The sequence below is a fragment of the Rhizobium sp. N122 genome (genome assembly GCF_002211295.1).
In the GTDB taxonomy this organism is placed as follows: domain Bacteria; phylum Pseudomonadota; class Alphaproteobacteria; order Rhizobiales; family Rhizobiaceae; genus Rhizobium.
This window is the reverse complement of record NZ_LOKU01000016.1, coordinates 1-57,671: the sequence shown is the minus strand read 5'-3', so window position 1 is coordinate 57,671 and position 57,671 is coordinate 1. Positions and strand designations below refer to the sequence as shown.

52 protein-coding genes and 2 pseudogenes (1 of these 54 running past the window's edge) are annotated in these 57,671 nt (G+C 58.8%); 29 read left to right on the top strand and 25 right to left on the bottom strand.

Annotation, left to right across the window (positions count from 1 at the left end):
* Positions 1-858 carry the start of a hypothetical protein gene (locus ATY75_RS14120; protein WP_143535302.1) on the bottom strand. Its footprint begins 8,706 nt before the window's first position, so only the first 858 of its 9,564 coding nucleotides appear in the window; the start codon lies at positions 856-858; the stop codon falls past the left edge of the window.
* Positions 859-1,383: 525 nt separating this feature from the next.
* On the opposite strand from ATY75_RS14120, the pseudogene istA reads away from it, so the two are divergent.
* Both istA and istB read left to right on the top strand, forming a co-directional pair.
* A pseudogene (istA, locus tag ATY75_RS14110) lies at positions 1,384-2,877 on the top strand (IS21 family transposase); the annotation flags it as partial.
* Between the two features lie 5 nt (positions 2,878-2,882).
* A complete protein-coding gene (gene istB / locus ATY75_RS14105) occupies positions 2,883-3,617 on the top strand; it encodes an IS21-like element helper ATPase IstB (protein ID WP_064818141.1) in 735 nt (244 codons plus the stop codon).
* A 729-nt stretch (positions 3,618-4,346) separates the two neighbouring features.
* Here the strand turns inward: istB and ATY75_RS14095 are convergent.
* The 4 genes from ATY75_RS14095 to ATY75_RS14080 are packed head-to-tail and all read right to left on the bottom strand — an operon-like array spanning position 4,347 to position 7,278.
* Complete coding sequence (locus ATY75_RS14095) at positions 4,347-5,000, bottom strand: hypothetical protein (RefSeq protein WP_210199552.1); 654 nt, start codon at positions 4,998-5,000, stop codon at positions 4,347-4,349.
* Positions 4,997-6,157, bottom strand: a complete 1,161-nt coding sequence (locus ATY75_RS14090; protein WP_088938024.1) for a toll/interleukin-1 receptor domain-containing protein — start codon at positions 6,155-6,157, stop codon at positions 4,997-4,999. The genes ATY75_RS14095 and ATY75_RS14090 overlap by 4 nt, the downstream gene beginning before the upstream one ends.
* Positions 6,154-6,753, bottom strand: coding sequence for a TIR domain-containing protein (locus ATY75_RS14085; protein ID WP_088938023.1), 600 nt, complete (start codon positions 6,751-6,753; stop codon positions 6,154-6,156). Before ATY75_RS14085 ends, ATY75_RS14090 begins: the two co-directional genes overlap by 4 nt.
* Positions 6,754-6,768: 15 nt before the next feature.
* The gene (locus tag ATY75_RS14080) at positions 6,769-7,278 is read right to left on the bottom strand and encodes a toll/interleukin-1 receptor domain-containing protein (protein WP_088938022.1); all 510 of its coding nucleotides are present in this window, start codon (positions 7,276-7,278) and stop codon (positions 6,769-6,771) included.
* 642 nt (positions 7,279-7,920) lie between these two features.
* Here ATY75_RS14080 and ATY75_RS14075 point away from each other — a divergent pair.
* Complete coding sequence (locus tag ATY75_RS14075; RefSeq protein WP_088938021.1) at positions 7,921-9,630, top strand: site-specific DNA-methyltransferase; 1,710 nt, start codon at positions 7,921-7,923, stop codon at positions 9,628-9,630.
* 492 nt (positions 9,631-10,122) lie between these two features.
* A complete protein-coding gene (locus tag ATY75_RS33905) occupies positions 10,123-10,917 on the top strand; it encodes a hypothetical protein (protein WP_143535301.1) in 795 nt (264 codons plus the stop codon).
* Here the strand turns inward: ATY75_RS33905 and ATY75_RS14065 are convergent.
* From ATY75_RS14065 to ATY75_RS14055, 3 genes and pseudogenes are all read right to left on the bottom strand, one after another.
* Entirely contained in the window at positions 10,878-12,638 is a 1,761-nt protein-coding gene (locus ATY75_RS14065; RefSeq protein ID WP_088938019.1) for a phospholipase D-like domain-containing protein, read from the bottom strand. The two genes, ATY75_RS33905 and ATY75_RS14065, sit on opposite strands and share 40 nt — an antisense overlap.
* Positions 12,635-16,126, bottom strand: a complete 3,492-nt coding sequence (locus tag ATY75_RS14060; protein ID WP_088938057.1) for an AAA domain-containing protein — start codon at positions 16,124-16,126, stop codon at positions 12,635-12,637. The genes ATY75_RS14065 and ATY75_RS14060 overlap by 4 nt, the downstream gene beginning before the upstream one ends.
* 194 nt (positions 16,127-16,320) lie before the next feature.
* Positions 16,321-17,387 (bottom strand): annotated as a pseudogene (locus ATY75_RS14055) (RHE_PE00001 family protein).
* Between the two features lie 517 nt (positions 17,388-17,904).
* On the opposite strand from ATY75_RS14055, the gene ATY75_RS14045 reads away from it, so the two are divergent.
* A complete protein-coding gene (locus tag ATY75_RS14045; RefSeq protein WP_088938017.1) occupies positions 17,905-18,822 on the top strand; it encodes a recombinase family protein in 918 nt (305 codons plus the stop codon).
* On the opposite strand, the gene ATY75_RS35055 is transcribed toward ATY75_RS14045, so the two are convergent.
* The 3 genes from ATY75_RS35055 to ATY75_RS14030 form a co-directional block, all read right to left on the bottom strand.
* A complete protein-coding gene (locus ATY75_RS35055; RefSeq protein ID WP_225881146.1) occupies positions 18,809-19,327 on the bottom strand; it encodes a hypothetical protein in 519 nt (172 codons plus the stop codon). The genes ATY75_RS14045 and ATY75_RS35055 overlap by 14 nt on opposite strands.
* 545 nt (positions 19,328-19,872) lie before the next feature.
* Complete coding sequence (locus ATY75_RS14035; RefSeq protein WP_088938015.1) at positions 19,873-20,796, bottom strand: TniB family NTP-binding protein; 924 nt, start codon at positions 20,794-20,796, stop codon at positions 19,873-19,875.
* Positions 20,787-22,424 (bottom strand): Mu transposase C-terminal domain-containing protein, encoded by a 1,638-nt coding sequence (locus ATY75_RS14030; RefSeq protein WP_088938014.1) that lies wholly within the window; start codon positions 22,422-22,424, stop codon positions 20,787-20,789. The genes ATY75_RS14035 and ATY75_RS14030 overlap by 10 nt, the downstream gene beginning before the upstream one ends.
* A 312-nt stretch (positions 22,425-22,736) precedes the next feature.
* Here ATY75_RS14030 and ATY75_RS14025 point away from each other — a divergent pair, with 312 nt between their 5' ends.
* Together ATY75_RS14025 and dut are read left to right on the top strand one after the other, a co-directional pair.
* Positions 22,737-23,855 (top strand): site-specific integrase, encoded by a 1,119-nt coding sequence (locus ATY75_RS14025; protein ID WP_088938056.1) that lies wholly within the window; start codon positions 22,737-22,739, stop codon positions 23,853-23,855.
* A gap of 112 nt (positions 23,856-23,967) precedes the next feature.
* A complete protein-coding gene (dut, locus tag ATY75_RS14020; RefSeq protein WP_088938013.1) occupies positions 23,968-24,417 on the top strand; it encodes a dUTP diphosphatase in 450 nt (149 codons plus the stop codon).
* Between the two features lie 28 nt (positions 24,418-24,445).
* On the opposite strand, the gene ATY75_RS14015 is transcribed toward dut, so the two are convergent.
* The 5 genes from ATY75_RS14015 to repA form a co-directional block, all read right to left on the bottom strand.
* On the bottom strand, positions 24,446-26,599 hold the full coding sequence (locus ATY75_RS14015; RefSeq protein ID WP_088938012.1) for a hypothetical protein: 2,154 nt from the start codon (positions 26,597-26,599) through the stop codon (positions 24,446-24,448).
* Positions 26,599-27,789, bottom strand: coding sequence for a hypothetical protein (locus ATY75_RS14010; protein ID WP_088938011.1), 1,191 nt, complete (start codon positions 27,787-27,789; stop codon positions 26,599-26,601). The genes ATY75_RS14015 and ATY75_RS14010 overlap by 1 nt, the downstream gene beginning before the upstream one ends.
* Positions 27,790-28,225: 436 nt before the next feature.
* A complete protein-coding gene (gene repC, locus ATY75_RS14005; protein ID WP_088938010.1) occupies positions 28,226-29,470 on the bottom strand; it encodes a plasmid replication protein RepC in 1,245 nt (414 codons plus the stop codon).
* Between the two features lie 157 nt (positions 29,471-29,627).
* Positions 29,628-30,623, bottom strand: a complete 996-nt coding sequence (gene repB, locus ATY75_RS14000) for a plasmid partitioning protein RepB (protein ID WP_088938009.1) — start codon at positions 30,621-30,623, stop codon at positions 29,628-29,630.
* Between the two features lie 75 nt (positions 30,624-30,698).
* The gene (gene repA, locus ATY75_RS13995; protein WP_088938008.1) at positions 30,699-31,889 is read right to left on the bottom strand and encodes a plasmid partitioning protein RepA; all 1,191 of its coding nucleotides are present in this window, start codon (positions 31,887-31,889) and stop codon (positions 30,699-30,701) included.
* 390 nt (positions 31,890-32,279) lie between these two features.
* Between repA and ATY75_RS13990 the strand changes: the two genes are divergently transcribed.
* The 14 genes from ATY75_RS13990 (at position 32,280) to ATY75_RS13925 (ending at position 44,117) form a co-directional block, all read left to right on the top strand.
* Complete coding sequence (locus ATY75_RS13990; RefSeq protein WP_088938007.1) at positions 32,280-32,903, top strand: acyl-homoserine-lactone synthase; 624 nt, start codon at positions 32,280-32,282, stop codon at positions 32,901-32,903.
* Between the two features lie 12 nt (positions 32,904-32,915).
* Positions 32,916-33,893 (top strand): P-type conjugative transfer ATPase TrbB, encoded by a 978-nt coding sequence (gene trbB, locus ATY75_RS13985; RefSeq protein WP_088938006.1) that lies wholly within the window; start codon positions 32,916-32,918, stop codon positions 33,891-33,893.
* A complete protein-coding gene (locus tag ATY75_RS13980; RefSeq protein WP_088938005.1) occupies positions 33,883-34,266 on the top strand; it encodes a TrbC/VirB2 family protein in 384 nt (127 codons plus the stop codon). The genes trbB and ATY75_RS13980 overlap by 11 nt, the downstream gene beginning before the upstream one ends.
* Positions 34,259-34,558 (top strand): conjugal transfer protein TrbD, encoded by a 300-nt coding sequence (locus ATY75_RS13975; RefSeq protein WP_088938004.1) that lies wholly within the window; start codon positions 34,259-34,261, stop codon positions 34,556-34,558. The genes ATY75_RS13980 and ATY75_RS13975 overlap by 8 nt, the downstream gene beginning before the upstream one ends.
* 9 nt (positions 34,559-34,567) lie before the next feature.
* Positions 34,568-37,024 carry a conjugal transfer protein TrbE gene (locus tag ATY75_RS13970; protein ID WP_088938003.1) on the top strand — a complete coding sequence of 819 codons (2,457 nt, stop codon included), beginning with the start codon at positions 34,568-34,570 and terminating at the stop codon, positions 37,022-37,024.
* The gene (gene trbJ / locus ATY75_RS13965; protein WP_088938002.1) at positions 36,996-37,799 is read left to right on the top strand and encodes a P-type conjugative transfer protein TrbJ; all 804 of its coding nucleotides are present in this window, start codon (positions 36,996-36,998) and stop codon (positions 37,797-37,799) included. The genes ATY75_RS13970 and trbJ overlap by 29 nt, the downstream gene beginning before the upstream one ends.
* Positions 37,793-37,969, top strand: coding sequence for an entry exclusion protein TrbK (gene trbK, locus ATY75_RS13960; RefSeq protein WP_088938001.1), 177 nt, complete (start codon positions 37,793-37,795; stop codon positions 37,967-37,969). The genes trbJ and trbK overlap by 7 nt, the downstream gene beginning before the upstream one ends.
* Before the next feature lie 4 nt (positions 37,970-37,973).
* Positions 37,974-39,152 carry a P-type conjugative transfer protein TrbL gene (trbL, locus tag ATY75_RS13955; RefSeq protein ID WP_088938000.1) on the top strand — a complete coding sequence of 393 codons (1,179 nt, stop codon included), beginning with the start codon at positions 37,974-37,976 and terminating at the stop codon, positions 39,150-39,152.
* A 24-nt stretch (positions 39,153-39,176) separates the two neighbouring features.
* Positions 39,177-39,839 (top strand): conjugal transfer protein TrbF, encoded by a 663-nt coding sequence (locus tag ATY75_RS13950; protein ID WP_062284703.1) that lies wholly within the window; start codon positions 39,177-39,179, stop codon positions 39,837-39,839.
* Between the two features lie 17 nt (positions 39,840-39,856).
* Positions 39,857-40,669, top strand: coding sequence for a P-type conjugative transfer protein TrbG (trbG, locus tag ATY75_RS13945; protein ID WP_088937999.1), 813 nt, complete (start codon positions 39,857-39,859; stop codon positions 40,667-40,669).
* Between the two features lie 3 nt (positions 40,670-40,672).
* A complete protein-coding gene (gene trbH, locus ATY75_RS13940) occupies positions 40,673-41,110 on the top strand; it encodes a conjugal transfer protein TrbH (protein WP_088937998.1) in 438 nt (145 codons plus the stop codon).
* Positions 41,111-41,122: 12 nt separating this feature from the next.
* Positions 41,123-42,421: an IncP-type conjugal transfer protein TrbI gene (gene trbI, locus ATY75_RS13935; protein WP_088937997.1), complete on the top strand. Its 1,299-nt coding sequence runs from the start codon at positions 41,123-41,125 to the stop codon at positions 42,419-42,421.
* 171 nt (positions 42,422-42,592) lie between these two features.
* Positions 42,593-43,333, top strand: a complete 741-nt coding sequence (locus tag ATY75_RS13930) for a LuxR family transcriptional regulator (RefSeq protein ID WP_088937996.1) — start codon at positions 42,593-42,595, stop codon at positions 43,331-43,333.
* A gap of 79 nt (positions 43,334-43,412) precedes the next feature.
* A complete protein-coding gene (locus ATY75_RS13925) occupies positions 43,413-44,117 on the top strand; it encodes an autoinducer binding domain-containing protein (protein WP_225881180.1) in 705 nt (234 codons plus the stop codon).
* Between the two features lie 3 nt (positions 44,118-44,120).
* Here ATY75_RS13925 and ATY75_RS13920 read toward each other — a convergent pair whose 3' ends face one another.
* Positions 44,121-44,441, bottom strand: coding sequence for a transcriptional repressor TraM (locus ATY75_RS13920; RefSeq protein ID WP_245317572.1), 321 nt, complete (start codon positions 44,439-44,441; stop codon positions 44,121-44,123).
* Positions 44,442-44,669: 228 nt separating this feature from the next.
* Here ATY75_RS13920 and ATY75_RS13915 point away from each other — a divergent pair, with 228 nt between their 5' ends.
* The 3 genes from ATY75_RS13915 to ATY75_RS13905 all read left to right on the top strand — a co-directional run bounded on the left by ATY75_RS13915 (position 44,670) and on the right by ATY75_RS13905 (position 45,995).
* Positions 44,670-44,891 carry a helix-turn-helix transcriptional regulator gene (locus ATY75_RS13915; protein WP_088395888.1) on the top strand — a complete coding sequence of 74 codons (222 nt, stop codon included), beginning with the start codon at positions 44,670-44,672 and terminating at the stop codon, positions 44,889-44,891.
* Positions 44,892-44,988: 97 nt separating this feature from the next.
* Positions 44,989-45,621: a DUF433 domain-containing protein gene (locus ATY75_RS13910; RefSeq protein ID WP_088937993.1), complete on the top strand. Its 633-nt coding sequence runs from the start codon at positions 44,989-44,991 to the stop codon at positions 45,619-45,621.
* Positions 45,618-45,995, top strand: a complete 378-nt coding sequence (locus tag ATY75_RS13905; RefSeq protein WP_088937992.1) for a DUF5615 family PIN-like protein — start codon at positions 45,618-45,620, stop codon at positions 45,993-45,995. The genes ATY75_RS13910 and ATY75_RS13905 overlap by 4 nt, the downstream gene beginning before the upstream one ends.
* Before the next feature lie 16 nt (positions 45,996-46,011).
* Here the strand turns inward: ATY75_RS13905 and ATY75_RS13900 are convergent, their stop codons facing one another.
* From ATY75_RS13900 to traA, 4 genes are read right to left on the bottom strand one after another with little or no spacing between them, the layout of a single operon-like run.
* Positions 46,012-46,626 (bottom strand): TraH family protein, encoded by a 615-nt coding sequence (locus ATY75_RS13900; RefSeq protein WP_088937991.1) that lies wholly within the window; start codon positions 46,624-46,626, stop codon positions 46,012-46,014.
* A 16-nt stretch (positions 46,627-46,642) separates the two neighbouring features.
* Positions 46,643-47,806, bottom strand: a complete 1,164-nt coding sequence (locus ATY75_RS13895) for a conjugal transfer protein TraB (RefSeq protein ID WP_088937990.1) — start codon at positions 47,804-47,806, stop codon at positions 46,643-46,645.
* Positions 47,796-48,362, bottom strand: a complete 567-nt coding sequence (gene traF / locus ATY75_RS13890; protein ID WP_088937989.1) for a conjugative transfer signal peptidase TraF — start codon at positions 48,360-48,362, stop codon at positions 47,796-47,798. The genes ATY75_RS13895 and traF overlap by 11 nt, the downstream gene beginning before the upstream one ends.
* Positions 48,359-51,670: a Ti-type conjugative transfer relaxase TraA gene (traA, locus tag ATY75_RS13885; protein WP_088937988.1), complete on the bottom strand. Its 3,312-nt coding sequence runs from the start codon at positions 51,668-51,670 to the stop codon at positions 48,359-48,361. The genes traF and traA overlap by 4 nt, the downstream gene beginning before the upstream one ends.
* Positions 51,671-51,928: 258 nt before the next feature.
* Between traA and traC the strand changes: the two genes are divergently transcribed.
* From traC to ATY75_RS13860, 5 genes are all read left to right on the top strand, one after another.
* Positions 51,929-52,225 carry a conjugal transfer protein TraC gene (gene traC, locus ATY75_RS13880; protein ID WP_088938055.1) on the top strand — a complete coding sequence of 99 codons (297 nt, stop codon included), beginning with the start codon at positions 51,929-51,931 and terminating at the stop codon, positions 52,223-52,225.
* Between the two features lie 4 nt (positions 52,226-52,229).
* Positions 52,230-52,445 carry a type IV conjugative transfer system coupling protein TraD gene (locus ATY75_RS13875; RefSeq protein ID WP_011427441.1) on the top strand — a complete coding sequence of 72 codons (216 nt, stop codon included), beginning with the start codon at positions 52,230-52,232 and terminating at the stop codon, positions 52,443-52,445.
* Entirely contained in the window at positions 52,438-54,414 is a 1,977-nt protein-coding gene (gene traG / locus ATY75_RS13870) for a Ti-type conjugative transfer system protein TraG (RefSeq protein ID WP_088937987.1), read from the top strand. Before ATY75_RS13875 ends, traG begins: the two co-directional genes overlap by 8 nt.
* 387 nt (positions 54,415-54,801) lie before the next feature.
* A complete protein-coding gene (locus ATY75_RS13865; RefSeq protein WP_190241356.1) occupies positions 54,802-55,245 on the top strand; it encodes a thermonuclease family protein in 444 nt (147 codons plus the stop codon).
* Positions 55,246-55,447: 202 nt separating this feature from the next.
* Positions 55,448-55,705, top strand: a complete 258-nt coding sequence (locus tag ATY75_RS13860; RefSeq protein ID WP_088938053.1) for a WGR domain-containing protein — start codon at positions 55,448-55,450, stop codon at positions 55,703-55,705.
* Positions 55,706-55,738: 33 nt separating this feature from the next.
* Here the strand turns inward: ATY75_RS13860 and ATY75_RS34595 are convergent, their stop codons facing one another.
* From ATY75_RS34595 to ATY75_RS13840, 4 genes are all read right to left on the bottom strand, one after another.
* Complete coding sequence (locus ATY75_RS34595; protein ID WP_184345574.1) at positions 55,739-55,912, bottom strand: hypothetical protein; 174 nt, start codon at positions 55,910-55,912, stop codon at positions 55,739-55,741.
* Positions 55,913-56,243: 331 nt separating this feature from the next.
* Positions 56,244-56,726 (bottom strand): hypothetical protein, encoded by a 483-nt coding sequence (locus tag ATY75_RS13850; protein WP_088937984.1) that lies wholly within the window; start codon positions 56,724-56,726, stop codon positions 56,244-56,246.
* A gap of 326 nt (positions 56,727-57,052) precedes the next feature.
* Complete coding sequence (locus ATY75_RS34590) at positions 57,053-57,217, bottom strand: hypothetical protein (RefSeq protein ID WP_184345573.1); 165 nt, start codon at positions 57,215-57,217, stop codon at positions 57,053-57,055.
* 320 nt (positions 57,218-57,537) lie between these two features.
* The coding region (locus ATY75_RS13840) for a DUF736 family protein (protein WP_143535299.1) at positions 57,538-57,671 on the bottom strand (134 nt) is incomplete at its 5' end.

Here is a 57,671-nt window from a genome sequence, read left to right as displayed (position 1 = left end):
AAGCACTGGGATCCAGCCGAAGCGGATGCTGCGAAACTGGAGGACACCTCCATAAGCGGTTAACAGAGAATTCCCGTCGATCGGGCGTACGCTCCATAGCCATGACCGGCGCCCGTCCGAGGAAGCCGGGGTGTCGACCCCGTCCACTGAGCTTTTGGCGACAATTGGTACCCCTGCCAAGACGGCAACATGTTCTCCACGCGCCGCGATGTTCTGTCCCACAACCCGGCCTAGCGTCTCACTTACCCATCCCGGGCCCAGCTCCAGTTTGAATCCGGCGTTCCCGACCATCAGATCGATGAGCGCAAGCGAGTTGGGGCTGCCAAGCCCAACGATGGGGAAGTCGAGCCATTGGTTACGTTTGGGCTTGACCCAGGCGTTCGTTTGCATCCCGATCTGCCATGTGCCAGGCTGGTCTTTGCGACCAGAAGGTCTGCACGCAATCCTGAAGACGTAGGTACTGGGTTGGCCGTTGAGATCGGTCTTCTGATTGAAAAGATCGACGCCGGACACGGTGATTGTCAAAACAGTGGTTTCTGCTACCGGCTCGCTCGGGTCGCGAAATGGGGTATTGAGCCCCGTGAGGTCGAACCGAGGCAATTTAAGTGTGCCTTTGGGAACGAAGTCCGCTGCAGCGAAGTGAAGAACGTGTGACACCTTGCTGGCGTTCTTGAGGGTCAGTCGGACGCCGACTAACGTTTCCTGCTCACCGAGCGCTTCGTAGATAGCTTCGACAAAAAGGTACGGGAATGCCGTATCTGCGGCTGGAAAAGCAACAGTTGCCGCACCAAGGGTCGCGCCGGATGAGTAAAGGAAAGCTCGACGCGTGAGCTTCCATCCGCTCTCTGACTTACGCATGGGACTAAGCCTCGATTTTAAACAGTGTCCCGGGAGAAAACCCTAGGCCGGGCAGAGAGTGCATTCTCGAAAAAGCACACACGTTCGCCATGCCTACCTACTATCAACAGTAGACCTTTTTACAGGTATTGATGCGAAAATTACCCGCGAAACGGCAGTCTTAATCTGCAGAAACTCCCCTTTAACGGGTATCGTTAACGGATTTTTTGTGCTCGTCAAGTATAATTCTGTCGACGATTTCTTCCCTGCTCTAAAGGACTACTTCGACCTAACCTTAATGTACGGTCAGACTCCGAGAACCACCCGTTCGGCGTAGATCGTCTATCCGCCCAAAGCTTGGATTAAGGAAGCAGGCTATAACCACTATATTGAAAGCGTGAACGCCTTCCTGCGTAGCGACTGCGGTCTTTCGGATGTGTTTCGGCGTGCAAATTTGACCCCCTTGGCGGGGTAATCGGCGTCCAATTTTGACCCCCCTCAGATTTCATCTGACCATCCGGCTTTTGGCGGCGGATGGAGTGGGAGTTGAAGCGAGTGGATACTATTGCGCGTGTTCGACGGGCCTTCCATGTGCAGGGCTGGTCGGTGAAGAAGATCGTCCGGGAACTGCATGTTTCGCGCAACACGGTCCGCAAGATTTTGCGTTCCGACGAGACCGATTTTACCTATGAACGAGAGCGACAACCGCTGCCGAGGATCGGAGCGTGGAAGGCCGAGATCGAGCGGTTCCTGACGACCAACGAGGGCAAGCCATCGCGCGAACGGTTGACGCTGATCCGGATTTACGAGGAGGTTCGGGCACTCGGCTACGACGGCAGTTATGACGCGATCCGGCGATACGCCAAGACCTGGGCGAAGAACCGGGGAGCCATGACGGCGGAAGCCTACGTGCCGCTCTATTACGCGCCGGGTGAGGCCTACCAGTTCGACTGGAGCCACGAGATCATTCTGATCAACGGCGTGACGACGACCGTCAAGGTTGCTCACGTCCGGCTCTGCCACAGCCGGATGATGTTCGTCAGGGCCTATATGCGCGAAAGCCAGGAGATGGTGTTCGATGCGCACGACAAGGCCTTCGCCTTCTTCCGTGGCACCTGCACGCGCGGCATCTACGACAACATGAAGACGGCGGTCGAGGCCGTATTCGTCGGCAAGGAGCGGCAATACAATCGCCGTTTCCTGCAGATGTGCAGCCATTATCTCGTTCATCCCGTGGCCTGCACGCCCGCATCAGGCTGGGAGAAGGGGCAGGTCGAGAACCAGGTTGGCCTCGTGCGCGAACGCTTCTTCACTCCACGCCTTCGCGTCAAAAGCCTGGAAGAGCTGAACGTATGGCTGCTCGACAAGTGCATCGCCTACGCCAAGGCGCACCGCCATCCCGAGCAGACCGAGCGGATGATCTGGCAAATGTTCGAGGAGGAGCGCGGCAGCCTCGTCCATTACGTCGGGCCGTTCGACGGATTCCACTGCGTCCCGACCTCGGTGTCGAAGACCTGCACGGTCCGCTTCGACAACAACAAATACTCCGTCCTCTCAACTGCGGTCGGCCGGCCGGTCGAGGTTCACGCCTATGCCGAGAAGATCGTCATCAGGCAGGACGGTGTGAACGTCGGTGAGCATCCTCGTTGCTTTGGCCGTGGCGAGACGATCTACGATCCCTGGCATTATGTCCCTGTTCTGGCACGCAAACCCGGTGCTTTGCGCAATGGTGCGCCGTTCCGTGAATGGGTCCTACCCACAGCGATGGAGAAAGTGCGCCGGCGGCTGAAGAGTGTCCATGATGGTGATCGGCAAATGGTCACCATTCTCGGATGCGTTCCCGCCGACGGTCTGGCGGCCGTCGATGCTGCCTGCCAGGAGGCTTTGGATCACGGCGTCTGCTCGGCCTCGGTGATCATCAACATTCTGGCCCGGAGCCGTGATCCGGCCCCGGCCGCAACCCTGCAAACCCCGGATGCGCTGCGGCTTACCCATGAACCGGTCGCCGACTGCGCACGGTATGACAGCCTCAGGAGGGCAAGCTGATGGAACGCACACAGGTTCTCGAACTGATGAGCACGCTGAAGCTCTATGGAATGCGCGGCGCTTACGACGAGGTCATGGGCAACGGCATCAAGCGGCAGCACGAACCGCCGCGCATCGTCGGCGATCTCTTGCAGTCGGAGATCGCCGAGAAGCAGGCCCGCTCCATTCGCTACCAGCTCAGCATTGCCAAGCTGCCGCTCGCCAAGGACATCGACGACTTCGACTTCGCCGATACGCCCGTCAATGAACCCCTGGTGCGGGAGCTGTCGACCGGCACCTTCGTCGCCGATCAGCGCAATGTTGTCCTCGTCGGCGGCACGGGAACCGGGAAGAGCCATCTGGCCATCGCGATTGCCCGCGCACTGATCCGCAACGGAACACGCGGGCGCTTCTTCAATGTCGTCGATCTGGTCAATCGCTTGGAAACGGAAACGCGCAGCGGCAAGCAGGGGCGGACGGCCGACTACCTCAACCGTCTCGACTTCATCATCCTTGACGAACTCGGCTACCTGCCGTTCGCCCAGGCCGGCGGCCAACTCCTGTTCCATCTGATCAGCAGGCTCTACGAGCGGACTTCGATCATCGTCACCACGAACCTGGCCTTTGGAGAATGGCCGACGGTGTTCGGTGACGCCAAGATGACGACCGCGCTTCTGGACCGTCTCACCCACCACTGCGAGATCGTCGAAACCGGAAACGAATCCTGGCGCTTCAAGAACCGCTCTCAAAGCTAAAGCCGAAGACGATCATCACGCGCACTTGGCCTACCCTCTGCAACCCCGGCCAGCGCCGGGCAGGCCAAGCGCTGATCTACAGCATATGGGGGGTCAAAATTGGACGCCGATAAGGGGTGAACTTTGGACGCCGATTGACATTTCGGACGATATTTGCGACAAGATCTTCCGTCGCAACGCGCTTCGTTTCCTTCCCCTAGAAAGGGGAAGCTTGGGGCGCGAGCGGCTTCTGACCTACTATCGAACAAATAGATTGGATGAGAGTCGCCTTCCCTCCGCGAGCTCGCGCCTAGTCGCCAGTCTCTTTGGTCGGTGAACGACCCAATGTTGAGAAAATGAGGAAAGCGCACCGTAATCGCCTTTCCTCTCCAGATGGTGTCCAACGGTGGGTTCCGGTCGCGCGCCTTGATGGGAAAGGAACCATCGACCCGCCAATTATCAAGCTTATCGATCTGGGAAAACAAGGTCTTACACGCCGAACCTTTGCAGGGGCCGCACTCAGGAATTCCACCAGCAACTCGGCGTTCAATCCGGCAATCGCAACGGCCATTATCCGGATGTCCGAATGGAAGCGGTCTACTGGCTGACCGTCGAAGACATCCAAGTCGCTGCGGCTGAAGACTGTCGCGAGAATTCGCTCCACACCATTGGACGGCCGCGTTTCCAGCGTAGGGCCGGGTGTTCGGCACCAGGCCTTTTCGTGAGGTCTCCCGGTTCCAACCGAACCTCCTAGTGCTCAGGCCGCCAGAACCGCTCCTCAATGACGACCGGCTGCTCTCCAGGAACCCTGAACCGCTCCTCCTTCACGGAAATGTCGAGGTGCTCGTGGAATAACGCCACGTAATCACGTTGGTCCTGGAAGTCGGACGGCACCTTGCCTAGCTTGGCCGCTACGTCGAGGGACGCTCCTCCTGTAGAGGTGACGGGGATGACTTTCGCATGCGGCTGAAGTTGCCTGAACATCTCATATTCCGCAACGATTCCACCCATGCCGCCAATGAAGACCGCCGCCTTGAACTCGTGCTCTTCGAACATGCGTTGCCGCATGAGCTTCAGGCTCGCCTCTCGGTCATTGCTCAGCTTTTCCGTGAAAACGACGTTCCGGAAGCGCTCGTTATCTTCAGGGAACTCGTCCTTGAAGAACTCGGACTGATAAAGCGTCACCCACTCCCCGTAGTCAATGCTCATGCCCTCGGACATAACGAGGATCATTGGGGTGATCGCAGGATGTCCGCCCCAGATAAGGCGCCTGCGTCCCAAGACTACGTAGGCGAGCGCTGATACCGCGGCGGTTATGGCGACGGTATCTGCCGTCGCCGCGAATTCCGGGCCACGCCTCGGGTCAGGAACGCCCGCAGATAAGAAGATTGCTTCCGCCATCATTCGTCCATCCCTGCCAAGGCCCACCCCGCCTCAGACACCCGGATAGTCTTCACTGCTTTAATCTGCTCGTCCAGCCACGCGAGATGGGCTATCCAACTATCGCGAATTCCGATGTGATCGTAAACAAGCACCGGGACCTCGCCCTGCTCGGCCTTCCTTGCCTTCGTCGCGACGTCGTTCAAGGTCTCGGCCGACGGGATACCGACGATCGGATAAGCCCAGATGAGGCGCTCGTTCAGCAGCCGTACGGCAATTGCCCGGTGGGCGCCCACAGCCTCAACCGCGGCGCCGATCTTCTCGACGTCGGCTCTGAGCTTGCCCGTGATCGACATGTACCTCGCGGCGATGCTCATGCTCCGGAGCCGCTCGACGCGTAGCACGATTGAGTCTGCCGTCACATCTACGATCGGGCCATCAGGACCGAGGAGTTCTTGGGAATCGAGATATACACTCTCAGCCATGTCCATCAGACGGTTTGGCGTATGCTCGGGCCAGATGACACGAATGACCTGAATCTCCTTCGCCCTAGCCCGACCGATTTCCTGCCGAGTCCATCGGCTGGCGAAATAGCTGGGGGTATCAAGCATCACGACAACGTCGGAGTCGACCAGCCGATGCCACAGTACATCCTGGAACGGTTCACCGGGACGTATGTCATGCGTGTCCAGGAAGACGTCAAATCCGCGAGAGCCGAGGAGGTCGTGAAGCTGCAGAGCCGCCGCACGGGACTCGGTTCGTCTATAGCTGACAAAAACCCGGCGCTGCGCGCGCAGGAGGCCGATGCACTCTAAAGCCGCTCCGGAAAGCTCCGTCAGAGCCGTGTCGTCGGACCGGCGTCTCAGTCCGTTTGCGAACTGCAGCGAGGGCGGGATCGCATCCGCGAAGTCGCCCGAGTGATCGACCGTCGGGATGACTGGCAAGCTAGCGGCTTTGAGTTCGTTTGCGACGTCGACGTCGACTTCCTTGGCTCCGCCGAAATAGACGGCCGCAAATGCGTTTCGTGGATCGCGCTTCAGAGCGGACTGGCCATCATGAAGCAGGACTTCCGTCCCGACCGACAAACCGAAATCGGCGATCATTTCCCCGATCGTGGCAGCGAACACAGCACGTTCTTTCTCGGTTGGCGATCCGAGTATCGCTAGTTCATAGACGCTCATCGACCCGCGAGCCCTGCGGCGGTTTCAATCCAACCGCCTATATTTTGATGTCCGCGCTGCTGCACGTAGTCGTATGCCATGCAATGGTTTGAGATCTGGACGACGCTGTCCGTCTTGGGAGCAGCGAACCACAGGTCACTCTCCGGGATGGCGCGGGTATAGTCGGAATAAGAGACCCACTTCCCGCCTTTCCACTCAGCAAGATAGATGGAGCCGCTGCTCCTGTAGACGCCCATCTGTGCGAGCGGGTCGTAACCCTTGGTAGAAGTGTATCCGTTCCTGTCCTTGACGCCGTGGATATGGACAGTCAGCAAACCGTTGCCCTTGATGATGCTGCGGGCGATCTCGTAGCGCACCCAGCGCCTCTGCCAGGTGTCCGTTCCAGTCAGAACGCAAGTCACGGAAGTATTATCGAGTCCCTTTCGAAGGAAAGCCTTCAGGGTGTCGTCGTTTTCGCGTTTGGAAGCCTCGAACACGCTGTTGTCGAAAAAACCGGTGTCGACATGGTCAGGCTTCGCGACCCAAGAATTGCGGACATTCCACGCACGCCAGACGTCCGATGAATAATGAAACGAAAAGAACGTTCTACCGGCCATCGGTAGTTTTTCTGCTCAAAGCGTTTGGTTGCCGTAAAGGCGGGTTCCCTTCCCCGCCGCATCGAAGCTCCCGATGCCGCCTGTTGAGGCCTTATCGAGATGTCGGTAAAGCTCGAGATATTCGTTGCCATGAGTGACGCCGCGGCCATCGCGGGTGGGGATAACAAGGATTCGATCCAGGCTTTTGACGCCGTCCGCATATCCGATTTCCCAAGGGCACCAACGACTGCCCATAGAGTTCTGGGTCGCAAGGAAGAAGAACATCTCGAGGTCGCGGATCTTCGCCTGGATTTTTTCCGCCGTTCGGCGATCCGGACGCTCCGGCATCGTCGCGTCTTCCCAGTCGATGTAGACCTCCCATCCATTTTTATGGAGGTAGCCCTGCAGTCCTTTGGCGAGTTCGGCATCGAGATGGCTATGACACAAAAACGCCGTACGCTTGTTCTGGACCCGCCCTTCGCTAGCTGATTTCCTTACCGTCGAGTAGCCCACTGAGCTACGGATGTCGCTTTGGTTAATGGCCATATGGTTCCCTCACTTGACCAAGGATATTGGCTGATTCGCAACTTCTAAGCGAGCCATCTACTTCGCCATCTACACGATTTTCATGCACGCGAGTGTCTCCTGTAGGATGTGGAATCAATTTACGAGACCATATGCGCCAAGGCCGACGGCATCGTCGAAAACAAATTCTTGGAACATCGCGATGCGCAACCGTCGGCCGCTCGTGAAAGATTGGCGTGCTCAAGAGGCGCGCCCATGCAATCGACAAAGATTGCGCCAGCAGATTAAAACACCCAAATTCAATTGGCTCGTAGTTGAAGGGATCCCAACCGACGATCCGGCTATCTATTCTCTCTCTACGTTATAAAATAACCAGCCTCATCAATATTTTGGCATAGCGGTAGCGATGGATTCGAAATCGTTAGTGAAAATGATAGCTTCCAGGATGTGCTAGCCCGAGGGTTAGAAGAAAAGCATGATCGATTTCTTCATGGCCCCCTTCAACACCATCTCCGCCGTTTTCGTGAAGATGGGTTGGCATCGCGGCAGCACAGATGCCAGTGCACCCTTTCTTTATGGCGCTTACAAGAACTGAAACCACTGGTAGTAAAGCTTTAATAAAATTCGATCACTCTAGTACCTCGGGGTTCGGGGGGCGTCCAAATGAATCAACTTTGGTTTGGGGATAATCTTACAATCCTTCGAGAAGAGGTCTTCTCCGAGAGCGTCGACCTAATCTATCTCGACCCACCATTCAACAGCAACGCGAATTACAACGTTCTATTTCGAACACCGTCTGATGAGGCCGCTAGCGCACAAATCGAGGCATTCCGCGATACATGGACGTGGGGCAACGAAGCTCAGTGGGCAATTGACGAGATCATGATGAACGGCGGCCCGGTCGCCACCATTGTTCACGCACTTCATTCAGCTTTGGGCGAAAGCGACATGATGGCTTACCTAGTCATGATGGCGCAGCGATTGTCGGAATTGCGCCGCGTGCTTCGAAGCACCGGATCGCTCTACCTGCACTGTGATCCAACTGCGAGCCACTACCTGAAGATCGTTTTGGACGCGATATTCGGTCCTGTGATGTTCGACGCTGAAATTATATGGAAGCGTACGAACGCCCGGAGCACCGCAGGGAAGTGGCCGCGGCTGCATGATGTCATCCTGGTGTACAAAGGCAGCAGTATCCGGAGCTTCAATCCACAAATGGTGAAGGGCGATGCACAAAAGCTGCCGCACACTCTAATTCTCGGAAATGATGGCCAAAAGTACCAGACATTCGAGCTGACCGGAGCTGGTGTGACCAAGGAAGGTGAAAGCGGCAAGCCGTGGCGCGGATATGATCCGACACCCCTCGGTCGCCATTGGGGAAAATCGGTCGCGGAACTGGAGCGCCTCGATCTCGTCGGTGAAATTCATTGGCCCAAGAACGGTGGGTGGCCGCGGCGCAAGGCCAGCGAACCCTTTGTGCCGGAAAACCGCATGATCACCGTTGGAGATGTTTGGACCGATATTGATCGCCTCAACCAAAAGGCTGCAGAACGTCTCGGATATCCGACCCAAAAGCCGTTAGCGTTGCTCGACCGCGTTATCCGTGCATCCTCGAATTCCGGCGATGTCGTGCTAGATCCGTTCTGCGGGTGCGGCACCACCGTCGCAGCCGCTCAAGCCGCCGGCCGGCAGTGGATTGGAATCGACGTCGCCTATCACGCGATTAAGGTCATTGAGGGAAGGCTAGAGTCGATGCCCGGCGCCGTTAAATATGATCTGGGCGGGATACCTCGTGACTTCGAAGCTGCCATGCGTCTCGCCCAACGCGACAAGTATCAGTTTCAGTGGTGGGCCAATTACCTAGTTGGAGTCCAGGCATTGAAAGAGATCAAGAAAGGTGCTGACCGAGGTATCGATGGACAAATGTATTTCATGAATGGACCGAAAGGATGGGGCCGTGTCCTGACTTCGGTCAAAGGCGGCCAGCATGTTGGCAGCAAGGACGTCCGGGAATTCAAAGCAGTCATTGATCGAGAACGGGCAGAGATGGGCCTTTTCATCTGCCTTAATGAACCGACGCGCGACATGAACACGGAGGCCGCTGCGTTCGGATTTGTTCAGACTGCACACGGCCATCTCCCGAAGCTGCAGATCGTATCGATAGCAGAGTGGTTCCGAGGCAAGCGCCCTCATCTGCCATCATTGGGTCACATATCCCGCGAGTTTTTCGAGCCCGAGAAGCGCGCGAAGCACAAAAAGGGCCGAATCCCAGATCCCAACGCACCGGAATTCACGTTCAGCTTTCCGGGAACGAAGGCCGACAACACCGTTGTCCATTTCAATCCTTCGGCTGTGAAGGCCGAAAGTCTCTGAGTGAGAGTTGATGGAGCGTTCGTCTCGGAGGCGACACTACTTGGGAAGGCGATCAGGCACCTGAACTCCAGCCCTGGGCCGCATGGGAAAGCGCCATCACAGGCGGGAAACCATGCGCCTGACCCGCCGCTATCACACCCTGGAACCCGGAAGCCTCCGCTTTCGCTTCGGAACCGACTCGCCCGCTGCAGCCCAGCAGAAAAGGGAAAGCGAATCCCTTGACCAGTTCCTGATCAGAAAACGATAATCAGAGGCGGCTCACCTTGGTGGAAAAACCAGCTCAGTTCCGCTCGGAAATCAGCAAATTGGCAGGAACGAACCGCCTGTGGCTCTGGTCGCGCCGGCGCGCTGTGCGCCCGGGCCAGTACCGCGGTTTCCGCCCATTGGGATCACGAACCATCTCGCGCGAATTGTTGCCGGGATACGAATTCGCGTTTCATCGTGATAGGTTCGAAGTGCGGAGCGCCTATATGTTAGGGAGAGGGGTAGATTTTGACGCGAAACGATCCAATTGGACCTGAATTTTATGTTCCGTTACGCACAGCAGAAAAGGTATCCGACGCTGCCTTCTATCTCGCCGCGGCGCTTTCAATCGCAGTACTACTTGTCGATAAGACATCCCAACCCAAGGTGTATGGCGCCATTCAGGCCAGCTTCGCAGTGGCCGTCGTTGGGATGTTCGTGAGCGGCATCGTAATACGAACGTACTTTGCCTCTCGTGCACACTCGAGTCGCTTTGCCGATTTTGTTTCAAGCGCGTTTTCGGTTCCGCTAGTCCCATCTCCGTCTCAAGGCTACTACAATCCGCCTCAAGGAGATGCATTCCTTCGGATCGGTGCATCTGTTTTAGAAAATGCGCTGTTCACCAAATCGATTCTCGTCGGGATGTTGCGCTTCGAGCGGACTCGCATCTGCGTCTACGTGCTGGTTTGGTTGTGGGCCGCAGTCTACCGCGCCACGGACCTGGAATTGCTGGCTCTCGCTGCCCAGGTGTTGTTTAGCGAACAACTTCTTTCCCGATGGGTGCGCATGGAATGGCTCCGCTCGAGAGTGGAGCGCCTCTATGATGATCTGTACGCGCTCATCCAATCCACCTCCGAATTTCGAAGCAAGGAGTTTCGCGCTCGTGTCATCGAGTCCTTAATCAGATACGAAACGAGCAAAGCCCAAGCAGGCCTGTCGCTCTCATCTCGCGTGTTTAACAAACTGAATCCCGAGCTTTCTCAAAAGTGGAACTCGCTGTGCGATCAACTTGGAATCGCTCCAGCTAAGGGGCCGGCCGCTTGATCGACCGGTCCGCTAGGCGCTTCGCGTAGCTTCTTGAGTAGGATCGAGCGGATGCCCGGACCTTCGAGCAGAGCGCCGATCTCGGCGCCGTGCGATCGTCCCGCACCAACTGACGTCGCCATCCAGTTGAAACTCGAAATCACGATATTGTCTTCATCCCAGCCAAGATATTTCGCGTGGACATCGTCGACGCGAACGATCTTGATTCCGCGTTCGGCAATCTCCCCTGGAGAGGGCTCGTGGCCCTCCTCGAGCAAGAACTTGCTAGGCCGGGTATATTGAAGCCTGACGTCGATCCCGCGGGATGCTGCCGTCTCCATCGGCACGAGCACCGACGTCTCCGCCGACAAACCGTAAAGATCGCACGCAATCTCGATTTCTTTAGTAGCGCGGTCGCGAGCGAGTGTTACGCACTCGTAGTGATCGTAATCAGTTACCAGAGAGATCGCGTATGCACCGATTTCCGGCTGAGCGCGCGTCTTCAACTTTAGCTCCGACCAAATGTGATTAAGCCGCCTTGCAGTGCCGCTCCAATTGCCGACGGCTGGAAGCTGATTGGACAGCAGACGACTTACTACCTTGGACGCGAACGAGGCGCTGCGCGTTCGCAACGATACCTCCAACCAGTCGAAGTCCGAGGAAAGAAAATTGCAACTGCCGACGATGGTGGTCCATCGTCCTGTTTCGCGATCGTCGAACAGTAGGACCTTGGCGTGAGAACCAGACGAGTGTGACGAAAGCCTAATTCTTCCCCTGACGCCGGGCGGAAGAGCGGTCAGCACATTTGCTGCGTCAGAAAATTTTCTCGGGGGCCCACCGGCTTCGGGGTCCGCATACAAGCCCCAAAGTAGCTCGACTCGGACCTTGCGCTTTGCTGCCCGCTCCAAGTCAGGCAGCAGGTCACGAAGGGTATCAGAGCTGAGGAAACACGAGTGGATCACAACCGTCGATTTCGCCCGATCCAATGATTGCCGAAGCAAGTGGAGGTGCGCTGGCCCGCCGACAATGATGTCATCAGCGGTGAGGTCGTCTCTGGCCACTTCCTGTACCATGTAAGACTTGGAGGAATAGGCGGCGGCGTCATCATCCTTAACTTCCGCCGAGGCTTTTACCAGCGCAGCGCGCAAGCCAAGCGGAGTGTTCGGAGGAAGTCCGACCTGGACATCGTTGAAGGCTATTCCAACGCGGGCGTAAGGCAAAGACGGCGTCCGAAATTGTGGTGTCGCCGGCTCCAGACTTTCGTTAAGGTTTAAGCGAAAAAGGTCACGCAGCGTCGCATCATTCGGCTCGAAAGTATGAAGAAATGCCGGAAGCCGCACGGCATCAGTTGGCAGATCCTTCTCGTAAACAAGATCGAGATCGTCGGCGCGCATCCAATGACCGGTCAGCCTTTCGACGCAGACGGAATCCCAGCGAATATCCTTCTGCAGACGCTCGGGGAGCGACTTCTCCTTGGCATGCCTCTGCCCCGCCGGAGTTGCAGCGAAGTAGACTTTATCATTGTCGCTTCGTACCTCGATCCAATTCGCGCGCAAGAGGTTGATCAGCGCCTCGACGACGAGCCTGTGAGGGACGTTGGCTATCACCGCGAGTTCGGAAGCCGTGTGCTTTGCGACCGTGCTCTCGATGAGGAGCATGTGCTCGATGAGGCTCCAGCGTCGGCCGAAACTGTAGAGGTAACTCACGGCCATCCTGTAAAGGGGAACGTAAATATACTTCATGGTGTTGCCCTCACCCTAGACAGGATGCGCGCTTTCTCCGCTGAGGCCATCTCCTTCATCATCCGACCGATATACGCATGCTCATCGTATTCACTCGTGGTGGCATTGCAACGCGATTCGAAGAAATCCCAGCTCCCCACGATAATAAGCTTCTGCTTCGCGCGGCTAAGCAGCACGTTCATTCGATTTTTCTCTTTAAGAAACCCGACACTTTTCCAAGGAACAAGTGCGTTGTTGCGCACGAGGCTTACGATCACGATGTCGGATTCTGAGCCTTGGAATTCATCGACCGTTGCCCCCATCCTCTTCCCATGCCCGAGGTCAAATGGAGGCTTGAACATATGGGATAGCCGTCCGGAACCGTATGCTCGCTCGATAGCTGTTCTAATGGCATCCAATTGGCCGTTGTACGGCGAAAGAATTTGCAGATCGCAAGCCTCTCCGCCTTGTGGTTGGATTTGCTCAAGAACCTTTACGACCAACTCGGCTTCAGGCCGCGAAACAAAGAGACCCTCGACTTCGCCTTCAGCGAATTCCTCCTTCCGCTCCCAAGGGACGTCGCACCAGACTACTCTTTGCTCTGGCAACCAGGATCCCGACGGGATCGTGAAAGGCGTCAGACCCTGGAACCGATCGTGGGTCGCGGGCGGGGAGTGCAAAATCGTGCCGCCCTCATCGTCAGGGTAAAACACCTTCCCGACCAGTTCGGCGATATGTGGATGCATGCGGTGCTGGTCGGTCAGGATCGCTGCAGGCGAGCTTTCCACATCGCGCGGCGCGCTTCGTGTGAAGATCGTCTCGAACAGCTTGACCATGCGCGCCCACTCCGCGCAGCGCTCAACAAATGGATCCCGATCCTCATCGTCCGCCACCAGTGAGGGATCAACGAGTCCTGGCGCAAACCGAGCACCGGCCTGTATCGCCTTCCGAACCTTGAGAGGGTCGCCGAGAAGATCCGTGAAGCGCCGAACATTGAATGGCGGAAGCTGGTGGTGGTCTCCGATCAGAAGCAGTCGGTGGCTTTCTTGCAGGGCAGTCGCCATGTCGAAGCCGTGCGCCTTGCCCGCCTCCTCAATGATCGACCAATCGAAGCGCCTTCCTCGACCAGCGAGATCTGCTAACTCCGGCGAATTGAGCGTCGAAAATGTCAGATTGGCCGCATCTTGTACTAGAACTTGCATCGTACGGACATCGGTGTCTGCGTCTGGACCGCTTCGGTCGACGTGATCAACAGCAAATGCCAGTCTGTCCTGCAGGTGCGAGGGTGAGCGCCCCGCCAAATCGCTCTGATTGAGCTGTGATAGAATGGCTGCGGTGACGCTCTCCGAGCTATCGGCATCGCCGTCTTCAGCACCTAAGCGCAGAACAATCGGCCGGTGGTGATTGTCGTGGTCTGCGAAGACTGTCGAAAGTTTGCCTCGAACGTCGTCGACAGTGTGATGAGAGTGGGCAGTAATCAGGATTTGCGCGCTGGAGTCGACGTTGAAAAGCCGATCCGCAAACGCCTTGATCAGCGTCGTCTTGCCAGTGCCGGGAGGACCCTGAATCGCGAAGGAGGGCTGGGTCCCCCAAAGCCGCTGGAGTGCCGCAAGCTTCGAGTCGTCAAGCGGTATGGCTGCCTTCGCCGGCGGCAGGACATCAGAATTAATGCGCGTTACCTCGCGAGGAGATGCGACGAGTCGCAGCAGTCCTTCAAAGAGACGCAGGTCTTCGATTGCCTTATGCCGTCTCCGGATCTGTGCAAGTGTGCCGCCATGATTCCGAGCCAAATAGGCTCTGCCTTCTCGCACGATAGCGGCCCCTTGAGTTCGAAACAGATAACGTGGGCCTTTCGGGTCAGGCTTGGCCTGTACAAATCGCCAGGTAATCGACGACGTATCGCTGCCGATGGTATGCCGATCGAGGAACGAGTACCGGTCTTGCTTTGGATCCTCTTCGTCATCCGCCGAGACTGCCTCGGCTCCCAGTTTGAACCAGTCCTGAACCTGTTCCGGAGGAGGATCGAGATTTAGAAACCGCGCTAAGTCTGCCCGCTCAGGCTCTTGGAACGGCGTTACAACAATTGTTGTATCGTTCACGCCTTTCTCGACATCAAGGATGTCGACAGCGCAGATTTGCGCCACGGTCAGGACTGTGTCGAGCTGTTGCGTAATCCGGAAGAATTCGTGGACGGTGCGCAGATTGGTCGGAAGCTCCGACCGCTGAGTGCGGATCGGAAAAACCTTGTCCCATTGAGCCGATTTGTCCCGCACAGATCGAATGTTCTTCCGGATGTGTGGGAATAGTTGCACGTCGAGCTTACGTTGCCCCAAGCTGAACAACTGGTCGTCCGATGTAATCCTGGGAACCCGTTCGATGCCGTCGCAAAAACCGACGTCCCATGTGGTTAAGCTGTCAACCGACCAATTGCGTACCCGATACTCGAGCTTCTCACCCTTCAAGACGTAATAAGGTGAGGGCGTGGTCCGACCGATCACCCGAACGTCCCCTGTAAGGTCTTTTCGGATCCAGTCGCGTTGAGCGATGGGATCGTGGGCGCTTGCACGGCCTTCCGAAACAACTTCTATGGTCCGCGCTATATCCAGATCCGAACCGAGACGCACTGCAAACAGCAAATCTCTGCCTGCCGACGACGTTACAGTGCCGAGATCGCGTATGACCTGCCGCAGCAGCTGCTCGATTTCATCACCATCGACGAGACGTTGTTCCTGACTTTCCTCAATCAGGCGTCGAATGATATCGCGCTCTGCTTCTCGGAGGTTCGTTAGGTTGGCAACAAGCGCAGGCAGCGCTGCTCGTTTTTTTGTATTTTTAATTGGCACGCCGAAAAGCTCGGCAGCGGTCAGGCCGAAATCGTACCAGTCTGTTGCTGTGGAATATTCGCCATCCGGTTTATCAAGCTCGGGGGCGCAAAACGCGCTTTTCCGCGATACCCTTGATGCGCCGCTGTCGGGTCCTGCCAGGCGCAATGACCATTCAAAGCCGCTCAAACGAAACTCGCCCTGACCATCCGGACTTACGAACACGGATGATGGGGAAAGGGAGCGGTGAAGTGTTCCTTCTCGATGGAGGATCGCAAGTGCTTCGGCTATACGAAGCAGCCCTTCCCAAAGCGGGCGACGACGGCTGACCTCGGCCAAATTGAGAAGCCAGTGATATCGACTTCGGTTTTGCAAGACTTCGGCGAGAACCTGCCTTCTCCCGCCATCGAGAATTGCGAAGTAATACTTTTCATCCGAATCGAGATCGCGAAGCTTTACGAACAGTTCGGAGGCTCCTGGATAGCTTTGCAGCCGCATAAGGCCGCGCACTTCACGATTCCAGAGTGCTTGAATTGCCGCGCTGTCGCCCGCGCCTTTCGACCATAGTTTGGCGTAATAGAGGTCTCCCTGGTCTTCAGCTTGCCAAAGGTCCGGAACACCCCGCTTCGAATCGCCCGGGACAATCTTTCGGATCAACCTGTAGCGCCCGACCTTTTGCTCTGCCATTTCGCCGCCCCCCCGCGGTTTGACTACCTTATTCTGTTTACGAAAGCCGAATGCGCTCATCACGTGCAAAGCTATCTCTTCACCTCGGCGCCGCTAAGATCAATGGGGTCTTGAATAGACTCTGGTATTATCAGCAGTTTTTCGCGCGACTCGTCCATTTCGTCGCCTGCCACTCACTCACCTTACACTATGCCCTATGCGCGAAACCTCCACTCCCCGTCATCTCCCCCCAATCCCAACTCCTCAATGATCCTGAGCGCCGCCCGCGGCGTCACCTTCAGCGTCTTCACGACCATGCCGGCGGAGACGCGGCTTCGCCATGACGAACTGGATCAGCTCAGGCAGTTTTGATGACGCCCGCCGGCCGGTCAGTTTGCGCTCCATCATCTGCCTGGCCAGCGCCAGCCGGTCGTGCTCCTTCAGTCCGGTCTCGGCGGCCGCGATCACGCCCTGAGCGATAGCGAGCAGCCGGGTTTCGCGATCACGATGCCGGCCCCGATCGACCGGGATGGACTTCAGGCCGATGTTGAATCCGGCCAGATGCGCCGCTGTCGTGACGCCGGCCTGGCGCAGGATCGACGCTGCCAGCAGCCGACCAAGCCAGGGCGCGTGCTGCAGCACCTGCAGCTCGTTTCAGCCGTCGAGGGCGATGATCGCCTGCAATACAGCTGGTAGGCGTTCAATCTCGGTCAGCACCATCCGCCATTCTTCGAGGCGTTCCTCCTCATTCCAGTCGAGACCATAGATCAGTGGATCCGTGGCCTAGCGTGTTTGCTTTTTCGATGGCGGCGTCCGACCGGGCCAGCACCGTATCGGCAAGCTCGGCGTCGAAGAAGCAGGCGACATCAGAACCCTCCGCCCCCCCTTCCGGCACTGCATTGGTACCGTGCTCTGCTGCGACATTTCCCGAGCCTCGTCACCAAAAGATGGTGCAGGCGCGTCGGCAACGAGGCCGTAAGCGGACATTGCCCAGCCGAACGGCAGCGATGCGCCGGCGGCTGCGCAAGACGTCGCAGGCGATGGTCTGTTCGTAGGTCGGGGCACGAACATCATGGCTGGCGCCGCGGAGGACGAGGTCCTCTAGATGCAAAAGGTCGCCATCAATCCACGGCGAGGCATCGGCGAAATTGGCTCGTTCGAGAAGGCCGGCGCCGATGGGTGAGCGGGCAATACGCTCGGTTGAGCGCCGCGGTATCGTCGATGCCGGCCGCTGCAGGCTCTGGATAGAGCCTTTGGTTCGGTCGTAAGCCACTGACAACATGGTAAATGCATGGTTAACCAGAAGTTATCTCCGCCATTGGTTCCGTCATCGACGCGATTCCGGCATCAGGCTATCACATCCGATAAGTACTGCTTATCGGAAGTGATTGCTATAACGCCGCAAATCAGCGATGTCGGTCGTCCTGGATTTGCGGATTCGCCCGGAAATCCGGGCTTTTAGGGCGATTTCGCCCGGGATGACCGGACTCTCCATCGCAAAATTCGACGGCCGCCGTCGGCGCACATGTCCGTCCTCGTTTCCGGAATTGAGCGCCGGCGCCCTTTCCACAGGCTCCTACCTCTCGCAGCCACCTCCGAAACCGCTGCTTTTCAGCCATTTCCGCCACAGAAGCCCGCTGATGCGCATTTACCTATGCTGACGCTCGGTTGCTCGTCCGCGGCAGCATTTCGAGTCTGGCGGGCCGCTATTCGGTGCCTAAAACACGCTTGCAACTGAGCAATTTCTCACGCATTCCTTATCTGTACAAATCACCTCGAAACCGGCCGTTAAAAGCGCGATGGCGAAGCGACAAACAGTTAACGTCCAACAGTCTCTAAAGCGCCTGATCGGCTACGCCCGCGTCTCGACGGACGACCAGGTCCACGATGCCCAGATGGACGAGTTGCGGGCCGCCGGCTGTGATCGGATCTACCAGGAGCACGGCTCCGGGGCATCACGCGCCCGACCAGTCTTAACACGGCTGCTCGGCGAGTTGGCCGCGGGTGACGTCCTTGTGGTCGTCCGCCTCGATCGGCTGGCTCGATCGGTGAGCCATCTCTTGGCAGTGATCGAGGATCTCGAGCAACGCGGCGTTCATTTTCGATCGATCCGCGATCCGATCGACACCTCGACTCCGCAGGGCATGTTTTCCCTCCAGGTTCTCGGTGCGGTCGCGCAGCTCGAGAGAGCGCTGATCGCCGAGCGCACCAAAGCCGGCATCAAGGCGGCGAAGGCGCGCGGCAAGCTTCCTGGAAACCCTGGCCTGCGAGAACGACGACCGGAGGCAATCAAGGCAGTCTCAGACGCACGCGAGAAACTCTATCTCGATGAGCTCATTGCGTCCGCGCAGACGTGGCTGCCGACGGTGCGGCAACTCCGGCCCCAGCATAGTTGGGACAATGTCGTGCGGGTGCTCAATCGCCGCGGCCACGACTGGACCGTCGAGCGCCTTCGTCGCGCCGTTCATCGCCTGGTCCGCGAAAAGCTTGCAGAAAGAGAACTCTTGGCCCGCTCCCCTCGCCGCGCTCCTGAAGACCATCTGATGAAGCTGGTGGCGGCGATCGCCATTGCCGATCCCGATCTGTCGCTTCGCGACATTGCCGCTCAACTGGACCAGATGGGAGAACGGCCGGCGCGAGGCGGCAAAAAATGGCAACCCTCCTCCGTCCGGGATCTGCTGGACGAGGCGCACCGGTTTGGTCTCATCCGCCGCTGAGGGCACGGTTCATCAGACGGCCGATCACGCGGTTCTTTTTCCTGCCGCTGCTCGCCGGCAGAGTCTTCCAGGCTTGGCTATTGAGAATCTGCAGCGCTAGGCGACGGTAATCGCCATCACTCCGTAGTTTCAGCTCGGCACTTTCATCCTCGGTCGCGGCAGCGGGTTCTTCCGCCTGCTGGCCCTCCCCTCTCCGGATCTTCCTGAAGGCCTCATGCACGAAGGCCGGGACGGTTCCGACTTCACGAGACTCGACCAGACCCGCAAGCTCAGCCATGCCATCGATAGAGACGGCCCGCCAGGCGAGAGGCAGCGTGGATAGCGGCGCAGACGCCCTTGGTGATGGCGGCAACCTCCCATACGGAAGCGAAATCCCGAGGTAGGTGATATAGCGCGATCCGTGCGACTGCGCGGCCCAGAGAAACCGGCTAGCCGCTATCAACGCATCGAGTTGTATGCCCTTTCCGTTAATCGCACGACTGATCGCTGACATCGATTCCAGCATCCTGCTCTCCCGTGGTTGCCGTCGCCTTCTTTCCGAGATCACCGCAGCACACCAAGGGCAGACGAGCCTGGCGCCGCCCGACAGAAATCGAAACTGGAAAAGACCGCCTCGAAAACAACGCTGACAGGCGCTCTGCAGGCCGGCGCCATGCTTGACGCATGCGACCGCTTCCACATGAGCCCAGCTTCGCCGGCAATAGTGGTCACCGCCCTGTTCAGCATCCTCGTCCAAGCAAACGGCGCAAACCCCTCGGTGTAGTGGATGCCTGACATAGTAGTCTTCAGGCCTTTCAAGATTGGATAGCGCCAGCTGCTCGAGATCGCGTTCCTTGAGTCTGCAGGCCCGCGTCCAGCGCCACGTCATGTCTTGTTCCGGCCGGAAATCCCGAGCCTCAAAGCTATCTCGCATCGAAACTGACCGCCCACCGAACCAAGCCTCGATCTGCGACGGTGTGCTGTCATAACGGCAGGCGACGCGGCACTGCCAGGATGACAGGAGCTCGTCCTCACATGGACGGGGTGCGACCGGAAGCAGCCGTACATGTCTCACCGAGCCACCTGTCGTCTGAGTTGGTGCTCCGCATGCTGCGTCATGGCGACCAGCGGCAAGACCAGATCGTCGCCGTCAAAGCTTTCGAGGGTAATCGCCTCTTTGCCGCCGCGGACCGCTTCTGCCGCCACGGTCTCGATCAACCGAAATATCCGCACAGTGACGCCGTCCGTGAGTTCGAGAATACGCCGACGAACCGGCGCAGACCCGAGATCAGAGGGGCGCCTCAGCGGAAGGATTGTGCCGAGGCTCGCCAGGAGTTGCGCAAGATGCTGGTCGTTGACCCACCGCTTCAGATGAAACGTCTCGAACCGCTCCGCCAGCTGCGGATCCGTCAACAGCGCCTGCCGAGCAAGGTCCGTTCCTGCACAGATCAGCGGCACCTTCAGATCATTCGCCAGAAACCGGATGACATTGAGGAAAATCCGCTGCTGCCGGTAGGTGCCGGTCAGCATCGCGTGGATCTCGTCGATGATCAGCATACGAACGCTCATGCTGCGCATCAGGTTGCGGCAGGTCGCCTTTAGCCGAAAGGTCGCGTCGCCCATCGGTCCAGGTGCGTTCATTGCATTGAGAAGCTCGCCATAGACGTCACGCTCTATCGGTTCGGCTGGCATTTGCATCGCCACGACCGGCATGGTCGTCGTGCCAGTGCCGCGATCGAAAGTTGGCACGCGATCGCGAAGGAATTTTCGGATGATCTTGGTCTTGCCCATGCCGGTGTCGCCGTAGATCAACAGGCATGGCATTCGGTCTCGCGGCGGGTACGTGAGCAGGTCGTTCAGCCTCGCAAGCGCCAGGTGTGCATTCGCCGTTTCCAGCCACCGATCGGCACGGATCCAGGCGATCCGCTCATCAGCTGTGAGATCTGCATATTGCCTGTATGCCGGTTGCAGGTGGGAGTATTGCGTCACGACCACTCCTCGACGCTGAGCGGAGGCAGCTCCACAAAGTGTTGGTCATCCCCAGAGTCCCGCGCAGGAACGGAAGAGTGCCCCTCCCACGCCAGCGCCCGGGAGCGCTTTTCCGCATTCCGTCGCACGCTGCGGGTCTGCTGGCCCGACATTTCGACGATCCGTCTCTGCCCGTCGATGGTCTTGAAGATCAGGTCGGCGTCGACGGAGCGCACGCCACGCTGCCTCAATAAAGCCAGTGCCTGCCTATGCTCTCCGAGCGTGATGCGTGGCCAGCCGAGATTTGCGAAGCGAATTGGCCAGGTCGATCCGTCGGGCGCCTCGCCGTAAACCGTGGAGAGGTCGCGAGGATCATATCGAACGCGCATCTTGCATGGCCCGCCTGCCAGCGGACTGAGGACGTCATCCCAGTATTTGAGGCCGAATAAGTGCACACCGTCCCTTCGGACGTTTCGTTCCTCGAATGGCAGAAAGTCGAGGAGGAAACGGTGTTCGTCATAGGGTAGCCGTCGGGGAAGTGGGCGTGCAGCGACAGCATCTTCCCAGGCCGTATTTGGAGGCAGTCGCAAGGCGCGGTGGATGTTTGCATGATATCGGCCGACGATCTGCAGGGCCAACCATTGCTCAAGCTCGTCGAGGGTCATGATGGCGTGTCTCTGTGGGTCATAATCCCCGCGGCTGCCGATATCGCTGGACGTGGATCCCGGCAGGAGATGCACAGCGCCCATCATCGTTCCGATCAGCCGTTCAATATGGCCACCGAAGTGGGGACGGGCAACGGGACGATACTGAAGCTCTACGCCGTGTTCCGCAGCACCTCGCACCAGCGCCTTGCCATGAAACTCGCGGCCATTGTCGAGGTGGATGACGTCAGGCAACCCGAAGACCGGCCATTCCGCCTCAATTCCGCGCGAAGCGAGCCAACTGTCCTTTGGTAAAACAACGTGTTGGACAGCCAGGGCGACGGATGTCGACGACGGGTTTTCCAGACTGAGATAAAATCCTGCGACCATCCGGCTCGCGACATCTATTGCCAGCGTCAGCCACGGTCGCTGAAGCGGTTGCCGACTGACTGTATCGACGATGAACAGATCGACAAGGGTGTGGTCGATCTGAACGACCTGGAGCGCATATTGCGCCGAATATTCACCCACCACTGCCGCGAACTGCTGTCGGGCCGCCTTCGCACCCTCCCGCAACTTCATCAGCCGCCGTTGGTTGCTCTGATCCACTCGCGCTTTGACTGCCTTCCAGGACGGAGGGTACAGATCCCGCTGGTGGCAGGCTCTGAGAACGTGGTCATGAACTGCGCTGATGGTTGGACGTTCGCGAGCGCAATAGACTGCCTCGATGGCAAGCCTGACCACGTCTTCCTGATCGGCCGAGAGCAGTCGCCTCCCCTTCTCCGGCCCGGGCATTTCGTCGAGAAGCGAACTGGTGACTGGTCGCTTGCGAAACTTAGCGACGAGCTCATAGAGCCGCGTGCGCTTCAGACCGAGTTGTCGGCAGGCCGAAGCGATATCTCCTCGAGATATCCGGGTTGCTGAGATCAAAGGCCTTATGACCGCCTCCCGTGCCACGGCCTTCTGCCAAGCCGGGTCACACACGGTCAGTTTATCCGGTCTGTCCGCCATCGAAGACCTCCTCGTTCCTGACCGAGGTGCGAAGCCAGTTCCCAATTTTGGACTACGATGACCGTGGATCGTTACAGATGAAAGACAGCGACTTCTTCGAGGAACAAAAAATCCGCTGAACCAGGTCGAGTCCACCGATCGTCCCCGAGGGCAAATCGTTAAAAAACAGTTAATAATGGCCCGTTCATCCTCTAAGACTGACAAGCGAAAACGGGAGGAAGGACGGCCGCCGCCGCCGTTTTCGGCAGCCGGTTTCGAGCAGCTTTTGGAGGCCTTTTGGACATTCTTGCTCCGAACACGGCATCAGATGCGATGGCTCGACGGGCCGAAACCCTCGACACCATTGCCGCCGTGCTGCCGATCGACCGGCGCGACAAGCTCGCCGAGATTCTTTCCGACCAGGACGTCGAGACGCTGCGGCACCTGGTCAACGAGGGCATGGGCGACAACACGCTTCGCGCGCTCGCCTCCGACCTCGGCTACCTCGAAGCCTGGTGCCTGGCGGCGACCGGCAGCTCCCTGCCCTGGCCGGCACCGGAAGCGCTGCTGCTGAAATTCGTCGCCCACCATCTCTGGGATCCGGCGCGGCGTGAGACCGATCCGGAGCACGGCATGCCGGCCGAGGTCGACCAGTCCTTGCGCGACGGTGGCTTTCTTCGCTCGACCGGGCCGCATGCGCCGGCGACCGTCGGACGACGGCTGGCCAACTGGTCGACGCTGACCAAGTGGCGCGGTCTCGACGGCGCCTTCCCCTCCCCCGCACTCAAATCGGCGATCCGGCTGGCCGTCCGCGCCGTGCCACGCCAACGCCGGCGCAAGAGCGCCAAGGCGGTGACATCAGACGTGTTGGCGAAACTGCTGGCGACCTGCGGCGGCGACAATCTGCGCGATCTCCGCGATCGGGCGATCCTGATGGTCGCCTTCGCGTCCGGCGGCCGCCGGCGCAGCGAAGTGGCCGGCCTGCGCAAGGAGCAGCTGACGATCGAGCCGCCCGTTACCGGCGAGGACGGCAGCCTCCTGCCCTCGCTGTCCATCGATCTCGGCCGCACCAAGAATTCCGGCGCCGGCCAGGACGAGGTGGTCTACCTCACCGGCCGGCCGGTGGAGGCGCTGAATGTCTGGCTGGCGGCCGCGAAGATCGGCGGCGGCAGTGTGTTTCGGGCGATCGATCGCTGGGGCCATGTCTCCCGCCGGGCCCTCGATCCGAAGGCGGTCAATGATATCGTCAAGCGGCGGGTGGCGATGGCCGGGCTGGAGGTCGGGGAGTTTTCCGCCCACGGCCTCCGATCGGGCTATCTCACGGAGGCCGCAAATCGTGGTGTCCCCCTGCCCGAAGCTATGGAACAGTCACGGCATCGGTCGGTTCAGCAGGCATCCAGCTACTACAACAACACCACGCGGCGCACAGGTCGGGCAGCCCGCATGATTTGACCAAGATGTGGTACGGTCGAATCCAGAGTTTTCTCCAAGGAACTCCAAGCGTGGTACGATCAACGGAACATCTCATGCAAGGCGTGGAGTTCTCGGAGAAGGAGCGACGAGGTTGAATGACAGTCGGGCAGTTAAGGTGGTCCTCTTAAATGAACAAGCCACACTACCAGAGTACAAAACGAGCGGTTCAGCAGGAGCTGACCTCTTTGCCGCATTCAACGGACCAGCCATAGTCTTAGAACCCGGCCAGCGAGCAAACGTCCCTACCGGAATTTGCATCGAGCTTCCCGAATCCATGGAAGCACAGGTTCGTCCGCGTTCAGGCCTTGCGTCGCACCATGGAATAACAGTCCTGAACTCCCCTGGTACGATCGACAGTGACTATCGCGGCGAGGTTATCGTCATTCTTCTAAACACGTCCGAGACCTCCTACACAATCAAATCAGGTGATCGCATAGCACAGATGGTGATCGCTCCAGTGGTTAAGGCAGTATTTGACACCGTTACCGAGCTTGGCAGCTCCGCCCGAGGCCATTCCGGTCTGGGAAGTACTGGAAGCTAGGCCCGAAATTTCGCACCCGCACACAACATCAGTGTGCCCATGGGATCTTATTGATGATCCATCGATTCACTTCTGAAAGATCCCCAGCACTGGCGTCGAGCTTTGCCTTCAGGGACATTTCACTGGAGGGCGTCAATTTCAATCTTTGAAGCGCGAGGCTGAGTAAGAATTCGCTTAGCGCTTCGCCGTGCGGCAGATGCTGCAAATCCACCATTCTCCCGACCAGATCCGCCATACGTTCACTTTCGATTGGGGCGTCGCGATAGTCGAGTTCGATCGGGAGTGACGCCCTGATAAAGGCCGCTTGTATTATCCCATCGTTGAAGCGGAAGAACGTCTCGGCTGCAATAACACAGTGGTTATATGCGTCATTGAGCAGCCGTTCGGATTGCAGTGTGTCCTGTCCAGAGCGGATGTTCGCCACGATAGCCGCTATTGTGGTAAACACGTCTGCTTGAGAAGACGTTGAGCAGTTTACGGTACGGGGCCAAAAAGCAAAATTATCCCTTAGCTCAAGTTTACCGCCGCGCCCTTCCAGGAACAAATTGTCGATGAGACCAACGGAGTTATCCAACTCCCCCAAGCGCTTTTCGAGTTCATCCGGAAGATTGTCGTCCTCAACTAGCAGCGCTCGTTCAGCCTGCCAGCTCTCCGCTAGCCGTTCTCGATCAATTAAGATGTCAAACCATTTATGGAACCTATGCGTGGGCTGCTCCAGGTTGCTCTTCAGCGCCGAGGATAACGCAGGAGAGGAAGGCATTGCGGCGGTAGTGATGTAGATCCTGTGCGAGGCGGGCGCGTATTTCCGGAGAGCTCGGCTCGCCATAAGGAACTCCCCGCCGTGGCCAGTTGCGCCTCCAACAACTACGACTGGGGCTTCACGGATTTCCCAATCCATTTTCCCGGACTCTATTTCCTTCAGAGTGAGGGTCCGGCACTCCACCAACTGCCCTCCCTGCGCTTTCACTTCAGCCGTGATAGCCGAAGCAAGGGTCTTGGACGACGGGTCATCGGCAAAATGAACGACCGCACGTGTCGAAGCCGGAATACTCGTCGCCACAAGTGTTCTAACCCACTTCTTGAACGCCTCGGTAAATACCAATTTTTCGACATCAATCCAGATCGCTCTCCGTGAATTAGCGATAAGGCTTGACTTGTAGGCTCGAAAAACGTTCTGCCCGACTAGTTGGTGCAAAAATCCTTTGACAGCCTCAGGCCTGTCACCAAGCTTAGGAACGATCGCTCTGGGACCGTCGGGAACAGCGTGGAAATGCTCACCTATTAGGTTGATCGGCCGGCTGTTTTTGCGGTCAATCCGCGTGGTCTGAGGTTGAATCCCATATGGATTCAGCTGGGCATCGTACTCTAGATTTGCGAGGGTGGTCGTGTTCGGCGTGCTGACGGGCGCCGTGGAAAACAGTGTCACAACCATCTTCGGGTCGGCAACCACCTTCGAGATCCCCTTAGCCATTTCGCCTGACTGGGAGGCCGAGATAAGCACCAGCTCTTTCCTGTCCTTATGGAAGGGGTGCGTATCCTTACCATCGTACGACTTGAACGTTGTTATGACTGGAACGGTTTTTCGATCTTTCATGATTACGGCAGCGAAGGCCAGGCTGGCGATGGCCGATGTGTCGACATGGATCCTCTGGACATCATCGGTAAGCAACCCAAGAATCCAGAACGCGCAGAAGAATATTTCCGCCCCCTCCGCCAATGCGTGTGCTGCTCTCAGAAAGCGACTGTCTGCTCGGCCGGAAGGCTTCATAAAATGCGCGGTTGGGCCCGCCTCAAGTAATCCTCCGCGATCGCGAAAGAGCTTGGTCAGGCCCTGTCGCCGAATAGGCTCCAAGTTAAGCTCCTTGGGAGGGAAAGCTCGGAAGGCCCGCAGAAATCGCACCTGTCCGGAGCGATCGTAAACGTAAGCGCCGATAGGAACGTCGCGTGAAATTGGCGCAAAGATATCCGCCAACTCATTATCGAGATTGGTCAGATCGGTAGCCAGTATCTCCGGGAAAAGGACGATCACCAATTCGGGCGACAGATCATTTCTCGTATGGTCAGAAACTGCTGTCGTCAGATCGTTGGCATCGAGTTCACCCGGCCCCGAAAAGATTACGAGCGTTGAAGCTCCATTGGGCGCCTCAGCGCTCCGGCATCGAAACGAGTAAAGGCTATTCATTAATTATGCTCTCGGTTCAAAGGCAACATTACGGTTATGAGTGTTCCATCTGCCCAAGCGCGAGCCTGATTAGGCCGGCCACCATCAATCGAGTCCTCCAGGCCTTCGTCAATCTCTGACTGGTGTCCAGGCACGCCGGCGACGTGGACAAGGGAAAGCCTTCCGGAACGAACGCGAATGAACCCACCATTTTCGCTGACAACGCGCATAATTCTGAAAAGCCCGTTACCGCTTGTCTCGCCGCCCTTTGTTGTTCCACCCTTGCGGAAGCACGCAAGTACAGCTTCGAACTCGTCATCTACCGATATATGACCCTCAAGAATTCCCGCGGTAACTCGGGCCTTCTTTTGTAACCACGTTTGGGCCAACCCAGCACCGCTGTCGAAGATAGACATCTCGACGAACTGCGCGTGTTTTGCGTCTGGATGATCAGGCCGCCAAGCCTGAAAGTAGTCCTCAATCGGTCTATGCCCTGATGCGCTGGGAACAAGCTGTTCTCGTTTGATGTACCTAGAGCCTATGAGGACGCCTCGAACGGACCTTCGATAAACATTTCCGGCGGCGTCAGCCTGTGCGTGTTCATGCGTGTTGAGAAAAGCCTCGTACATGAGACTAGCTGCAGCATTGATCAGTCGCGGATCGCTAATGGGCCGGGATCGAGGAAGGATCGCGCGGCCCGCCGCGTTTAACAAATCGGCAAAATCCCGACGGCTTCTGACTTGATCGCTGTTGGGGCTGTAGAGGCGATTTGGTCGAGCGAGCCGCTTGGCATTGTCGATACAAATTAATGGGATGGTCGTTCTCGCGAACGTTCGGAGATCTTTGAGGTGGCCAAAATGCATAGCTTCGACAAAAGGCAATGCTGTTTCCATCGCCTTAGATCGCTCGATCGCCGCATCACCATATCCCCGAATTGCACGGGCAAAATTCAAAGCTACCAGGCCGACTGCGGTACGTGAAAAGTGTCCAATCGACACCTCATCATTTCCGTCGGCGTAAATCCGCAGCCGGGGAACGTCGCTCGCTCGGCGAGCCCACGTTACAACAAGTTGCAATAACGACGCCTGGCCGCCAACTGCATCAGCTTTCAGTGCGTTTGGCAGTCTTAGCTCTTGCCTAGGATCCGCCCAGAGACTGTCCAGATAAGTTTCAAAATCACCGAGTGAGAAGCTCTTCTCGACATTAAGCAAAGCTTTCTTCCTTCAGCCTAGATTGCGGTACGACTGATTTAGCAGCCTGCTAGTTTCAATTGTCTTATAGCGAGCACTACAACGGCTAATCGGCCACTTTCACGTTGGAATCGGAAATCGAAGCAAAAGCCTCCTTCTCTCAAACCCTGTAACTAACTATAAAAAGAACTCGACTGCTCGCTATTTAAGGTTACTTATGTGTATGCGGCAGCCCGTTTGGGAGGCGTCATCTTTCCGAGACCGATGGCTCGATTCGGTGGAATCCCGATGCTTTCCCTAACTTTTCAGTTCTTTCCCACTCAACGCCGATAACTATCTGTATTCCATAACAAAACCACGGAAAAAAACGGCTGACAAGTTCGTGGTGTCTCAAGACCTCATATGCTTTCAAGGAGACCCAGGGGCTAGGCACCGAACCGTGAGGATCTCTCTGTCTTCAACCCGCTCTGCGAAATCCCTCCCCGTTCGCCTTCAACAGTGCCATCAACATCGGGCCAAGCGAAAACTCGCCGCGCTCCGTACGTCTCGTCAGGTCTCGCAAATATCCACCGGCCGAATTGATAAAGTTCGATCGCTCAAGGATGCATGCGATCGCAACAGCCGCATTTTCGGGACCCATGGCATCGCAAGCCTCCTGGTAGGCTGACGGACTGACGCCCAGCATTGAGCGAACCAAAACCGCGGCCGCCATCAGTTCGCGCCAATGCGAAATGCCGCCGCCCGGCCCGTAGTCGGTGATCTGGGGGCAAGCGCGTAGAACCATCCCCAGCGGCAAGGATTTAATCGGCTCGACGTTTGCTTTCGCTTTTGCCTGCGGCTTGCGCATCGTTTCCGGTTCAGGCCGCGCCGGTTCGCCCTGCTCTTTTTCAGAGCTAGGTTCAAGTTCATGGATGGATTCGGGTTTTGAATTCTGTATATGGCATCCATTTTGGATGCCATTGACATCCATATTTTCAGCTTTCGCCTGAATTTCCAGACGGTTGAGGACCTCTTCGCGCAAAAGAGCCATTTCTTCGAGCGTAACTTCGACCTGCGGGCGGCTAGGGTGCCTCGGTAGCCCCGCGAGAATGCCGATGTACACACCTTCAACAGCAAGCCAATCTCCCGGCGCTTCCTCCTCGATCGCGGCGGTGATCAGCTTGCGAACATCCCTCCGGCAAATCGTCAGCGATTCCTTCGCACGGCGAAACCGAATGCGCTCGGCTGCAACGTCCTGCGCGAGAGATGCGAACTCAGCGGCGCGCACTGCCAGCGGCGTAAGATCGAAACCATAGGCCTGCTCGATCTCGCCGTCGCGGTCGCGGTGTGCGTAACGCTTTCCGTTCGGACTGTCACGCCGCTGGATGAGCCCAGCTTCAACGAGGGCGGCCAGGTGTCGTCGTAACGTGGTTCCGGTAATTCCGTGGGCGCGCACTGATAGCTGTCCATTCGACGGGAAGACAACAAGCCCCTTTTCCGTGTTGAGCTCGCTTTCAGGGTAAAACGTCAGCAGCGCATCGAGGACGGCAAGCGCTCTGTCCTGGAGGCCGAAGCGTTCACGCGCTTCGCAGACGTCACGAAACACCTTCCATTTTTCAACGCATGCGGTGAATTTTGATTCCGCGACCTCAAGCTGTCCCTTGACCAAGGCAAGCGTCATCGGCCGCCGCCCAAAGGGCGTCGTCACATGTCCCATGTGCATTTTTCTCTCACCTTTCTTCAGGCAAAAGAAGTCCGCTCACCAAATCGGTGCCAAAGACTCTTGACTGCGATTCCGGGAAATGCGATTCTCGATCTTGCTAAGGATAACGAGAGAGGCTTCCACGGTTTACCGTTTGGGGGCCTTTTTCTTTTGCGGTCTAATCTCCGTTGCGTTCAGTTTTGGACTGTCTGTATTCGTCGTACAGGCGATCCATCCGGCTCGAAAGCCAATCACTGAAGGGCTTCGCTTCCGCATTCGAAAGCTCAATCGCTACCTTCTTCGACTTGGCATTCATTGAGAAATTCAGGCAACTATCGTTCGACTTCCACTCCATCGCCGATGGGGCGCTCTTCGGCTTCTTGGCCGCCGACTTGTTCTTGTATCGCGTCAGGTACCCGTGGAGATCGTCGAATCTAGACTCTTCCCCAAGTGCGAGAAATTCGGCAGTTCCTACATAATCGCTAGCTACTCTGAGGAGGGCAGGGGCCAGCAGAATCTGACGCAGGCTCAGCCACTTGTCCCGACCTATCTTTTTGGCCGCACCGAGCGCCTTGATGATGGGAGTTGGTACGACGTCGATGACGCCGAGCATCTTGGAGAGCATAGCCTCATCGATTGCCAGCGACGACCTAACCACGTCCTTTGTCATTCCAGACGCGAGGAGGTTCTGCGCAAAATACGCGCGCTCAACAAACGATAGATTTGAACGAGCGGAGTTTTCCTGCCCTTGCGCAATCGCAGAGGCGATGTCGTCCAGCTTCTTGACGACCGCTTTGACCGGGATTCCGAGTTCCTGAGCTACCTTCAGGCGACGATGGCCAAAGACCACCATATAACGCTGTGGGTCCGTGGAGCTGGGGCGCACCAAAATGGGGGTTGATTGCCCGGACTCTTTGATCGCCTGTTTAAGCTCCTGGTACTCCTCGTCATCATCGGAAAGACGGTCGGCAACGAAGGAGACGTCGAGTGATCGGGGATCCAACTCCACGATCACTTCGCCTTCCATGAGCTTCTTCGTATTCTCCGCCAGATCCTCGATAGATCGAACAACTGTCTTCGCAGCACCAGTCATGCCGTAGCCAGGTTTTGTAGGCGTCTTGTCTGCAGAGATGGAGGCAAGGTCCAGCTTCGCGAATGGATTTTCACGCGACACGGCCAACCTCCTTCAACTTTGATAAGGCTCTGGTGTTACTGTCTAAAAGGGGAAGAAAAACGGCTGACAAGTTGCTCATTTCCGCCCCCAAGCGTTGTGAATGAGCTCCATGATCTCGCCGTTGGCCGCGTTCAAGCTTTCAATCGCCCGGTCATAGGTCGATCGGACGAAATCGCCACGCTCGACCTCATACAGGGTTTGCTTTTTAATCGAGGCGTCAGAAATGGCCGTCGATTTCAGCACGTGGTTTCGAAGCATGTGCTGAGCAAACATCGACTGCATGAAGCCGACCATCTGTGTTTGCGGGATGTCCGTCGGCTCGAACCGCGTCACAAGATAGCGGAACCATTCGACGCGGATCTCCGCACCTGCCTCTGCGACTGGCGTCATTATGCCACCCAGCATCATCAGGAACTGGCTCATCGACATGATGTCCAGCATCTGGGGGTGGATGGTAATGAGGATGCCGGTTGAGGCCATAAGGGCAGTGATGGTCAGATATCCGAGCTGCGGCGGACAATCGATGACCACCACGTCATACCTGTCATCAACTTCCTTCAACGCGTTGCCGATACGCATGTGGAACAGCCGGCCTTCATCTCCCTTCTTCGAGGAAATGGCGAGCGGCACATCGTACTCGTACTCCTGCAAGACGAGGTTCGCCGGGACGACGTCCAGACCGGGAATGTTCGTAGGCTGGATGACCTTAGCGATCGGCTTCCTTTCATCGTCGAACCGCAGTGCCTCGTAAAGGGAGGCCGTGTCGTCGAGTTCAGGCTGAATTCCGAATAGGGATGTCAAAGACGCCTGTGGGTCGAGATCAACCGCCAAGACGCGATGGCCTGTGAGGGCAAGATATTGCGCGAGGTGTGCTGCGGTCGTCGTCTTGCCGCTTCCGCCCTTGAAGTTTACGACCGATACTACCTGCATCGGTTCGCCTTCGCGCCGCTGTGGAACATAATATCGCTTGTCGGATTTCTTGTTCGCTTCGAGATACTCACGAAGCTCAAGCATCTGCTCGGCCGTATAGTAACGCCGGCCACTGATAGATTCGATTTCGGGTCCCTTACCCTCCGAATGAATCTGTCGAAGATGGCTCTGCGTAACTCCCATAAAATCGGCTACTTCTCCGAGTTGGAACTTGCGTAGACCCTTGCGAGCGTCGGGCGGATACTGTTGACTGCGCAGCATATGCAACGCGGTCGAGATCTTCGACCCTTGCTGGGCGATCTCGAAATCAAATCGGTTGGGCTGCGGCTGGCTCATTTTGCAAACTATTTCCGAGATAAGGACAATTTCGAAAAAATGGCTCTGCGGCCAAAATTTTCGCAACTATCTCCCGATTCCCACGGACCCGCAAGGGATTTAAGGTTAACAAAAGGTTAACGGAGAGGCCGTACAAAAGTCGGTCGCATCCTTTTTTTCCTTTGTTTCCGAGTGTTTAGAAGCCTACGCGATATCGCGTGTTCCAGGTTTGTTTTACTGTGAATCCTACAATGCGGTCTGCGCCTTTTGGCGGAGCAAGGCAGCTCAATCGCGACTTGCCGCTTGCCGCTGGCGCGACTCACTTCAAGCCGGACTTGTAGGATCCTACAACTACCGCCCGAATCTCATCTGTGCTGATTTCGCCGCCGACCAACGACGACGGAGAAATTCATGCAGATTCTCGCGATTTCCCACCCGCGAAATATTCAAGAAGCTCAGCTTCTCCACCGCCATCATCAGCTACGAGCACGCGTTTTCTCTGGGCGCCTGGGCTGGGATGTCAGCGTAGTCGACGGTCAAGAGTCTGACGACTTTGACGCTCTTCTGCCGACCTACATCCTCGCAATTTCCGACGCCGGCGACGTGACCGGCTGCGCAAGACTGCTCCCGGCACTTGGCGCGACGATGGTGACGAGCATCTTTCCGTCGCTTCTTCCAAATGGCCGGCTGAATGCACACGCCGCGATGATCGAGAGCTCCCGTTTTTGCGTCGATACGACCCTTGAGGAGGGCAGGGGAGACGGCACCGTCCATGAAGCGACCTTGACCATGTTCGCGGGCATCATCGAGTGGTGCATGACCAACGCCTACACCGAGATTGTCACGGTAACCGATCTCCGGTTCGAGCGGATCCTCGCGCGCGTCGGCTGGCCGCTGCAGCGGTTGGCTGAGCCGAAGAAGATCGGCGTGACCATGGCCGTGGCCGGCATCCTCCCCGCAAACGCCGACACATTTCGACGGCTCCGGCCAACCAACCACCGTTCCGAACTCAGCACCGTCAGCCAGGCAGCGTAAGGAAGAAACGCCGTGAACCAGCTTCGCTCACATCCTCGACTTGTCCGCAAACTCCAGGAGGCGCTCGGCGACCAGCTCTGCGTCGCCCTCGACGACTCGACCGTCGTCGAGATCATGCTCAATCCCGATGGCAAGCTGTTCATCGAACGGCTGGGGCATGGCGTGGCGCCGGCCGGCGAAATGTCCTCCGCAGCTGCGGAAATGGTGATCGGAACCGTGGCGCATGCACTCCAGACCGAGGTCGACACCGAACAGCCGATCATCTCAGGGGAATTGCCAATCGGAGGTCATCGCTTCGAAGGATTGTTGCCCCCGGTCGTGGCAAAACCGGCCTTCACCATCAGGCGACGTGCCTCGCGCCTGATACCGCTCGACGATTATGTGCGGTCTGGCGTTATGACCGACCATCAGGCTTCGACCATCCGCAGCGCGATTTCGTCCCGGCTCAACATCATCATCTCCGGGGGCACAGGATCGGGCAAGACAACGCTCGCCAACGCCGTTATCGCTGAAATCGTCAAGTCCGCCCCGGAAGACCGCCTCGTCATCCTTGAAGACACCGCCGAGATTCAGTGCGCCGCCGACAACGCCGTGCTCCTGCACACCAGCGATAGCGTCGACATGGCGCGGCTCCTGAAGAGCACCATGCGCCTGCGTCCGGACCGGATCGTGGTCGGCGAGGTCCGCGACGGGGCTGCGCTCACGTTGCTGAAGGCATGGAACACCGGTCATCCAGGAGGCGTGGCAACCATCCATTCCAACACTGCAATGTCGGCGCTTCGCCGCCTTGAGCAACTGACCGCCGAAGCCAGCCAACAGCCGATGCACGAAGTGATCGGTGAAGCGGTCGATCTCATCGTCTCGATTGAACGGACGCCGCGCGGGCGGCGTGTTCGGGACGTCATCCAGGTCGAGCGTTTCGCCGGCGGCCAATACGAAATCGAATCCGACCAGCTTACGGAAGAACAGGAGGCGCGCCATGTCGCGTAGAAACGCCCTCATCGCCGTCGCACTCCTTGCGGCGCCTATGATCCTTGCCTCGGTCGCGCCGGCGCTCGCCAGCTCCGGCGGCAGTCTTCCCTGGGAAGGGCCGCTGCAGCAAATCCAGGAGTCGATCACCGGACCGGTCGCCGGCGCAATCGCGCTTGCAGCTGTCGCGATCGCCGGCGGCATGCTGATCTTCGGCGGCGAGCTAAACGATTTCGCACGGCGGCTCGTCTATGTCGTACTTGTCGCCGGCATTCTTCTCGGTGCAACCACCATCGTCGGCCTGTTCGGCGCCACCGGCGCCTCGATCGGACTGCCCGACGCGCGAGCCACGTCCATCGATCACGGCGGAGAAGGGGAGGGGGCTCATGGCTGAGTCCCTGTCTGGGCTGCAACGCAACCGCATCCACCGCGCGCTGTCGCGGCCGAACCTCCTGATGGGTGCCGATCGGGAATTGGTGCTGCTCACCGGTCTCGCCGCCGTCATCCTGATTTTCGTGGTGCTGACAGTTTACTCCGCGCTGTTCGGCGTTGCCATCTGGATCGTCATTGTCGGGCTCCTGAGAATGATGGCCAAGGCCGATCCGCTCATGCGACAGGTCTATGTCCGCCATATCTCCTACAAGCATTACTACAAGGCGACCTCTTCGCCGTGGCGCCGGTATTGAGGAGCAGGCATGGTTGCTCTCAAACGTTTCCGGGCCACCGCCCCCTCCTTCGCCGATCTCGTTCCCTATGCCGGCTTGGTCGACAATGGCATCCTTCTGTTGAAAGACGGAAGCCTAATGGCCGGCTGGTATTTTGCCGGACCAGACTCCGAAAGCGCCACCGATCTCGAACGCAACGAACTGTCGCGGCAGATCAATATGATCCTGTCGCGTCTCGGAAGCGGCTGGATGATCCAGGTCGAGGCGGTCCGGATCCCGACGTTCGACTATCCTTCGGATGATCGTTGCCACTTTCCCGATGCGGTGACCCGCGCGATCGACGCCGAACGGCGGGCACATTTCGCGCGCGAGCAGGGGCATTTCGAGAGCAAGCACGCGATCATCCTGACCTATCGGCCGCTCGAATCCAAAAAGACGGCCCTCAGCAAATACATCTACTCGGACGAGGAGAGCCGGAAGAAGACCTATGCGGACACGGTGCTGTTCATTTTCAAGAACGCTGTCCGCGAGATCGAGCAGTATTTCGGCAATACCCTTTCGATCCGTCGCATGGAAACCCGGGAAACAGTCGAGAGGGGAGGGGAGCGCGTCGCCCGCTATGACGAGCTGCTGCAATTCGTTCGCTTCTGCATCACAGGCGAAAATCATCCGATCCGACTGCCGGATGCCCCCATGTATCTCGACTGGCTTGCGACGGCCGAGCTCGAGCATGGCCTGACGCCGAAGGTCGAAAGCCGTTTCCTCGGCGTCGTGGCGATCGACGGGCTGCCAGCCGAGAGCTGGCCCGGAGTTCTCAACAGCCTCGATCTGATGCCGCTCACCTATCGCTGGTCATCGCGCTTCATCTTCCTTGATGCAGAGGACGCGCGGCAGAAACTCGAACGCACCCGTAAGAAATGGCAGCAGAAGGTACGGCCATTCTTCGATCAGCTCTTCCAGACGCAGAGCCGGTCGGTAGACCAGGACGCCATGACCATGGTGGCCGAGACAGAAGACGCCATCGCGCAAGCCTCCTCGCAGCTGGTGGCCTATGGCTACTATACGCCGGTGATCGTTCTCTTCGATCGCGACCGGGAGGTACTGCAGGAAAAAGCAGAAGCAATCCGCCGGCTGATCCAGGCGGAGGGTTTCGGTGCACGCATCGAGACCCTCAACGCCACGGACGCCTTTCTCGGCAGCCTGCCGGGTAACTGGTATTGCAATATTCGCGAACCGCTGATCAACACGAGCAATCTCGCGGATTTGATACCGCTCAACTCGGTCTGGTCGGGCAGTCCGGTCGCACCTTGCCCGTTCTACCCGCCGAATTCGCCGCCGCTGATGCAGGTGGCGAGCGGCTCGACGCCGTTCCGGCTGAACCTGCATGTCGACGACGTCGGGCACACCTTGATCTTCGGACCGACCGGCTCGGGCAAGTCGACGCTGCTGGCGCTGATCGCCGCGCAGTTCCGTCGGTACGAACGCGCCCAGATCTTCGCCTTCGACAAGGGGAACTCGCTCCTGCCGCTGACGCTCGCCGCCGGCGGCGATCATTGTGAGATCGGTGGCGACGCTCAAGATGAGGCAAGGGCGCTGGCCTTCTGCCCGTTATCGGACCTGTCCAGCGATGCAGATCGAGCTTGGGCAACCGAATGGATCGAGATGCTGGTTGCCCTGCAGGGTGTTGCCATCACCCCTGATCATCGCAACGCCATCTCGCGTCAGGTCGGATTGATGGCCAGCGCAGCTGGACGGTCCTTGTCGGACTTCGTCAGCGGCGTCCAGATGCGCGAGATCAAGGACGCGCTGCATCACTACACGGTCGACGGCCCGATGGGCCAGCTTCTCGACGCGGAACAGGACGGTCTTTCGCTCGGCGCGTTCCAGACCTTCGAGATCGAGCAGTTGATGAATATGGGCGAGCGCAATCTTGTGCCGGTACTGACCTATCTCTTCCGGCGGATCGAGAAGCGTCTCGACGGTTCCCCGAGCCTGATTGTGCTGGATGAGGCCTGGCTGATGCTCGGTCATCCCGTGTTCCGCAGCAAGATCCGCGAGTGGCTCAAGGTGCTGCGCAAAGCGAATTGTGCGGTCGTGCTCGCCACGCAGTCGATTTCGGACGCCGAGCGTTCCGGGATTATCGATGTCCTGAAGGAATCCTGCCCGACGAAAATCTGCCTGCCGAACGGCGCCGCCCGAGAACCTGGAACACGCGAGTTCTATGAGAGGATCGGCTTCAACGAGCGTCAGATCGAGATCGTTTCGAACGCGATCCCCAAGCGCGAATATTACGTGGTCACGCCGGAAGGCCGGCGCCTGTTCGATATGGCGCTCGGCCCGGTGGCGCTCAGCTTCGTCGGCGCGTCGGGCAAGGAAGACTTGCAGCGTATCCGCGCACTCCACGCCGAACATGGCCACGACTGGCCGATCCACTGGCTTCAAACGAGAGGAGTTCGCGATGCCGCATCACTGCTCACCTTCGAATAGATTACTCGCTGGTCTGGCGGCCGTCGCATTGATGGCCGGCACTGGCGTGCCGGCGAATGCGGGAACTGCCACCGGTGCCGCCACCGAATGGACGCAGATCCTCAACAATGGCGAACTCGTATCTCTTGTTGGTCAATCTGGCGAGCAAATCCAGAACCAGCTCACCCAGATCAGCCAGTTGGCGCAACAGATCGAAACGCAGCTGAACATCTATCAAAACTTGCTTCAGAACACCGCGACCCTGCCGTCGCACATGTGGGGGCAGGTCGAAAGCGACCTCAATCAGCTACGCAGCATCGTCGATCAAGGGCAGAGCATCTCGTTTTCGATGGGCAATGCCGATGACGTGCTTCAGCAGCGCTTCCAAAGCTACTCAAGCCTCAAGACCAACCTGCCGGACGCGACAAGTTTTTCGTCGAGCTACCAGACCTGGTCGGATACCAATCGGGACACGATCGCCAGCACGCTGAAGGCGGCGAGCCTGACGGCCGACCAGTTCGATAGCGAGGAAGGCACGATGTCCTCGCTGCGGTCGATGTCCGAGACCGCCGACGGCCAGATGAAAGCCCTGCAAGTCGGCCACGAGATCGCTGCGCAACAGGTCGCGCAGATGCAGAAGCTTCGAGGGCTCTTCTCCCAACAGATGACCATGATGGGAACCTGGCTTCAGGCCGAACAAACCGACAAAGACCTTGCACAGGCGCGGCGCGAGAAATTCTTCAGTGGGACCGCACCTTCCACATCAGGCGGCGAAAAGATGAAGGTGGAATGGTGAGAACAAAACTGATCCTCGTCGCTATCGCGATTTTACTGGCAGCCGGAAGCGCCGGCATCTGGTTTCTCATTTCCGAAACGCATGTTGCACAGGAGCGGCGTGGAACGTTCTTCGGCTCGTCGAAGGAGTATCCGACCTCTGGCGGCGAAAAGATGAAAGTCGAGTGGTAGGGGCATGACAGCGATATCTCTTCAGCCACTTCGATCGGCGATGCTACTTACCGTCGTCTGCGTGCTGGCGGCGCAGCCAGCCCTTGCCCAGGAAGGTTCGGTGCTGACCTCGTTGCAAAGCCAGATCACAACGGCCGCAAAGGGTTGGGAAACGACCGTCATGGATGCGGCGAAGTCGCTGTTCTGGATCCTGGCAACGATCGAGATTGGCCTGGCCGCCGTCTGGCTCGCCATCCAAGCCGCATCGCTCGACAGCTGGTTCGCCGAGCTTGTCCGGCGGATCATGTTCGTCGGCTTCTTCGCTTTCGTGTTGGCACAGGGCCCCACCTTCGCCAAGGCGGTAGTCGACAGCCTATTCCAGATTGGCGCCGGAGGCGGCACTGCGTCGCCAGCCGACGTCTTCAATGCCGGGCTCGCGGTTGCAACGAAGATGTCGGAGAAGATTCAGTTCGGTCTATTCGAGGACAATGCACTGGCGATATCGGCTGCTTTTGCCATGGTCGTCGTGGTCATCTCGTTCTCGCTCGTCGCCGCGATTTTCGTGTCGGTCATGGTGGAAATGTATATCGGACTGCTTGCCGGTATGATCATGCTGGGGCTTGGCGGCTCGTCCTATACGAAGGACTTCGCGGTCCGATATCTGGTCTACGCATTCTCGGTCGGCATGAAGCTCATGGCACTTGTCATGATTTCCCGTATCGGATCGGAAGTTCTTATCGGACTCGCAAACCAACCCGACATTGGAGACCAGTTCCAGACTGCGCTTGCGATCGCCGGTATCGCCGTCGTCGTCTTCATTATCGCCATCTACGTGCCGAACATCATGCAGGGTGTCGTTCAGGGCGCGTCCGTCTCGGGCGGAATGGAGGCGATCCGGCACGGTGGTCAGGCCGCATCATTTGCGACAGGAGCAGGGTTCCTCGCGGCTGGCGCTGCCGGCGCGGGATTTGCGGCGGCTCAAACGGCGCGGGCCGCGGGGTCATCCGTCGCCGGCGCCATGCTTCGAGGTTTCGGCGCAGGGATCGGCTCGGCTGGAAAAGCGGCGGGCTCGGCTGCCAAGGAGAAGGCCATCGGCTCTCCCGGCGCCTATGCCGGGTCTATCCTGGGTCTCGCCAATTCAAAGCTCGACCAGGCGCGCAGCGGGCACAGCGGACCAAAACCACCTCCCGAACGCAAAGACTAACAGCAATCAGAAAGTGATCGATCGATGGCAGCGAACCGCGCCCCCGAAAACCCCTATCTCGCTGCGCGCCAGGAATGGAGCGAGCGATACGGCTCCTATGTCCAGGCCGCCGCCGCATGGCGGATCGTCGGCATTCTCGGTCTGACCATGGCCGTCATAGGCTTTGGCTATTCAATGTATCTCAGCACTCAGGTCAAGCTGGTTCCCTATATCGTCCAGGTCGATAAACTGGGCACGGCGGTGACCGCGGGCTTCCCCGAACAAATCGAATATGCGGATGTCCGGGTGGTGCGTGCCACACTCGGCAACTTCGTGACCAGCTTCCGTTCGATCACGCCGGACGCCGTGGTCCAGAAGCAATATATCGATCGGACCTACGCGCTCCTTCGAACATCCGATCCGTCGACCGAGAAGATCAACGCCTGGTTCCGCGGCAACTCCCCCTTCGAGAAGGCGAAATCGTCCACCGTTGCCATCGAGGTCAACAACATCGTGGCGCTGTCGAACCAGACCTATCAGATCGACTGGACCGAATACGAACGCGACCGCAAGGGCAAGGAAATCGGCACGCGCCGGTTCCGCGGTATCGCGACGGTCACGCTCACCGCGCCGCAGGATGAGGCGACCATCCGCCTCAATCCAATCGGTCTCTACGTCCGGGATTTCGACTGGACAGCACAGCTTTAAGGGCAGGGGTTTTCTCAATGAACAGAACAGGATTGATCGCAGCCGTCGGCTGCCTGGCCGGACTCGTCTTTGTCGGGGGTGCTGAGGCGCAGGGCATGACGAACAATGAGGTGATGGGCACCAATATTTCCAGGAAATGGCGTGGCACGTCCGGACTGGTGACGACCGGCCCCGATGGCAAGGTCATCTTCCTCTTTGGCGAAACACAGCCGTCCGTCGTCTGCTCGCCCCTGCAGGTCTGCGATATCGAACTCCAGGGCGGCGAGATTGTCCGCGATGTTTTGGTCGGTGACACGGTGCGTTGGAAGGTGGAGCCTGCGACCTCCGGCGCCACCGGAGGCCAGGCGATCCACCTTATCGTCAAGCCGTCGGAAGCAGGTCTCGTCACCTCGATGGTGGTCACGACGTCGCGCCGCACCTATCATATTCAGCTCAAGTCCCATCCGAGCCAATATATGGCCCGCGTCAGCTTCGAGTACCCGGAGGACGTGTCGACCAAGCTCGCCGATATCAATTCCCGGCTCGAGACAGGCGGAATTCCGGGGACGGCACCTGACAAGCTAAACTTCTCCTACTCGGTGAGCGGGAGCGCGCCCTGGAAGCCGAAGCGGGTCTATTCGGATGGCACCAAAACCTACATTCAATTCTCGAAATCAGTCTCGAGCCAGGACGCACCGGTCCTTTTCGTGGTCAGCGGCGGCCAGAACCGCATCGTCAACTACAGAGTGAAGAACGACATGATGATCGTCGACTATGCGGTCGACAAGGCCATCCTCGTCTCCGGCGTCGGCTGGCGCCAGCAGAAAATCACCATCCGGCGGGGAGGCTGAACCATGCGCAAGCTTCTCGTCACCATCATCACCACCATCCTGCTTTCAGGCTGCCAAACCGCCGAGGATGGATTGACCACCAATTCCACGCCCGTCGCGGTCACCGGCCCCGCCGCAAGCGCCATTGCCGGCGACATGGCGAGCCGGCTCGCCGAGCAAATCGGTCCGGCAGGCACAGCAACGCTCAAAATGGAAAAGAACTCGTCCGACTTCGCGACGGCACTCGAAGCGGCGCTGAAAGGATGGGGCTATACGGTCATCACCGACGGCAAGGTCGGAAAGGGCGTGAAACCGGTCGAGCTCGCCTATTCGATCGATGACGTCGACGGTCAGGTGCTCGCGCAGCTTTCGACACCGTCGATCTCCCTTGGCCGGGCCTACACGACGACCGCAGCCGGGGCTACGCCGGCAAGCCCGCTTTCGATCATTCAGCGGAATTGAGGGGAGGCGGGTATGGTCCAATCGCTCCAGCTCGGCGCATCAAACCAAGCCGACGACCAGAAAGGTATGCGCCGTCTCAATCGGCTGCCGGTCATCATCGCCGTCGTCATCGTCGCACTATTCGTTGGCGTGGTCGTGATCGGACTTTCATGGCGCGGGCTCCCCTTCAATCGGGACAACGATCTCGACAGCGCCTCGAATGCTCCGGCGACGAATTTCGGAGACCAACTCAAACGCGGCGTCACCGACGGTATCATCGGCGAGCCGGTGGAACGTGAGGCGTTTCAGCCAAAGCCCGTCGTCGAACAGAAGGTCGAGAAGGAAACACCTGTTGTCGACCGCCGGCCAACGGAACGGGAAGAACGGCGGCCGAGGCTCGAATCCGAAGAGGAATGGAAGGCCCGCCTGAAGCGAGAGCAGGATGAGCAATATATCCGCGAGGCGCAGCGCCAGCGGATGGCTCGACTGCAGGCGCGGGCAACGGCGCTGGACTCGCCGTTGAAGGTGGATATTTCCGACGTCGAGAAAACCGCCAACAACGCCAGGGACGCGGGTCGGCAGACGACGACTGCGACAGCCAACAATGCCTCGGACCTCTACGCCGCCGCCATGAAATCCGGCCTCATGGGTCAAAACGTTGACCAGAATGCCCAAGGTTCGAAGGAGGATTTTTTCAATCAGGACATCAAGGATCTCGGCTATCTGCCGAACCAGGTCGTGCCGCAGATGTCGCCCTACGAACTAAAGCGCGGCTCCGTCATTCCCGCCACCTTGATCACCGGCCTCAATTCCGACCTGCCGGGGCGCATCAACGCCCAGGTCAGCCAGAACGTCTACGACAGCGCCACCGGTTACCGGCTCCTGATCCCGCAGGGTGCCAAGCTCTTTGGCCGTTACGATTCCAAAGTCTCGTTCGGCCAGGAGCGTGTTCTCGTGGTCTGGACCGACCTCATATTTCCGAATGGATCGACGCTGCAGATCGGCGGCATGGCCGGCACGGATGCCGAAGGATATGGCGGCTTCAAGGACAAGGTCGATCGGCATCTCTGGCGCACCTGGAGTTCGGCAGCCCTCGTCGCGCTCATCGGAACCGGGATCGACATGTCGATGCCGGAGAGTTCGACGCTTGCGACGCAGGAGACGGCGTCCGATGCCGCCAGACGGAATTTCGCGGAAAGCTTCGGCCGCGTCGCGGAACAGACGATCTCGAAGAACCTCAATGTCCAGCCGACGATCCAAATCCGCCCAGGCTACAAATTCAATGTGCTCGTCGATCAGGATATTATTTTTCCGCAAGCTTATCGACAGTAGCAACTGTGATGAATTCTCTTGTCATAGCCCATGGCCTAGAAAATACTCGCCGCGATAGCGGATACCGCAGCCTATGGGCTTTTTCCGCCCTCAGGGGTTGCATTTAGCGACTGGCTCGGCGATTCTGTGGTCGCTAACCCGCAAACGATAATCACAGTTACGGAAAGAAGCATGCAGGAAAACGAACATTCGCCCACCTATCCCGACGCTTTCAGCGCGATGAAAAATGCGGCGACGGTGGCGGCCGCTTTGGATGAATTCCAATCGCACTATCCCATTGATTTCGTCACGTTTCATCTTGCGAGAACAATCGTCGATAACGTTGACGCTCCGTTTGTACGAACCACCTATCCCGATAGCTGGGTTTCACGCTATTTGCTCAACGATTACATAAACGTCGATCCAATCATTCGAGAGGGCTTTTCTCGACAGTTGCCTTTCGATTGGCGCGAGATTGATATTACCGAGACTGCGCACGAGTTCATGGTCGATGCCGAGCTGCACGGGATCGGTACCAACGGAGTCTCTGTCCCGATTATCGACAAATCCAGGCGTTCGCTCCTCTCGATCAACTCCCAGAAGAGTGATGAAGAATGGACGTTGATCGAGCGCCAATTTTTGCCAGAGTGGCTTGAGCTTGGATTTCTTCTGCATCGCAAAGCAGTGTTCGAACTCCACGGTGAGAATGATCCCGTACCTGCGCTCGGATCACGGGAAATTGAGTGCCTTCATTGGGCCTCGCGCGGCAAAGATAGCAAGGACATTGGCGAGATCCTGGGACTATCCGAGCATACGACACGCGGCTACCTCAAATCAGCACGCTATAAGCTCGGTTGCCCCACGCTGTCGGCCGCCATAGCCCATGCAGTACACCTGAACCTCATCACGCCTCACGTGGGTACCCCAAGTTAGGGGCATCGGTTCGGGGGATTTATCTCCTCGCGTTCCCGTCGCATGTTCGAACAGTGGCACGAACATGGGGAGAGTGAGATTGAATGACGCACTGAGGAATTTGATCGATACCGTTGAGGCGTCACAGGACGAGGTATCGGTCAAAGTGGCTTTGCGTAACTATGGAGCTGCATTCGGGCTCGAGCGATACGCTTACCTCGAAGCGTCAGGTGCGGAAGTCCGCACATTCAACAACTATCCTAAAGACTGGCAGGAAGCATATTTATCCGGTCACTATTCACGGATAGACCCCGTAGTCACTGAGGCAAAGCGTCGACACGAGGCCTTTGCGTGGACTGCAGATAATTGGCCAGCTCGCGGGACGTCCGACTTTCGAAAATTCCGAGAACAAGCCGTGGATCATGGGCTAAGAAGCGGCGTCACGATCGGGACCGATGGCAGTTTCGGCTCGCATCTGATGCTAACGTTTGCGACTTCCGAAGCGAGGACCGACTTAGTTGAGATGCAGCAGACGTTCCAAGCTTTGCAGGCGTTGCTGGTCGTTCATTACCGGCTGCGCTTCATAGCCGCGAGGACGCAGCTGACGCCGAAGCGAACGCTATCACCGCGGGAAATGACGTGCTTGCTTTGGGCGACGAAGGGAAAAACGGCACCTGAAACGGCGATGCTTACCGGAATCAATGCTAGAACCGTGCAACACTATCTCGACAAGGCGCGTGAAAAGTTTGACGCCCAGTCGGTGCCGCAGCTCGTCGCCATTGCCAAGGATCGTGGCCTGATCTGACGATTATTCGTCATTCTCAAGCGGCACGTCCGGAACGTAGCCGAGCGCGTCCAGGATTTCCGAGAGTTCCTCCTGCTGGTTCTCGGACTTCTTCTGGCGCGAGATGTATTCGTTTTGAAGGGCCTGAAGCACAGACCCGGAGATCGAAGGATCGTCGCTTGCGTGCGCCCACTCGTCATATACGGCTTGGTCGGCTGCGAGGAGCCGACGGTGTTCGCGGATTGCCGAAATAGCCATCGCCTTCAAGTCCGTTTTTAGCATCGAACTGTAACGAGATTGTCTTCCGTTTGTGCCGTCTGCGACGGATGAGATGGCGTCCTTCATCCCCGTCTCCTCAAATTGCATATTGTGACGTCAATTCCCGAGGCTGCATACGCTCGCGATTAAATACCAGATCGTCACAGGATGGGAGGGCGTTCGTATTTTGAGCGGTTCAGCACGCGCGCGAAACTAACTTTCTGACGCTGCTGCATCATCTTGATTCGTCAACGGAATGTCTTTGTAGAGAATACTCCGTGGTGAAATACTCTACAAGCCGATGCTCTCTCGATCATGGAGATTCGAGAGGTATTTGCACGGAATCTGAAAGCCGCGCGGCTGGCCAAGGGCCTGTCGCAAGAAGAGCTTGCTTTCAGGGCAGATATCGATCGCACTTACATCAGTTCCTTGGAGCGCAGCGTCTACAATGCGAGCATCGATGTGGTAGACCGCCTGGCAGCGATTTTGGAAGTGGAAGCGTCTGATCTGCTGAAGCGGCCGCCGGAGAAGAAGTGAAACCTTCTTCCCGGCTGCGAGCTGCGAGGTCGAAAACTCAGTCGATCTTTACGGGGTACGTCACCAGCATTATATATTCTCCACAAGGAGAATGATTATGACCAGCACATCACACGCCTACACGCCCGCCGAGGCGGCGGCTGTCAGCGAGATCGCTGTGAAGTCGGTGCACAATGCGATCGACAAGCGCATCATCGAGACTCATCTCGTTGGTAGCAGGGGTCGAGCACTCACCGACGAGGATCTGCTTCGGTTGAAGCTCTGGTACGGCGTCGGATCGATCTTGTCTGCCGAGCGCCGCAAGCGCTTGTTCGATACGATCGACCAGAACCCCGATGCCGAAACTGTTAGGGCAGACGACTATCTCATTATCGACGTCGCTCGGGCACGAGAACAATTGGCGGCGCGGGCCGAGGCGCTTCGAGAAGCCGAACGAATGATTGAAAGCGTGAAAGGGGTCGTGGGCGGCGAGCCAGTGTTCAAGCGAACCCGTGTTCCCGTGCGAACGATTGCCGCGATGAAGACGCAAGGCGCAAGTACAGCGGAAATCGTCGAGGGCTATCCTTCGCTCACCGAGCACATGGTGGAACTTGCCGAGATCTGGGTTGCGGCCCATCCCGCCAGGGGACGTCCGAGGAACCTTTCGGAGCAGGGCCTGAAGGTGAAATCCGTGAAGCGCCTGAGCCTTCGGAACGAGAACGTCTCCAAACCCTCTGGCTCGACCTCGTGAAGTTTCTTATCGATGAATGCCTTCACACGTCTCTCGTGGCCGTGGCGCAAGCGCACGGCCACGATTGCTTCCATGTGAACTGGCTGGGACTGAGCGGCGAAACCGACTGGGATCTGATGCCTCGGATCATCGAGGAGGATTTTACGTTCGTAACGAACAATGCCCGCGACTTCCGGAAGCTGTACGCGAAAGAGGAATTGCATGCGGGCCTGATGATCATTGTCCCGCAGGTGCTTCCCGCGCAGCAACGAGAATTGTTTGCGCTCATATTGCAGGATTTGGCAGGAGAGCAGGCTATGGTCAATGAAGTCATCGAAGTGACCCTCGATGGCGAAGACGCTGTTCTCACGCGCTATGCGCTTCCGGAGGCTTAGCAGCCTTCATTTGGCATCATTTGCCCCCAATCCTCGACAGGTCGATACGCATCTCCGCTGACCCGACGCTTTCGCCTTTCTCGATGCTTTCAGCGCCTGTATCCGTAGGCGGTAGGTCGACGGTGGCCTTGTCCTGGTGTGCAGGCAACACGTTGTCGATCGTGACGCTTTTTCCTGGATCTTCCACCTGGAAAACGCTCACGCCCTCGAACTCTCCGGTCTTCCAGGCATAGACCGCATCGTCGAAGATCTGCGGGAAGACATCGTCGCTCTTCGGATTGCCGTACCACTTGGCGACAATCCGCAAGACCTTGGCAAACATGGCCGTTCCCTTGCGGAGGTTTTCGCAAGGATCGAGGAGATCAGGCTTCAGATCAGCCGCGTCCTTCACGCCGACGCCCGCCGGAAACTGCGTCAGGCCGACGCGAACGACAGCCTGGCCGACATACTGCCGGACGATCGCCATCGCTTCGTCCGGCGACGCCGCCGTCGGAACGAGGATCAACCGGCCACCAGATTTGACAGTGACGGCAAGGGGATCGTTCCCGCCAGCCGCGGACACGAACTGCTCGACGATCGCGGTCTTCAGCGAGGGGTCGGCGCATTGTTGAATCAGGGCAGCATCGAGCATGAGGGCTCCTTGGCACTCAGGTGTTGAAGGAAAAAACGAAGGGTTTGTCGAACAGGCGCGCCCAGGCTTGCGTGTTGGCGCGCTGGATAGCCACGATGGATGTCCCCTTGGTCCACCAGCCGTTGCCGACGGCAACCACAACGTCCGGATCGTGGAGCATGGATTGAAGAACAGGCCAGACGATCAGCTGCTCATAGCAGATCAGCGGGGCGACCCGACTGTCGGCATCGGTCACGACAGGGTTGGCGAAGAAGTGCGCCCGCGCGCCGCCGCTCTGACCAAGGAGGGGACGCCAAGGTTGCCACATCGAGCCTGGCACCGGCATGCGCTCGCGATAAAGGAGCCGAGCCCCGTCGCCGGATATCGCGATCAGAACATTGTCGTATCCGCCCGCATCGACAACAGCGGCGCCGGCGATGACGGTGGTGTCAGTTCCCTGCAGGGATCGTACCCAGAGCCGCTCGACCGTAGGCGTCCAGAAGCCCAGCGCACTCTCGGGAAGAACTATCGTGCGGGCGCCACCCGATGCCCGCTCCGTCACCGTGGCAATCAGATCACGGTGGCGCTCAATGCTGGCGTCGCGCCCCAGCGACGCGCCCATTTCGCGGTCGACCCCCTCCCAGGATTTCGGTAGTTTCGGTTCGTCCCAGGTTGCGGCGGACCCAATCCAAAAGCCTGCGAGGACAATCGCGACAGCTGGCCACATGCGGGTTACGAGGCCCATGAGGCCGGCTGTCGCGGCAACCAGCCCCCACCATCCCCATCCTGGAAACAGCACGCCCGCGGCAGTGATCGGATGAGCCCAGCCGGTGATGCCGAATGGCGGAACGGCCATCAGAGCCGCTGCCAGGAGATAGTGACACGGACGAGCACGCTTCCTCTTGGTCCAGAGGACGGTATGCACGATGACGAAGCCGGTGGACGCACAGAGCCAGAGCAATAATCCAGGCCAGAGGTCCGACGAATAGAAAGTTGCAACACCCTGCGGCAATCCCCGGGATGCAGCCAGGAAATAGCCGGCCGAGACAACCGCGGCCGTCCACCTTGTTCGCGCAAGCGCCCAGAGAACCGGAAACGCGAGCGCGACCGGAAGAAGCAGGACGTGGCCACTCCATCCCACCGTCCCGGCGACGGTTGAAACGGCAGTCAATACGGTTGGCCGGAGGTGCTCACGGCGCATAGGTGAGCACCGGTTGCGCCAGACCGAGGATTCCGGAGGCGGGCAGGGGGCCGAAATAACGGGAGTCATAGGAGCCCCTGAACGGTGAATGGAGAAAGACGCTTTCGTCAGGCACGACGCCGCCTGAAAACGGTGTCATCGGCCGGCCATTGCCGTCCTGCACTGCCAAATCGGAGGAGGGGACCGGTCGCCCATCGATCGTCACGCCGGCGCCGATTTCAACATGCTGACCGGCGACGGCGATGACCGTTTTGATGAGCGGCGCGACGCCGCCAGGGCAGGTTCCGGCACGGAGAAAACCACGCTCTCTCGCCTCCCGCATTGCTGTCGTTTGCGGAGGGCAAACGAAAACGAGATCCCCGCGATCTGCCGGGCGATCGAGCGGCACGATACGCCAGAGACCGAGAGGTTCACTGGGTGTCATGTTGATGCGAAAGCCGCCGACGGTTGCGGCAGCAACACCGCCGCCAACGATGGATGCCGCCAGGGCCAAGAGCACGACTGCATTCGTCCTCTGAGCGCGTCGCGTCCCGAACGCAAACACGGTTATCTTCATTTGAGCGACAGCCCCTGGCTCTTCGTCTGACGCAGGGCGTCGGCTTGCTTCAGCGCCTCGGTCGTGCGCTCATGCGCGGCGAGCTGCTGCACCGTCCGCATCATATTCCACGCCGATTGCACCTCGGCCTTCTGTCCGGCCGTCATTCCCGCGGTCGCGGCATTGAAGGTCTGTCCATTGGGGTCCTTCGCGGCAAGCGACAGGAAGGTCCGCTCGCCGAAACGCTCGGAGACAGCCTTGGCGAAACCGTCCAGTTCAGCCTTCACCATTTTGTCGGCGAGCGCATATTCGAGGCCGGCGGGCAGGTCGTTTCGGTCGATCGCATCGCGAACGCGTTCCAATGTCTGTTTTGCGTTTGGAGAGAGTACGGGAATATCGATCGAGACCTTCAGCCGGACGGCGCGTTCTTCGACCTCGAACTTGCGTTCCGCTTCAGCCCGCTGGCGCAGATAGCGCTCCAAATTGCGGACCAGCGCCGGCGCATTCGTTTGTGCCTTTTCCCGCTCCTCTCTGTCGGCGCGGCTGGCGAGGATCCCGGTCTTGCCCTTCAGCGCGCCGAAGTGTTCGGGCTTCGATCCGATCGTCGCCAACGTGGATTTTGCGACGCCCTCGTCCTTCAGCATCGCATCGACATTGACTGCCTTGAACGCGCTTTCCGGCTGGGCATAGACGAGGTGGAAGCGGGTCGAGACCTCCTCCCATTGCTTCTTCAATCCTGGATCGGCGGCGACCTTGTCCTCGATCGCCTGGTCGACCGATTTGGCGAAGGTTGTGATGCCCGAGACCATCGGCTTTGCCTCCTTGGTGCTGCTTTGGGTTGGGGACTGCGCGGCGCCGCGGACAAGCCCGAGCCTGCCGGCAACGGCCGCAAGGCGGACACCGAGATTGGCAAGTTTTTGCTTCTGACTGACGAGCCATTCCAGCCGGTCGCGAACCAGGGTGCGCGCGACGTTGACGAGATGCAGACCGCGGGCCTCCGCAAAGCGAAGCGCCTCGCGATAGAAGGCACTTTTCTCGTAATCGAGCGTCGTTTCCTTCGCGTTCCTTCGCGACAGGATCGGGATCAACCCGCCGTTCTTCGCGAATGATCTGCGACCGTAATAGACGGCCAGGTCCTCACGATGACGTGTCATGGCGACATAGGTGAGATGGCGGTCGAGCGAAAGGGAGGCGAGCACCTTGACCTGGTCGACCGTCGCGCCCTGGCTCTTGTGGATGGTCGTGGCATAGCCGTGGTCGAGGTTGTTGTAGAAGCGCTGTTCGACCAGCACCTGGCGGGCATTCTCCCCATCGCCGATTCGCGCGGTGATGCGTCCTGGTCCCACCTCGACGACCTTGGCCAGCATGCCGTTCTTGACGCCGAGCGATCCCTCGTTCTTCAGGAACACGATCTGGTCGCCGACGGCGAAATTGCGTTCGCCATCGGCGGTCTTGAACATGGTTCCCTGATCGAGGATTCCGCGTTCGATGAGTTTGATGCGCGCCATCTGGTTGAGCATGCGCACGTCGCGCCTCAGATGAGCCAGGATAAGCGACGTCTTCGTCGGATCGTAATCGCGGTCCCAGGCGGCGATCAGGTTGTCGACCGCGTCGGCCTTGAGATCCGATCCAATCACCTTGCCATTGGCGCGGTAAGCATCGACCGCCTTGCCGACCTTGCCGCGAGCAAGATCGAGCGAGGCATCGCGCATCCATTGCCGGCGCTGGCGATAGATGGTTTCGAGTTCGGCATAGCCGATGCGATCGGCAATCGCGCGGAAGGCGGCACCGGCTTCGATCGGTTGAAGCTGTTCGGGATCGCCGACGAGAACGAGCTTGGCGCCGGCCTTCGTCACGGCTTCGACGAACAGCCCCATCTGCCGCGACGACACCATGCCGGCCTCGTCGAGAACGAGCACCGTCTTGCCATCGAGCTGATCACGGCCTTGGTTCCAACGAAGCTCCCACGACGCAAGTGTGCGAGAGATGATGCCCGCTTCCTTTTCCAGGCCCTCGGCCGCTTTGCCGGCAAGTGCCGCGCCGACGACCCGATAGCCGGCCGCTTCCCATGCCTCGCGCGCCGCCTTCATCATCGTCGTCTTGCCGGCGCCGGCGCGGCCGATCACGGCCGCAATCCGCCCGAGTCCCGCCACATGCTCGATCGCCGTTTTCTGTTCATCCGACAGACGCTCATGACGATCGAATGTCGCCGTCAGCACCGCCTCCCGCACGCCATGCGACGATCGTTGCGATAGCCAGATGGCGCGATTGGCCATCTCCGCTTCCAGCCGGATCATCTCGCGCGTCGTATACTTGGCCGGCACTCGGATACCGCTGGCAAGGTCGGCCCGCTCGCGTTCAAGGCGGAACGTGTCGGGATGCAGGATGATCCGAAGCATGAAGCTTTGGAACAGGGCGGGATCGTCGATGTAGCGGTGCAGAATCTTGGCGACGTCACGCTCGTCGAAGACACTCTTCTCACGGGTGATCAGGTCGATAACGAGTTTCGGATTGCGGTCGATCCGTTTCGCGTTTTCGGCTCTGCGCGCGTCCTGCAGTTCGATGCGCTCGAGCTCGACCGGCTTCGAGGCCCCATCCGATTTCCGTTCGATCGCTTTGGTGCCGACACCCAGGTGGATGGTCGGCTCCAACTCGATCCCTTGCTTCTCAAACGATCGCCCATCGACGCGAAGATCGAGACCGGCCAGCGCCAGATGCCGGTTCTGGCAAGCAAACCAACCATCACGAAAAGCATTGAAATCATCGATGCTTCCGGCCCAGAGTTCGTAGACGATCTTGCCGGCGTCGTTACGGATCGGATTGCCGTCCGGTCCGGTTACTGCGACCTTCTTGGCGCCGAAACCGTCCTCGGTCAGCGGTCGCAAGGTGATCATGAGATGGACATGCGGATTGCCCGGCGCGTCATGATAGACCCAGTCGGCAACCATGCCCCTCGCCGTGACGTGCTGCTCGACGAAATCCCGCACCAGCGCGATGTTCTGCTTGGGCGTCAGCTCGATCGGCAGTGCGATCGTCACATCCTTGGCGAGCTGCGCGTCGGAGCGCTTCTCGAAATCTTCGACCTTGTTCCAGAAGGCCTCGGAGGCGCCGGACACCGAACGGTCCGCAATCATCGAGCGTAGCCATTCCGGCGCATCGGCGGGAATGACGAACTCTTCGTGGAGCAATCCCTGCTTGCGGGTGTAGTCGATCGTCCGGGCTTCCCGTTCGAACTCCATCTTCGCGCAGTGCCGATAGGCCGCCGACAGGACGGCGCTGCGGCCGGAGCCACGAGCGACGACGCTGACGGAGAAATGAGGGACGGCCATGGCGGAATTCTTTCCCGGTTGCGAATGAAATCAACAGGTTCTGTCCAAGAGCCGCGGGCCCGGCAGGGGCCTCAAGCAAGGGCGTCGCGCCAGCGACGTATAATTGCGCCCTTCGGATCCGCTCCTTCGGAACGGCCGGGATCATTCACCAAAGCTCGCGCTTTGGCGATTGTAGGATTCACAGTAGTGCGTTCCGCACTGACCTCCCTGAAACTGGGTTTGAAAGACAAGCTTTCTCACCCAAAGGAGACAGACGGAATGAAAAAACCCTCCTCCAAGATCCGCGACGAAATCGCCAAGCTCCAGGAGCAACTCAAGGCTGCCGAGACCCGTGAGGCCGAGCGCATCGGCCGGATCGCCCTCAAGGCCGGTCTTGGCGAGATCGAGATCGACGAGTCCGAATTGCAGGCGGCCTTCGAGGACCTGGCGAAACGGTTTCGCGGAGGAAAGGCCGCTACGAACGGAGGGAAAAGGGGAGGTGGTGCTGCCGAAAGCAACGCATCGTCCACGCAGGACGCGTCTGGCGCGGCTGCGGGCGGGACTGCTGAGGCTTGAACGGATGGCACGCACGACCACGTCCGATGCCCGGAAGAAGGACACGCGGGAGAAAATCGAGCTTGGCGGCCTCATCGTTAAAGCCGGTCTTCGCTACGAAAAGCGCGCGCTCTTGCTGGGGGCGCTGATCGATTTGCGCCAGCGCCTCAAAGCCGACGAGATGGAACGTTCGCGACTAATGGCGATCGGCGCGGAGGCCTTCGGGAAAGCCGATGAATAGGATCCTGCTCTTCATCGCGCCCATCGCTCTGATGCGCGTGGTCACCGTTGGTTTGACCGGGATCGAACACTGGCTGTCCGGTTTCGGAAAGACAGAAGCTGCGCGGCAAACGCTCGGCCGAGCCGGGATCGCGCTGCCCTATGTCAGTGCAGGGCTGGTCGGCATCGTCTTCCTGTTTGCGAGCGCCGGCGCGATCAGGATCAAGACGGCTGGATGGGGCGTCGTCGCCGGAGGTGTGGCAACGATCCTGATCGCCGCAATTCGCGAAACGATGAGGTTGTCTGCGCTCACCGATAAGGTTCCGGCGACCAAGTCCATTCTCGCCTATGTCGATCCGGCGACTCTGATCGGAGCTGGGGCGGCGGCGATGGCCTCATGCTTCGCGCTGCGCGTCGCGTTGGCCGGCAATGCGGCATTCGCCAGCGCCGAGCCCAAACGCATCCGCGGCAAGCGGGCGCTGCATGGCGAGGCCGACTGGATGAAGCTGCCGGAAGCGGCGAACCTGTTTTCGGACACCGGCGGCATCGTGGTCGGCGAGCGATATCGTGTCGACAAGGACAGCGTCGCGGCGCGCTCGTTTCGTGCCGACAACCCGGAGACATGGGGCGCCGGTGGCAAGTCGCCGCTGCTCTGCTTCGACGGCTCCTTCGGTTCGTCGCATGGCATCGTCTTCGCGGGGTCCGGCGGCTTCAAAACGACGTCGGTGACGATCCCGACGGCGCTGAAATGGGGCGGATCGCTGATCGTTCTCGATCCATCGAACGAGGTGGCGCCGATGGTCTCGGCCCACCGGACGAGCGCGAACCGGGATCTGTTTGTCCTCGACCCCAAGAACCCGGAAACCGGCTTCAACGCGCTTGACTGGATCGGGCAATTCGGCGGCACCAAGGAAGAGGATATCGCTTCCGTCGCCTCATGGATCATGAGCGATAGCGGCGGCACGCGCGGTGTGCGCGATGATTTCTTCCGCGCATCGGCCTTGCAGTTGCTGACGGCAATGATCGCCGACGTTTGTCTCTCCGGTCATACGGAGAAGGAAAGCCAGACGCTTCGCCAGGTTCGCGCCAATCTCTCCGAGCCGGAACCGCAGTTGCGCCAACACCTGCAGGAGATCTACGACAATTCGGAGTCGGATTTCGTGAAGGAGAATGTCGCAGCCTTCGTGAACATGACGCCCGAAACCTTCTCCGGTGTCTACGCCAATGCGATCAAAGAAACCCATTGGCTGTCATACTCGAACTATGCCGCGCTGGTTTCGGGCAAGACGTTTTCGACGAGCGATCTTGCCGATGGGAAGACCGACGTGTTCATCAACATCGATCTCAAGACGCTGGAGACGCATGCGGCGCTTGCGCGCGTCATCATCGGCTCGTTTCTCAACGGCATTTATAATCGTGATGGTTCGATGAAGGGGAGAGCTCTTTTCCTTCTCGATGAGGTGGCGCGCCTCGGCTATATGCGGATCCTCGAGACGGCGCGCGATGCCGGCCGCAAGTACGGCATCACGCTCATCATGATCTACCAGTCGATCGGGCAGATGCGCGAAACCTATGGCGGTCGCGATGCGGCCAGCAAGTGGTTCGAAAGCGCGAGCTGGATCAGTTTCGCGGCCATCAACGATCCCGAAACCGCAGACTACATCTCGCGCCGCTGCGGCATGACGACGGTCGAGATCGACCAGGTCAGCCGCAGTTTTCAGGCGAAGGGCTCCTCGCGCACGCGATCGAAACAGTTGGCGGCGCGACCGCTGCTCCAGCCGCACGAAGTGCTTCGCATGCGTGCTGACGAGCAGATCGTATTCACCGCTGGCAACGCGCCGCTCAGATGCGGCCGCGCGATCTGGTTCCGGCGCGCCGACATGAAAGCTTGCGTCGGAACGAACAGGTTTCACGGGCTCGACGACACGGCTGAAGCCCAGCCGATCGAGCCGGCGCGCAGCGCAGCGAGCAAGGCCGATCCAGAACAATGAAGAGTATCGGAGAAATCAGCATAGCGGCCACCCAGGGGGTGGGATTTCGGGAATTCTCGTCGTGCGAGGAGCGGGAAACAGCGCAGCCGCAGGAGCCTCAACATAGTGGCCCGCCGGGGAGGCGGGACCGACTGCGCCCCGCTCCCGCACACCGCGTTGCCGGCCCGGCTGGTCGAGGCCGAACTTCTACGTAAACGCAGACGAAACCGGGTCCGCCATAGGTTGAGACAAACAGGAGAGGACGGGCAAGTGGCGAAGTCGAATGTGGTTCCGTTCAGAAGGCCGCGGAAGTCTGGTAGCCGGGATGATCGAAATCGCCTGCGGGGAAAATCGCCGCGATCTGGACGAAGCATCTCTCGCGGATCACTGACGGGGATCCTCGCGGCCATGATCATTGCTGCGGCAGGCTGGCTTGCCTTCGGCGGCGCCGGCAACGTCCCCGGACTGCCGGCTGTGGCCAACACACCGGTAGCGGACTCGTCGTCGGCCGCGTTTTCAATCTGCGGCGACGGCCGTCATGTGAATTGCGTCGTCGACGGCGATACATTCTGGTTCCAAGGCGAAAAAATCCGCATTGCGGATATCGATACACCTGAGCTCAGCCCACCGCGCTGCGAGGCGGAAAGGATCAAAGGCGAAGCCGCGAAGGCACGCCTGCTGGCGCTGCTGAATGCCGGCAACTTCTCGCTAACCGCCGGCTGGCGCGACGAAGACAAGTATGGCCGCAAGCTCCGGACAGTAATACGATCGGGACACTCGCTCGGAGACACTCTCGTCAACGAGGGCCTTGCCAGGCGCTGGGACGGTGCCAGACACGGATGGTGCGGCTGAGGACCCGCGAGAGGATCGTTGCCGGATGGCCGAAACCGTTTCGCGGGTTCGGTGAGCGTAAGCGAATAGAGCCGTGCGCCGCAGGCGTCTCGCCCGAGCCTTTCACGACAGTTCATCTATCATCACCGATGTGAATCGATCCACGCCGACCGATTCATAACTGTCGTTGGACGCGATTCCCGCGATCGGCGATTCTGGTCTCATGATCGCGCAACCCTACCATCTCTATGTCGAACGAACGGACGCGGCAAAGAACATGGCGCGCTACTATGCCATGTCGATTGAACCGAACCTGTTCGGAGACATTTGCCTGCTCAGGAAGTGGGGCCGCATTGGCGCAAAGGGTCAGATGATGGTCCATCATTTCGGGCGGGAGGAAGAAGCCGTCGAACTGTTTCTCGATCTGCTTCGACAAAAGCGTAAACGCGGTTACCGCCCGCGCGCGTCTGTGGCAAGTTGAGAAAGGCCGGCCGAAGCGGGCCTCGAAAGCGCCTCATCGGTGCCGGTTCCAGCCGGTCTCGAAGGAAACTTCGATCTCGACGAAGAACGGGATCTTGAGGCCAAGCTTCAGGCCGAGCTTGCCCTTGCGGAAAAAGTGGCTGATCACCTTGCCGAGAGCCCGGAGCTGGCGGCCGGTGGCGGCGAGGAATTGGGCGAGTTGTTGCATGGCGTTTCTCCTTTCGAAATGCGGTTATCGCAGGGGATAAGCGGCAGACCGGAAAGGAGGGACGCACCAAAGGGCCGGAACGGACGTGGAGGACCTGCCGGCGACTGAATTTTGATCCGCGAGGAGCCGCAGAAGGCGGCGGGGAAAATTCTGGCGGCGGCAGGTTGCGTCGTGACGAACGGGTTGCAACATCCCCGATGAGAGATGACGGCAGGTCGAAAGGAAGAGGCTCAACTGGTCGTTCTCGCCATCATTGCGATGGTCGCGCAGGCATCTCAACGAAGAGCCGCTCTCGCCGCCCTCCGGATGGTCGAGCCCGCCGCAGGATCGGTTATGATCCTCCGCATCTGATGTAGCTGACACGGGAGGCGCTTACCGCGATACCGGTTTCCCGTGTGATATCCTTGATGATCAGCGCAAGTGAGCCGAGTTCGTCGTCGGTGAGCGCAATCAGCTCCGGATAGTCGATGTCGACGCCGGTATAGTCCGCCGTCAAAGCGCTGGACCAATCGCCGCCGTTGACGCGGTATTCGTGCGTGTTGAAATCGATGTCGAGCTCATCCAGCAGGATGATGGTGAAGCGCCCGAAGATCTCGGTCTCACCTTCCAGCCGGTACGCGGCATCTTCGTCGTCGCCGGCCCGCTCCAATGCCGTGATGGTCCGGATACGACCGGCAGCCGCCTCGAGCCCTTCGAGCAGTCGCTCATGGAGCTTTCGCGAAACGTCGGTATCGCAGCCGAAGCGGTTGGCGAGGACGACGAGCCGGAAACCGGAAAGCTTGGTGTAGAGCGCAAGGTTCTGGTCAGATGTCATTGTGTGATCTCCTTCATTGATGACGGAGATCGGCCTCTCTGTTGCAAAGAGGGGTCAAGGACCGCGGGACGCGGCTCGCAAGCGGGGGAGCCGATTTTTTCGGGAAGCGCAGCGGCGGAAAAATTGGGGGAGACCGCGCCGTCCTTGACGCCGGATTTGCTGGAGTAAACTGGGACGTCAGAGAGAGAAGAGACCCGCGGACCCGGAGGGGACGCGACCGTGTCCGGTGTGAGCCGGAGGGGAGCGTTGAGGGGTGAAATCCCTGACAACCGGGAGGCCGGTCAATCCGGCGGACCGGCTCATGATCCAGCAGAATGAGAGCCGCCTCAGAAAGGCGGCTCGGCTTCGATGATGCCGTTCTGTTCGGCAAGCGCCACGGCCAGATCGGCCAAGGCGAGCTGAAGCTCCGCTTCGACCTGGGCCCGCTCGACGGCGTCGCAGGCGTTCCTCAATTCGGCGCGCAGTTCCTCGATGTGCTGTTCGATGGTCATCGTCTCATCTCCTTGAGTTCGTGAAAGACGAGACGGCGGGGCGGGAAGAGATGACGGGGTCAAGGAGCGCGGAAGCGACCGGCGGAGCCGGCGAGTGGGGGAGCCGATTTTGTTGGAGCGCAGGGAACCGGAGCGGAGGCAAAATTGGGGGAACCGCTCGTCCTCGAGGCCGGCATTTCTTCCCGGCACGATAGCATCCACTGAGCAGACATATTCCGGTTCCGTATCGCACCGAAAAAGCAGGCGGCAGGCTCGATGCCTGCCGCCTGCTTGTCTTTGTGGCCAGTTGGCCCCGCCTTGGTGGCGGGGCCGTCCGGGCCTCAGTCGCGGTTGGGGCGGGACCAGATCAGCTGGTAGCCGTCCTCGCCCTCGACCTCGGTGAGCGTCGCGTAGATCGGAGCGGGGAAGCTCGGATCGTCGAGCTTGACCGAGAGGTAGTCGCGGTCCTGCTCGG

What these genes read in the sequence shown, in the direction of transcription:
- traC (WP_088938055.1), top strand. Translation starts at nt 51,929, where the DNA reads ATGAAAAAACCCTCCTCCAAGATCCGCGACGAAATCGCCAAGCTCCAG.
- ATY75_RS34595 (WP_184345574.1), bottom strand. Translation starts at nt 55,912, where the DNA reads ATGCAACAACTCGCCCAATTCCTCGCCGCCACCGGCCGCCAGCTCCGG.
- ATY75_RS13895 (WP_088937990.1), bottom strand. Translation starts at nt 47,806, where the DNA reads ATGCGCCGTGAGCACCTCCGGCCAACCGTATTGACTGCCGTTTCAACC.
- ATY75_RS13915 (WP_088395888.1), top strand. Translation starts at nt 44,670, where the DNA reads ATGGAGATTCGAGAGGTATTTGCACGGAATCTGAAAGCCGCGCGGCTG.
- ATY75_RS13980 (WP_088938005.1), top strand. Translation starts at nt 33,883, where the DNA reads ATGTCGCGTAGAAACGCCCTCATCGCCGTCGCACTCCTTGCGGCGCCT.
- ATY75_RS35055 (WP_225881146.1), bottom strand. Translation starts at nt 19,327, where the DNA reads ATGCTGGAATCGATGTCAGCGATCAGTCGTGCGATTAACGGAAAGGGC.
- repA (WP_088938008.1), bottom strand. Translation starts at nt 31,889, where the DNA reads ATGAGCCAGCCGCAGCCCAACCGATTTGATTTCGAGATCGCCCAGCAA.
- ATY75_RS13930 (WP_088937996.1), top strand. Translation starts at nt 42,593, where the DNA reads ATGCAGGAAAACGAACATTCGCCCACCTATCCCGACGCTTTCAGCGCG.
- ATY75_RS14095 (WP_210199552.1), bottom strand. Translation starts at nt 5,000, where the DNA reads ATGATGGCGGAAGCAATCTTCTTATCTGCGGGCGTTCCTGACCCGAGG.
- ATY75_RS14080 (WP_088938022.1), bottom strand. Translation starts at nt 7,278, where the DNA reads ATGGCCATTAACCAAAGCGACATCCGTAGCTCAGTGGGCTACTCGACG.
- traA (WP_088937988.1), bottom strand. Translation starts at nt 51,670, where the DNA reads ATGGCCGTCCCTCATTTCTCCGTCAGCGTCGTCGCTCGTGGCTCCGGC.
- repC (WP_088938010.1), bottom strand. Translation starts at nt 29,470, where the DNA reads ATGCACATGGGACATGTGACGACGCCCTTTGGGCGGCGGCCGATGACG.
- ATY75_RS14090 (WP_088938024.1), bottom strand. Translation starts at nt 6,157, where the DNA reads ATGAGCGTCTATGAACTAGCGATACTCGGATCGCCAACCGAGAAAGAA.
- ATY75_RS13970 (WP_088938003.1), top strand. Translation starts at nt 34,568, where the DNA reads ATGGTTGCTCTCAAACGTTTCCGGGCCACCGCCCCCTCCTTCGCCGAT.
- ATY75_RS34590 (WP_184345573.1), bottom strand. Translation starts at nt 57,217, where the DNA reads ATGACCATCGAACAGCACATCGAGGAACTGCGCGCCGAATTGAGGAAC.
- ATY75_RS13875 (WP_011427441.1), top strand. Translation starts at nt 52,230, where the DNA reads ATGGCACGCACGACCACGTCCGATGCCCGGAAGAAGGACACGCGGGAG.
- ATY75_RS13910 (WP_088937993.1), top strand. Translation starts at nt 44,989, where the DNA reads ATGACCAGCACATCACACGCCTACACGCCCGCCGAGGCGGCGGCTGTC.
- trbL (WP_088938000.1), top strand. Translation starts at nt 37,974, where the DNA reads ATGACAGCGATATCTCTTCAGCCACTTCGATCGGCGATGCTACTTACC.
- traF (WP_088937989.1), bottom strand. Translation starts at nt 48,362, where the DNA reads ATGAAGATAACCGTGTTTGCGTTCGGGACGCGACGCGCTCAGAGGACG.
- trbK (WP_088938001.1), top strand. Translation starts at nt 37,793, where the DNA reads ATGGTGAGAACAAAACTGATCCTCGTCGCTATCGCGATTTTACTGGCA.
- trbG (WP_088937999.1), top strand. Translation starts at nt 39,857, where the DNA reads ATGAACAGAACAGGATTGATCGCAGCCGTCGGCTGCCTGGCCGGACTC.
- ATY75_RS14060 (WP_088938057.1), bottom strand. Translation starts at nt 16,126, where the DNA reads ATGGCAGAGCAAAAGGTCGGGCGCTACAGGTTGATCCGAAAGATTGTC.
- ATY75_RS14085 (WP_088938023.1), bottom strand. Translation starts at nt 6,753, where the DNA reads ATGGCCGGTAGAACGTTCTTTTCGTTTCATTATTCATCGGACGTCTGG.
- istB (WP_064818141.1), top strand. Translation starts at nt 2,883, where the DNA reads ATGGAACGCACACAGGTTCTCGAACTGATGAGCACGCTGAAGCTCTAT.
- ATY75_RS14065 (WP_088938019.1), bottom strand. Translation starts at nt 12,638, where the DNA reads ATGAAGTATATTTACGTTCCCCTTTACAGGATGGCCGTGAGTTACCTC.
- ATY75_RS14015 (WP_088938012.1), bottom strand. Translation starts at nt 26,599, where the DNA reads ATGAATAGCCTTTACTCGTTTCGATGCCGGAGCGCTGAGGCGCCCAAT.
- ATY75_RS14025 (WP_088938056.1), top strand. Translation starts at nt 22,737, where the DNA reads ATGGCTCGACGGGCCGAAACCCTCGACACCATTGCCGCCGTGCTGCCG.
- ATY75_RS13990 (WP_088938007.1), top strand. Translation starts at nt 32,280, where the DNA reads ATGCAGATTCTCGCGATTTCCCACCCGCGAAATATTCAAGAAGCTCAG.
- ATY75_RS13950 (WP_062284703.1), top strand. Translation starts at nt 39,177, where the DNA reads ATGGCAGCGAACCGCGCCCCCGAAAACCCCTATCTCGCTGCGCGCCAG.
- ATY75_RS13920 (WP_245317572.1), bottom strand. Translation starts at nt 44,441, where the DNA reads ATGAAGGACGCCATCTCATCCGTCGCAGACGGCACAAACGGAAGACAA.
- traG (WP_088937987.1), top strand. Translation starts at nt 52,438, where the DNA reads ATGAATAGGATCCTGCTCTTCATCGCGCCCATCGCTCTGATGCGCGTG.
- ATY75_RS13850 (WP_088937984.1), bottom strand. Translation starts at nt 56,726, where the DNA reads ATGACATCTGACCAGAACCTTGCGCTCTACACCAAGCTTTCCGGTTTC.
- ATY75_RS13865 (WP_190241356.1), top strand. Translation starts at nt 54,802, where the DNA reads ATGATCATTGCTGCGGCAGGCTGGCTTGCCTTCGGCGGCGCCGGCAAC.
- ATY75_RS14030 (WP_088938014.1), bottom strand. Translation starts at nt 22,424, where the DNA reads ATGGCGGACAGACCGGATAAACTGACCGTGTGTGACCCGGCTTGGCAG.
- trbH (WP_088937998.1), top strand. Translation starts at nt 40,673, where the DNA reads ATGCGCAAGCTTCTCGTCACCATCATCACCACCATCCTGCTTTCAGGC.
- ATY75_RS13860 (WP_088938053.1), top strand. Translation starts at nt 55,448, where the DNA reads ATGATCGCGCAACCCTACCATCTCTATGTCGAACGAACGGACGCGGCA.
- ATY75_RS14045 (WP_088938017.1), top strand. Translation starts at nt 17,905, where the DNA reads ATGGCGAAGCGACAAACAGTTAACGTCCAACAGTCTCTAAAGCGCCTG.
- trbJ (WP_088938002.1), top strand. Translation starts at nt 36,996, where the DNA reads ATGCCGCATCACTGCTCACCTTCGAATAGATTACTCGCTGGTCTGGCG.
- ATY75_RS13975 (WP_088938004.1), top strand. Translation starts at nt 34,259, where the DNA reads ATGGCTGAGTCCCTGTCTGGGCTGCAACGCAACCGCATCCACCGCGCG.
- trbI (WP_088937997.1), top strand. Translation starts at nt 41,123, where the DNA reads ATGGTCCAATCGCTCCAGCTCGGCGCATCAAACCAAGCCGACGACCAG.
- ATY75_RS13900 (WP_088937991.1), bottom strand. Translation starts at nt 46,626, where the DNA reads ATGCTCGATGCTGCCCTGATTCAACAATGCGCCGACCCCTCGCTGAAG.
- ATY75_RS14075 (WP_088938021.1), top strand. Translation starts at nt 7,921, where the DNA reads ATGAATCAACTTTGGTTTGGGGATAATCTTACAATCCTTCGAGAAGAG.